We start from the raw sequence: 57,671 nt of genomic DNA, 5'->3' as shown, positions 1-57,671 counted from the left end.
GCCCGACAACGTAGAGTGCAGAGCTGATATTGCCTTGTGAGGAGATAAGGATATTTCGTGCATACTCCAATTCGCTCGCGGTCACTTCGCCGGGAGCCACTCCCTGCGCGCGGTTACGGATTTCTTTGATATCCATCTGCGCCTCCGACACGCTTCTTAAACGGCCAATCTACCGTTGTCCCCACGAGCTTGACACGTTGCCTTGCTTGTCGTGGGACTGATTAGTAATTTTGCCATTTAGAGCTTTATCGGTCCCGGTAGGGACGATGGTTGCCCATCGCCCCCCGGCCAGATCCGTACGTGCGGCACTACCGCATACGGCTCCTATCGGATGTCTTGACGGTGAGCCGAGCATCTGGATGCGGATGCGCGCTTAACTGGCAGACTTTGCGAGCCGGACGCCTACGCCGCCCCCATTCTCAGGAATGAACCTAATTCCCGCTTTTTCAAGCGCAGCTCGAATGGCCTCGATCGTGCTGACGCGCGTTGCGGTCAAGGGCCCCTCCATCTGCTCAAGACGCTTGATAGAGGGGAGCGAAACGCCGGCCCTCTCCGCAAGCTCTTTCTGTTCCATTCTGAGCAAGGCTCGCGCTGCTCGCACCTGTTCTGCAGTAAGCATTTAACCCTCAGGAATAAAAAAGTATCCGTGAGGGATTGACGTTGCAATCATCACGAATTATCCTCCAGGTATAAATTGAAAGCCCTGAGGAAGCAAATGGTTTGCGCCTCCTCATATCAGGAATGGGATGATGAAGCCCTTCAGTGCCTATCCGGAAGATCGAGCCAAGCTCCTAGAACTGGCGGCGGCCGTACTCAAGGATGAGAACGCTTCGAAAGAGGCATGCGTCCTCGCCGATCTGGTTAAGGCCATCCTGGAAGATGAGCAGTGGGGCTTGGACCGAGGCGTCTGGAAAGCCGGCGACTTCGCCAACTGAACCGTAGCTGGAGATAAAGCGATGCAGAATAGGGTCATTCTGGCCGCCGCCGAAGGCATGCCCAAATACGACCGCGCAGCCATCATGGCTCATGCGTGGAAGATCTACCGTCGCGACTGGGCCAACGCCCGCCCCGCCGACGCCCAAGCTCGTCGCAAGTCCTTCTCACGTTGCCTGAAGTCCGCTTGGATGACGACCAAATGGAAGGTCGCTGAAGCTCTCAAGACCATTCAGCAGCGTGCGGCCGATCGCGTGCAAGAGCTGACCACGGAACTGATGCGCGTCGACGCCCGCCCGTGGCTCATGCGGACGAGCGCCGACCGAACTGACATTCTCAACCAAATCGCAATCGTGAAAAGGAGCGCCTAACGTGGCAACCAAAATCCTTCGTAATAAAACGGGTTCCGATTTCGGAGTCCCTGCCTCGGCACAGGCGGACGAGGCCTCTAGCTTGATCACGTCGCCTGCGCTTCACGAGGGCCTCTCGTTTATCAGGAAGAACTCCGGAAAAGGCGGCGGCTACGATTATTGGGCCGATGTGCCGACTGGTGGCAGCTATCGCCCCGATACGGAAATCGGGCAGCGCCTTGCTGAAGAGTTCATCGCCTTCATCGGCAAGTATCACAACGTCGGCAATGCCACGCTGCTCGGCTCGATCATGCTTGCTATGGAGGCGAGTGCCACCCGCGGTCATAAGATCGGATTCATGAACACCATCAATAAGTATGCCATGGCCGGCGGATACGTATCCCAGATGCCGCAGGATGAGGTGGAGCCGACAAAGCAGACGCCCGACGCTCGGCCCCATGCCGTCATCAAGCTGGAAGGATTGCTGCAGGAGGCTGCTGCTCTGCTGCGTGAAAACGAAGATCTGAAAATCGCTCAGGTCGCGCTCAATGAGCATGGCATTCACACGATGTATAAGATGCCGGGCTTCAGAAAACCTGACGCGTTGCGTGACAAGATCATCGCCTATCGAGACGGCCTGAGGGCATTCCGTGAGATGCCAATCGAAAAATTCACGAGGGAAAATGAAGATCAAATCGCCGCGGATATGTACGAGAAGCATGAGGACGCATTGCGGGCGTGGAAAGACGCCGCTCCGAGCCGAGAAGGCGCGATTGAAGCGCTGAAACTTTTAACGGAAATCGATATTTTCACCGAGGATTTCCGCGTGGATGGCAGCCTCGCTCAGACATTGCGATTGGCTGCGCTGAAATATCTGGAAGGTCTCGAAGGGATGGTGGCATGATGAACGTTCATCCCCACGAAGATAACGGCAAGTTCGACCTCCTGATTGATACCGGCCGCGGGTCATGGGTCCCGATGAGCAAGACTTCTCTCCAGCAGCTTTTGGAGAGATTCGACGCCGCTCATCCGAAATACACGGAATGCACCCGCGAGCAGCTCGTCGAGCGCTGGCAGGCGGCGGAGGTGATGCAGCGAACGCACGCCGCGCTCGTCGCCAGTAACCCAGTGCAGGCAAGGGAGGCCGCGTGATGCAGCGTAGAGCTTTCCTGGGTGGAATTGCCGCCGCCGCAGTTCCGGTCACTGTGGCTGCCGCGGCAATCAAAGAGATGTCCGCCATGGAGCGTGCGGAGTTTCATGCCAACGCCCTTTGCGACGCAATGGCAGAAATGAGCCCGGACCGCAAATGGCGAAAAGCCATCGATGCCGAGCATTCGTTTGTCCTAGTCGTGGGCGATGCTCGCCCTAGCGCTGTCGTTGCGCAGGAGTAAATTGTCATGAGAGTTTCAAGGCTGCTCGCCATCCTCGAACAGACATCTCCGGAAAAGCTGAGGGAAATCCTCGAAGAGATTAAGGCCATGAATGCCGCAAAGTGAAGTTGGGGGCGGTTCTTCGGGGTCGCCCCCGACATCGCGGTATTGACGACTCGTTCCTTTCCGTTCAGCTTCTGATTGGCGGCACTGAGAGGAACGAATGTCTGAAGACCAGAAGCCGCCGCATATCCGCCTTGCAGTCGAAAACGATCAACGCGAACTGAATCGGCGTACCGCTGAGATCGATCTGCGTTGGCCTCTGAAAACACTGGCCGCCAACGTCATCCGAATTGTCCGCGGCGCCGGCAGCCCAGCGGAGCTTGGACGCCAGTGCGCGGAAGTCGTGCAAGCCTATCGCGACTATCACGCCGCCCTCGGCGAATGGCCCAGCTCGTACCTGATCAGCGAAACGCTCTCGCTTCGCCACCGCGAAAATCACGCAACGTCGGATCGGGCTTGGGAATGGGAAGAGGCCATGCGCCAGATGGTAGCCGGCGGCCTGCAGGTGGCTGCCTCGCAACTGCTGAAACAGAACACCCAGCAACGCGCTGGTGAGTCCGAGATGTTCGATGGACTTCGAGTGATCGAGAAGCAGCGCAGTGAAAACGCTGCCGCTCGAATGCAAAAGCCTAAACCGAAGCCGAAGAAGCCAGCCAGGCGCCGCACAAAGCCGGAATGACTTCGCCCTATGAGCCGGATGCCAGCTCAACCGATCGTGGGTTCCGATAATATAGGTTTTCGGAAGTCAGCATCACATGCAAAAGGGAGACTAAGCAAATGTTCTACGCTCTTCGGCGCCGCGCTGGATCCGACAGACAAACCCTTGTTGAGTTCACAGGGAAAAGCGCGTTCCGGGACGCCAGCGCATTGCCGGGCATCTCGTTCTCTAAGATCAATGCCGACGTCGCACACCGCTGGGTCGAGCAAGGCAAAGAGCATGAAACTGGGCTGTTCCGCGACGTGTCCGCTACTCCTCACGGGAACACTTCAGTCGCTGATGGCTTGAAGCGCTCATCATCACGCCCCGAAAAGTCCGCCGGACTCAAAACGAACCGACTTCGATCGCAGGTGCGACGTACTCTCGCCAACCTGCTAAAAGTGGAGCACACACCAGCAGGTATATGAAGCAGCAGGCGTAGTAGATCATCGGATCACCGAAGCTACGATCACCAACTTTGCCATGGGCATACTCGTGGCGAAGCGCAGGTCCTGGTTTGTGGTTGAAAATCAGGTCTATGTGCAGGACGACATCTTCGCCGAAGACGGCGACCAATTCCGTGCGGTGAGTGTCCAGAAGAGTGGAAAGTGATTTATCTTCCTGCGTGAGGTCGCTTCTCATAATCGAAGTGTCCGTGCTGTTATTTATCAGGACATGTCTCAAGCAGTTTTCAAGCTGAGGTATGAGGATCGGCCCTGCGGAAAGCATGTCGCCCTGCATCAGGCGGGCGAAGCCAAGGGCAAACGTCGCTGCGTGGTGGCGGGGCACGAATGGACTTTGCAGGACGATATGGTGGAAATGCCGTTCCGATAAAGGAAATTCCCCAGCGAGAAACCGCCTCGCGGGCTCAAGTGCACCCTTTACTGCGACTTCGACGTGAAACTGCAGATTCTGGACCATCTTGCTCTTGATCCAACTTTCAGTGGGTGCCGTTCCATCAAGTGGGGCCCCATCTATTTCAGCTATTATCTTCCCTTCGCTGTCGAGATGGGTCGCGGTGAAGATATCGGCAAGACCCGTCTCCGACTCGACAGCCTTCCGCTTCATTTCCTCTGCGTTTCCGGGTCGGACAATCATTGCAAATTGCTTCAATGCTTCCGGGAGCGTCAACTTCTCGAAAACTTCGATCGTACCGCTAACGAAGTCGGACAGATCCACTGGCACTGAGAATGTGCCCAACTCCTCTAGCGACTTCTCCTGTAGACGCCTCATCTCCTTGCGCAACTCGTCGCGGCGCTCCTGCGTCTCAGGGATTTCCCTGAGCGCCGCAATAGCCTTCCGGTACCAGTGCGCCGCGCCCGAAGACGAGCCCGTCTGTGGCGCCATTTTGAGGATCTGCTCCACGCTCGCAAGCTGACAACGTCGCTGGTCGTCGGTTTGCTTCAATTCCCCGTGCGCGAATGCCGCTAACTCCCAAAGTTCTTTGATGGCGAGAGGGTAAGCATCCGGCTTTTGATCCGCGGCGACCGCAGCCCCTTCCATATCGCTGGCGAGCTCGCCCATTCCGATTAGCGAGAACCTAAAGCGCAAGGTCGCGAGGCGCTCCAGAGGCACCACATCAACGTGATTTAGCGCTCGATCATAAAGCGTAGCCACCAACTCAGCTACCCGCTCATGCATTGGTGCAGACCGCTTACTCGACCTCGCATGTATCTGAGAGGCCCGTTCGACGAGGTCCACAACTTCCATAGAGACTTCGTTGTCACTCTTGAAACGCTCTTCGAAAGCTCCGCTGATCAGACCTTCGACGCAGTCGCAGTAAGCCTCGACGGCGAGCGTGGCAGCCCTACCCTTTTTGCGGTCATTGGTCCAAGTCACATCCGCCACTCGCGCACGGAGCGCCGGGTGCTCGATCTCTTCAAGTATGTCATATAGATGCTCGGTCTGCGTGCCTAACCAGTCCTCAGGTATTGGCGTTCGGCGGTCGCCCCACGTCATCTGCGCGCCAAATGCGCCCGCCTTGTCGTTCAAGCGAAAATGCAGGCCGCAGATGGACCCAAGCAATCTGTAAACACTGAATGCGGGATCGATGTCGCGGTTGAGCTTAGTCGCATCCATGAAGGCGCTTTCGAGCCGATGGTCATACGCAGATTTCAGATCACGCACGACCGCGTTAAAGTCGACGCTCCGGAAATCCGCCGGTGTCACAATTGCCTGAGGTGGCCAGGGAACGGCCACTTCTGTCTCTGGGGTTCCCTCCGCTTCGTCGGTCATTTGGGCCTCCTGATCGCAGCGCCGCATATTGCAGCTTGTGACCCACGCAGGAGGCAGCAAGACACGCGAGTCTTGCAAGCCCTACTTTTCGTTTTGGTAGGAATATTGGGGACAAAAGGAAGTTGGTCGATGCATAAGCGCGGTGCGCGGAAAGTGACGTGGTGCTTCCCTTGTGCTTCCCTGACATTGCAGCGTCAATCGGCACGACTTAAAGTGATGCTGTAACCGATTGAAAACACGAGAGAAATTTGGTGGAGCTAAGCGGGATCGAACCGCTGACCTCTTGCATGCCATGCAAGCGCTCTCCCAGCTGAGCTATAGCCCCATCAAGGTGGTCCGGCGCACGGCCGGTCCTGGGATGCTCCTCAGGGCGTGCCCTGCGGAGTGGCGGCTTATTACTTCCGGTTTCCGGAGATAGCAAGCCTAAAAAATCCGGCCCGGAGAATTTTTTCCTCGCCGGGCCGAAATGCAATCGTCAAACTTCGTCGTCGTCGCCGGTCACGCCGATGATGTCGCTCATGTCATCATCGTCATCGTCTTCGTCAGGCGTCAGGAAGGTATCGTCGTCGTCGTCGCCTTCGATTTCAACATCGTCATCGCCGATATCCGGGATGTCGTCGCCGCTGGCGGCGTCATCGGCATCCTCAAGCGAAACCAGTTCGACTTCGGTGTTTTCAGTATCGACTTCCGCCACCTCGTCTTCCTCGGCAACTTCGGCGATCGCCGAGGTTTCCTCGAAGAAGGACAGAGGGTAGGACTTGCCGGTATAAGGAGAGACGATCGGATCCCGGTTCAGATCATAAAACTTCTTGCCGGTTTCCGGATCGGTACGCTTGGTTCCAAGTTCCGCTTTCGCCACTATAAGCCTCGTGAGAATGACCGAATTCGAGATTCGGCAAATGCCGATCAAGCCGGCGTTCCATCGGAATTTATAAGCCGGTCCCCTTAATCGCTGTGGCTTCCCATGTCAAAGCCAAACTTTATGAACGCCCTGCGGGGTTTTCCCCGCGCCGACGGATGACCGCCCGGCGCGTTTATGTTAACGAGCCGCGGCAGCCACAGAACCGAGCGAGGATTGCGACCGGCCAAGCGTGTCCTGCTGTAAAAATAGACTGCGTTTGCAAAGGATTGCGCCATGCTTCACGGCTCTGCGCCCAGGCCCGCCACCGCCCGCAAATCCGCCGGCCTTTCCGGCCGCGTCCGCATTCCGGGCGATAAATCGATCTCGCATCGTTCCTTCATGTTCGGCGGGCTTGCTTCCGGGCAAACGCGGATCACCGGCCTGCTCGAAGGCGAGGATGTGATCAATACCGGCCGGGCGATGCAGGCGATGGGCGCCAGGATTCGCAAGCAAGGCGAAGAGTGGGTGATCGAGGGCACCGGCAATGGTGCGCTGCTTGCGCCTGACGCGCCGCTCGATTTCGGCAATGCCGGCACCGGGGTGCGGCTGACCATGGGCCTGGTCGGCACTTACGACTTTCACTCCACCTTCATCGGCGACGCCTCACTTTCGAAACGGCCGATGGGCCGCGTGCTCAATCCGCTGCGCGACATGGGCGTGCAGGTCAGCGCATCGGCGGGCGACAGGCTGCCAGTGACGCTGCGAGGGCCGGGAACCCCAAGCCCGATCCGCTATCGCGTGCCGATGGCCTCCGCCCAGGTGAAATCGGCCGTCCTGCTTGCCGGTCTCAATACGCCTGGCATCACCACGGTCATCGAGCCGGTAAAGACGCGCGACCATACCGAAAAGATGCTGCAGGGCTTTGGCGCCGCCCTTTCCGTCGAGACCGACGCGGACGGCATCCGCATGATCCGGCTCGAAGGCCGCGGCCGGCTGACGGGCCAGGTGATCGACGTTCCCGGCGATCCGTCTTCCACCGCTTTCCCACTTGTTGCGGCGCTGATCGTGCCCGGCTCCGATATCACCATCGTCAACGTGCTGATGAACCCGACCCGCACGGGGCTGATCCTGACGCTGCAGGAGATGGGAGCCGACATCGAGGTGCTGAATGCGCGTCTTGCCGGCGGCGAGGACGTGGCGGATTTGCGCGTGCGCCATTCCGAGCTGAAGGGTGTGGCCGTTCCCGAAGAACGGGCGCCGTCGATGATCGACGAATATCCGATCCTCGCGGTTGCTGCCTGTTTCGCCGAGGGCACGACCGTGATGAAGGGGCTGGAGGAACTGCGCGTCAAGGAATCCGACCGCCTTTCCGCCGTCGCCGACGGCCTGAAGCTGAATGGCGTCGACTGCGACGAAGGCAAGGATTTTCTGATCGTCCGCGGCCGACCGGACGGCAAGGGCCTCGGCAGCGCTGGAGGTAGCAAGGTCAGCACGCATCTCGACCATCGCATCGCCATGAGCTTCCTTGTCCTGGGGCTTGCATCGGAGCATGCTGTGACGATCGACGACGCAGCGATGATCGCGACCAGCTTTCCGGAATTCATGCAGCTGATGGCCGGCCTTGGAGCAAAGATCGAGGAGGTGCCGCAGTGATGGACCAACGCCTCGCATTTCCGCAAAGACGATCTCATTTGCCGTTCCCATGCGCTGCCGCAGGATTGATCGCATGACAACCAAGACTTTCATCATCGCCATCGATGGCCCGGCGGCTGCCGGCAAGGGCACGCTTTCGCGCCTTGTCGCCGAGCAATACGGCTTCCATCATCTGGATACCGGGCTCACCTATCGCGCCACGGCCAAGGCGCTGCTCGATGCCGGCCTGCCGCTCGACGACGAGGCGGTGGCGGAAAAGATCGCGCGCGAGGTTGAACTCGCCGGACTGGATCGCGATATACTTTCCAAACATGAGATCGGCGAAGCCGCCTCGAAGATTGCCGTCATGCCGGCGGTGCGCCGGGCGCTGGTCGAGGCGCAGCGGCGGTTTTCGGCGAAAGCGCCGGGGACGGTGCTCGACGGGCGCGATATCGGCACGGTCGTCTGCCCCAATGCGCCAGTGAAGCTCTATGTGACGGCGTCGCCCGAGATTCGCGCGAGACGCCGCTACGACGAGATCCTCGGCAAGGGGGCGACGGCGGATTTCGATGCGATTTTCGAGGACGTCAAGCGGCGCGACGAACGCGACATGGGACGGGCCGACAGCCCTTTGAAACCAGCGGTCGATGCGCACTTGCTTGATACGTCGGAAATGAGTATAGAGGCCGCGTTTCATGCCGCTCAATCGATCATCGATGCGGTCTTGAGCCGAAATGCCTAAATTCAAGCGATTTTGCGTGCTCTGAGCACGGATCGCTTCTAATGCAGCAGCCTGAAATTCCGTCCAAGCGCCGGATTGCCTTCGAGAGAGGGCGGACTGGGTTCAGGCCCGTTCAACGCAAACCAACCGGCGCATACGTGTCCGCTTCCGTTTAGGGCACGCAGGAGATTTTATGTCAGTAGCTACCCCCTCCCGCGAGGATTTCGCGGCTCTTCTCGAAGAGTCCTTTGCCAAGAACGACCTGGCCGAAGGCTATGTCACCAAGGGCATCGTCACGGGCATCGAGAAGGACGTCGCCGTTGTCGACGTCGGCCTCAAGGTTGAAGGCCGCATCGCGCTCAAGGAATTCGGCGCACGCGCCAAGGACGGTTCGCTGAAGGTCGGCGACGAAGTCGAAGTTTATGTCGAGCGCATCGAAAACGCGCTTGGCGAAGCCGTTCTGTCGCGCGAGAAGGCTCGCCGCGAAGAAAGCTGGATCAAGCTCGAAGCCAAGTTCGAAGCCGGCGAGCGCGTCGAAGGCGTGATCTTCAACCAGGTCAAGGGCGGCTTCACGGTCGACCTCGACGGTGCGATCGCCTTCCTGCCGCGTTCGCAGGTCGATATCCGCCCGATCCGCGACGTCACTCCGCTGATGCACAACCCGCAGCCCTTCGAAATCCTCAAGATGGACAAGCGCCGCGGCAACATCGTGGTTTCGCGCCGTACGGTTCTGGAAGAATCCCGTGCCGAACAGCGTTCTGAAATCGTTCAGAACCTCGAAGAAGGCCAGGTTGTCGACGGCGTCGTCAAGAACATCACCGATTACGGTGCGTTCGTCGACCTCGGCGGCATCGACGGCCTGCTGCACGTCACCGACATGGCATGGCGCCGTGTGAACCATCCGTCGGAAATCCTGAACATCGGCCAGCAGGTCAAGGTTCAGATCATCCGTATCAACCAGGAAACCCACCGTATCTCGCTCGGCATGAAGCAGCTCGAGAGCGATCCGTGGGATGGCATCCAGGCCAAGTATCCGGAAGGCAAGAAGATTTCCGGTACCGTCACGAACATCACCGACTACGGTGCATTCGTCGAGCTGGAGCCGGGCATCGAAGGCCTGATCCATATCTCGGAAATGTCCTGGACCAAGAAGAACGTTCACCCCGGCAAGATCCTGTCCACGAGCCAGGAAGTCGAAGTCGTCGTTCTCGAAGTCGATCCGTCCAAGCGCCGTATCTCGCTCGGCCTCAAGCAGACGCTGGAAAATCCGTGGGCAGCATTCGCCCGCAGCCATCCGGCCGGCACTGAAGTCGAAGGCGAAGTCAAGAACAAGACCGAATTCGGCCTGTTCATCGGCCTCGACGGCGATGTCGACGGCATGGTGCACCTCTCCGACCTCGACTGGAACCGTCCGGGCGAACAGGTCATCGAGGAGTTCAACAAGGGTGACGTCGTCAAGGCCGTCGTTCTCGACGTCGATGTCGAGAAGGAACGCATCTCGCTCGGCATCAAGCAGCTCGGCAAGGATGCGGTCGGCGAAGCCGCTGCATCGGGCGACCTGCGCAAGAATGCAGTCGTTTCGTGCGAAGTCATCGCAGTCAACGACGGCGGCGTCGAAGTGAAGCTCGTCAACCACGAGGACATCACTTCCTTCATCCGCCGCGCCGACCTCGCTCGCGACCGCGACGAGCAGCGCCCCGAGCGCTTCTCGGTCGGCCAGGTCTTCGATGCCCGCGTCACCAACTTCTCCAAGAAGGACCGCAAGATCATGCTGTCCATCAAGGCTCTGGAGATTGCGGAAGAGAAGGAAGCCGTCGCCCAGTTCGGTTCGTCCGACAGCGGCGCTTCGCTCGGCGACATCCTGGGCGCAGCCCTGAAGAACCGCGGCGGCGAATAAGCCTCGCATCCGCCTCTGAATTGAAGAACCCGCCGGAGCGATCCGGCGGGTTCTTCATTTTCAGGCGATAGAAATCTTATTCCCAGCCGACCATGCGCTGATAGAGCGCATAGACCGGGTCGGCGGCCGTGCCTGCCTGATAAACGGACGGCTCGGCATCGATCATCCTTGGCGTTCTTCGCCCGGGCGCTGCCTCGGTTTCTTCGGCATCAGGCTCGGCATCCTCGCCACCGGACTGCGCCTGCTGCTGATCCTCGGACGCGTCGTCGCGATGGTGCTGATGCTGGTGATGCGTTTCGCCTGCCGTCTCGTTCGGCGGCGTATCCTTGGCGAACTGGTAAGGCAGCTGGGCATAGGCAAACCCCTCCGGCATCTTTGCCGCCAGCGGCATGTAGGAAGCCTCGACGGTCTCGGACATCGGGATGATTTGCGGTTGCGCGGCGATTTCTTTCGGCTGACGGGCGACCGCGACCGCGCTCTCGATATCCATCTGCGAGGCGTGGAGCGCTGCGGATTGGCGAGCATCGGGAGCGACGAATTCGGCCGGCTGCCGGGTCAAGGTCTCGGTCGCATCGCTGATCACGGCGTCATCGAGGATCGTATCGATCTCCACCGCCGCCTCGACGGGGACATCCTCCAGCAGGGCTTCGACGTCCTGCTCGCGGATGATGGTGGCGATCATCTCGGAGGCTTCTCCGGTCATGGAGGCGACAATGCCTGTCCAGTTCTTCGGAATGACAGGATCGACTTTTTCCGATGTCGCGTGGGGTTGGATGGCAGGCGGCGCCGGCGTTTCCTGCGCGTCGTCGGCCGCTGCGGCATTCGTCGACAGCGGTTGCCGGTCTTCGATCTCCTGCGGCGCCGATTTTTTCGGTGCTACCTCGCTTGTCGCCGCCGGGGCGGACTGAGCCCGGTTTGCAGCCTGCGGCGTTTCCGGATCGGCAGCTTCCACAGCTTCGGCGATGACCGCTTCCTCGGCAGTCGCCGAAGTTGCGGCCTCGATCAGCGGATCGGCTTGCACAGGCGCCTTTTCCGCAGGCTGGCGCATGGCGGCAGGCAGGCTGTCCTCATGCAGCTGGATCTCGGGACGGGTTTCGGCGCGCATCGGCGAAGCGTCGTTCTGGCCATAAGAGCGGACGACGGCGCGGGCGGCGAGGTCGCGATCCTTGTAGCGGATGATTTCCAGATAGGCGACGATGCGGGCTGCTTCCGGGCCTGCCGGGTTCTTCAGGGCTTCGGCGATCATCCGCAACGGCAGGCTATGGCCCTCATCGGTCAGCTGGCGCTCGACCTCGTCGATCCTGACAGCCGGTAGCCGCCGGATGGCATCGGCAAGCCGGGAGGCAAAGGCAAGATTGGTCTCGTCCTCGCCGCGATCCAGCGAGATCGAGCGGCCTGCCGCATCGATGACATCGAAAAGCGCTTCGACCATACGCTCGCGCGCGGCCAGAAGCAGAATATTGAGCTTGCCGGCAATGGCGGAATTGAGATCAGCCGCTTCGACGGCGTTGACAGGCGCGGGGGCAATCACTGAACGACCGAGACCACCGGCGACGATCGCCGCAGTCTGGCCTTGGGACGAAAAGCTTGCATTGGACGCTGCACGAACGGGAGTCAACATGGCATGCTCCTTTCGCAAAGTGACGATGAAAGCAGGCTCTATAAAAGGACCGCGCTCATCCGGTCCCCTTGCATCCCAGCAGATCCTCCTGTCCGCATGACGCATTCTCGCGTCATCGAATGCATAAATATTAACTGGAATTTTAGGAAAGAGGCGTTAACGAATCGATAACGGCCGCAGGCAAACATGCCCACGGTCTTTGGTCACCTGTCGAAGAATGAATCGCTCAGCTATGAGCGAAGATATCGGCCTCTTCCCAGCCGAGCAGGTCGAGCTTGGCGCGGGTCGGCAGGAATGCGAAGCAGGCCGTCGCATGGTCGAAGCGGCCGTCGCGGATCAGGCGTTCCGTCAGCTTGTCGCGCAACGCGTGCAGATAAAGCACATCGGAAGCGGCATATTCGAGCTGGGCCGGGGACAGCGTCGCGGCCGCCCAATCGGAAGATTGCTGCGTCTTGGAGATATCGACGTCGAGCATCTCCTTGAGATTGTCCTTGAGGCCGTGGCGATCCGTATAGGTCCGGCTCAGGCGCGAGGCGATCTTGGTGCAGAAAACCGGGTTCGTCGTGACGCCGAAAGTGTGGAATAGCACGGCAATATCGAAACGGCCGTAATGAAAGATCTTCTGATGGGTGGGGTCTTCGAGCAGAGCGACGAGATTGGGGGCCTGCTTCTGGCCGGCAGCAATGCGGATAACGTCGGCAGTGCCGTCACCCGGCGAAAGCTGGACGACGCAGAGCCGATCGCGGCGCGGCACCAGGCCGAGCGTTTCGGTGTCGATCGCGACCGCGCCAGTGTAGCGGGCGGCATCGGCCGCGGAAATATCGCCTTCGTGATAACGTATGGTAGCCGCCATGAGACAATCTTTCGTTCGAATGCATCCTCTACAGCGCGGTGCGTCTTTTCAGACGCGCAAAGGACGCTGTAGCGCTTTGAATGGCTGTATAATTTATCCTTAAATCCATGCCGATTTAAGCAATTATGCAGCAGCGCTATAGCGCAAAGGTGCAGAATGCGAAACCGCTTTCCTGCCGCAGAGCCGTCCCGTCCTCTCGGACGCACAAAGGACGCTCTACTCTTTTGATCTTCAATCTCCGCTTCGTGCGGCGGTCAGAATGTCGGCGGCGTGTTGATCCAGAGAATCACGGTTTCACCATCATGGCGATTACGCCAAGAATGGTAACGGCGGCTTTCGAAATAAAGTGAATCGCCTTGGCCAAGATCGAAGAACTGATCGCTGTCGAGCACTAGTTCGAGCCGGCCGGACAGGACATGCATGAATTCTTCGCCCTCGTGGCGATAGGCGCCTTCGCTGGCAGCACCCGGCGCCAGCACGAAACGATGGCAGTCCATCATCCTGCGGCCTTCGGCGAGGAGCTGCACCGTGACGCCGGGCGTCGTTTCCGGCCATGTCCGCCATTCGCCGGCGCGCACCAGCGTCGGCACGTCCGCGCGCTCCTCGCCCGAGAGGCGCGAGACGGTGGTGCCGTAATATTCGGCGAGATCGTGCAGCGTCTTGAAGCTGACGCCCTGCGAGGTGCGCTCCAGCGTCGAGAGCGTCGACGCGGTGACGCCGATGTCGCCGGCGACCTGATCGAGCGTCTTGCCGCTCGCATGGCGCAGGCTGCGCAGCTTGCGGCCGATGCCGGAATCCTGGCTCGCCTCGGCGCCATCGGCGGAAGGTTCCTCGCTCTCCAGCGCCTCCCGGATTGCCGCGGGATTGAGGCCACGTTCGACACGATACCAGGAGATGCGCTTCAGCCGCGCCACATCGTCGGCGCTGTATTGCCGATGGCCGGTTTGCGAACGGCCGGGAACCAGCAAACCCTGGCTTTCCCAGAGGCGCAAGGTCGAGGCCGAAACGCCCGCCAGCCGCGCGGCCTCCGCCACCTTGTAGCGCACAGGTCCGTTGTCACCCATCGAAATATCCCTGATTCCAATCGCCCGCGAGCATTCATCAAAAGGCGTGATGTTTGAAGCAAAAAATCCCACTTGTTTTCTTGCAGGAAAAATGTAGGAGTTTTCTACATGTCTTGCAGAATTTATGCAAGATAGTTCTCAAGCCCCTTTTCAGCGCAGGAGCGCATCGATGACCGCGACAAGCCTTACGGACCGGAAGAACGCAGCCATTTCACGCGGCGTCGGCATGACGACCCAGATCTATGCCGATCGTGCAGAGAACGCCGAGATCTGGGACAAGGAAGGCCACCGCTACATCGATTTCGCCGCCGGCATCGCCGTTCTCAACACCGGCCACCGCCATCCCCGGGTCATCGCCGCAGTCAAGGACCAGCTCGACCGCTTCACCCATACCTGCCATCAGGTGGTGCCTTACGAAAGCTACGTGCATCTCGCCGAACGGCTGAACGCGCTGGTGCCGGGCAACTTCGAGAAGAAGACGATCTTCGTCACGACGGGCGCCGAAGCGGTCGAGAACGCCGTCAAGATCGCACGTGCGGCAACCGGCCGCTCGGCGGTCATCGCCTTTGGCGGCGGCTTCCACGGCCGCACCTTCATGGGCATGGCGCTGACCGGCAAGGTCGTGCCCTACAAGGTCGGTTTCGGCGCGATGCCGGGCGATGTCTTCCACGTTCCCTTTCCGGTCGAGCTGCACGGCGTCACGGCCGACCAGTCGCTGGCGGCCCTGAAGAAACTCTTCGCCGCCGATGTCGATCCACAGCGCGTCGCGGCCATCATCATCGAGCCGGTCCAGGGTGAAGGCGGTTTCTACCCGGCGCCCGGTGCCTTCATGAAGGCGCTGCGCGAACTCTGCGACCAGCACGGCATCCTGCTGATCGCCGATGAGGTTCAGACCGGTTTTGCCCGCACCGGCAGGATGTTCGCGATGGATCACCACGAGGTGGCGCCCGACCTGACGACGATGGCAAAGAGCCTGGCCGGCGGATTTCCGCTCGCCGCCGTCACCGGCCGCGCCGCCATCATGGATGCGCCGGGGCCGGGCGGGCTCGGCGGCACCTATGGCGGCAATCCGCTGGGGATCGCAGCCGCCCATGCCGTGCTCGACGTCATCAAGGACGAAGATCTCTGCAACCGCGCCAACCAGCTCGGCGGACGGCTGAAGCAGCGACTGGAATCGCTGCGCGAGACGGTGCCCGAGATCGTCGATATCCGCGGGCCGGGCTTCATGAACGCCGTCGAATTCAATGACCGGACGACGGGATTGCCGAGTGCTGATTTCGCCAACCGGGTGCGGCTGATCGCCCTCGACAAGGGGCTGATCCTGCTCACCTGCGGCACCCACGCAAACGTCATCCGCTTCCTGGCGCCGATCACCATCCAGGACGAAATCCTCGGCGAGGCGCTCGACATTCTCGAGGCCTCGATGCTGGAAGCCAGCGCGGCCAGCTAAGCGCGAGGAACCGGATTTCAATGGCTGCCGGCCACCGGCAGCCGCACTCCCCAGGAGGATATGACATGGCTTTCACCACTGCACTGACCAGGCACGTTCCCTTCTCCTCGCCCTTGCTGCGCGATGCCGGCTATATCAACGGCGTCTGGACATCAGGCGATGCCACGAAGACTTTCGACGTGCTCAACCCGGCAACCGGCGAGTTGCTCGCTTCGCTGCCCGATATGGGTGCGGGCGAAACGCGGACGGCGATCGATGCAGCGCATGCCGCCCAGCCGACCTGGGCTGCCCGCCCAGCCAAAGAGCGCAGCGCGCTCCTGCGCAAATGGTTCGACCTGATGGTCGCCAATGCCGACGAGCTCGCGGCGATCTTGACCGCCGAGATGGGCAAGCCGTTCGCGGAAGCGCGCGGCGAGATCCTTTATGCCGCGGCCTATATCGAATGGTACGCGGAAGAGGCCAAGCGCATCTACGGCGAGACGATCCCCGCGCCTTCCCAAGACAAGCGCATGATCGTCATCAGGCAGCCGGTCGGCGTCGTCGGCACGATCACGCCGTGGAATTTCCCGGCGGCGATGATTGCCCGCAAGATCGCGCCGGCACTTGCCGTCGGCTGCACCGCGGTGTCGAAGCCCGCCGAACAGACGCCGCTGACGGCGATCGCCCTTGCCGTGCTCGCCGAGCAGGCCGGCATTCCCCCAGGCGTCTTCAACGTCATCGTCGGGGTCGACGGCCCGGCGATCGGCCGCGAACTCTGCGGCAATGACAAGGTGCGCAAGATCAGCTTCACCGGCTCGACGGAAGTCGGCCGCATCCTGATGCGGCAGTGCGCCGACCAGATCAAGAAGGTGAGCCTGGAGCTCGGCGGCAACGCGCCGTTCATCGTCTTCGACGACGCCGACCTCGACGCCGCCGTCGAGGGCGCGATCGCCTCCAAATACCGCAATGCCGGTCAGACCTGCGTCTGCGCCAACCGCCTCTACGTCCAGTCGAACGTCTATGACGCCTTTGCGGCCAAGCTCGCCGCCAAGGTCGCCGAGATGCCGGTCGGCGACGGCTTCGAGCCGGGTGTCTTGATCGGGCCGCTGATCGACGAGCAGGGCCTTGCCAAGGTGGAAGACCATGTCAGCGACGCGCTTGCCAAGGGCGCCAAGGTGCTGATCGGCGGCAAGCGCATTGACGGCGCCGGCACCTTCTTTGCGCCGACGGTACTGACCGGTGTGGCGCGCGGCATGAAGGTGGCGCGCGAGGAAACCTTCGGGCCGGTGGCGCCGCTCTTCCGCTTCGAGACGGTCGAGGACGTCATCGCCCAGGCCAATGATACGGAATTCGGACTTGCCGCCTATTTCTATGCCGGTGACCTGAAGAAGGTCTGGCGTGTAGCGGAAGCGCTGGAATACGGCATGATCGGCATCAATACCGGCCTGATGTCGTCCGAGACGGCGCCCTTTGGCGGCATCAAGCAATCCGGCCTCGGCCGCGAAGGCTCGCGTCACGGCGCCGACGATTATCTGGAAATGAAATATCTCTGCATCGGCGGCGTCTGATCCGGGTCATCTACGATACAAGAAGCACTGGGACACGCGGCATTCAGCCGCGTGTCGTCAATAATGCGGCGGACGGGTGATACCAGGAGCTTCCAGCGACTGCTCCTCCAGCGACAGGAAGCGTTCGGTCAGCCGGTCGAGCTTGGTGCGCATCTGCTCCACCGTCTTCCATTGCTCGGCGAGCTGATCGGAAAGCTCTTCGATCGTCTTTGCCTGGTAAGCCAGCATTTCTTCCAGCCGGGTGATGCGGTTCGTCTCGTCGGACATCGATCCTCCTTTGCCGAAACCGGCAGAACAGATGGTTCTCCCAAAGCGGAAATAGGCCACCTCGTCAATGCTTTCCATGCCCAATGCAGCGATGCGCAAAACTGAACCGTTTGGTTACTAAAAGACCTTGCCGTGCCTGATGTTGTGGGGTAGGCCCTTATCCACCAGGGAGGAATACTGATGGATGCAGGGAACGGCTTTCTTCATCCGGACCGGCTTTTTCCGGCTGATCCGGCAACACGGACCATCGCGCGAGACCTCTACGAGACAGTGCGCAACCTTCCGATCGTCAGCCCGCACGGGCATACCGAACCCTCCTGGTTTGCCGACGACAAGCCCTTCGAAGACGCGGCCTCGCTGCTGGTCATTCCCGATCACTATCTCTTCCGGATGCTGCACAGCGTCGGCGTCACTTTGGACGAACTCGGCGTGCCGCGGCTCGACGGCAAGCCGGCGGCTGAGGGGCGGGCGATCTGGCGGAGCTTTGCCGCGCATTACCATCTCTTCCGCGGGACGCCTTCAAGCATCTGGGTCGACCATGCGATGTCGGCCGTGCTCGGCTGCACCGAGCCGCTGACACCAGACAATGCCGATGCGCTCTACCACCATATCAATGCTCAGCTTGCTCTTCCCGAATTCCGCCCGCGGGCGCTGCATCAGCGATTCGGCATCGAAACGATCGCGACGACCGAAGGCGCGCTCGACCCGCTGGCGCATCACCAGAAGATGGCGGCGGACGGCTGGATCGGCAAGGTGCGCACCACCTACAGGCCGGACAGCGTCACCGATCCCGAAGCCGTCGGCTTCCGCGACAATCTGGTCAAGTTCGGAGAGATCACCGGCGCCGACGTAACGCGCTGGGACGGCCTGGTCGAGGCGCATCGCCGCCGGCGCGCCTATTTCCGCCAGTTCGGCGCCACCGCGACCGACCATGGCGTGCCCACCGCCTTTACCGCGGATCTGCCGCTTGCGGAAAAACAGGCGCTGCTCGACAAGGCCTTGAAGGGACCGCTTTCGCCTGCAGACGCCGAACTCTTCCGCGGCCTGATGATGACGGAGATGGCCGGGCTTTCGGCCGAAGACGGCATGGTGATGCAGATCCATGCCGGCTCCCGACGCAATACCGACAGCGGGCTTTTTGCGACGCGCGGCCCCAATATGGGCGCTGATATTCCGACACGCACGGACTGGGTCGGCGGCCTGAATGCGCTGCTTTCCAAATACGGCCATGCACCGGGGCTCAGAGTGCTGCTCTTCACGCTCGACGAGACGACCTATGCGCGCGAGATGGCGCCGATGGTCGGCCATTGGCCCTGCCTGATGATCGGCCCGCCCTGGTGGTTCCACGACAGCCCGAACGGCATAAGGCGCTATCTCGACCAGGTCGTCGAGACGGCAGGCTTTGCCAATATGGCGGGTTTCAACGATGATACGCGCGCGCTGCTGTCGATCCCAGCGCGGCATGATGTCTGGCGCCGCGAAGTCTGCCGCTTCCTCGCCCAGCTCGCCGCCGAGCACCGGATTTCCAAACGCGACGCCGAGATCGTGGCGGGCGAACTCTCCTATGGCAATGCGAAGAAGGCCTACAAGCTGTGAGCGAACGACTGCAGACCCTTTCCGGCCTCGCCCCGACGGCGAAGCTTCCCGCCTATGACCGCAGCCGGCTGAAGAGCGGCATCCTGCATCTTGGGCCGGGCGCATTCTTCCGCGCGCATTTCGCGCCCTTCACGGAAGATGCGCTCTCGGCCGCGGGCGGTGACTGGGGCATCGATGTGGCAAGCCTGCGCACGCCTGACGTCGCGGATAATCTGACTGCCCAGAATGGCCTCTATACGATGCTGATCCGCGATACGTCAGGTACGACGGCGCAGGTGATCGGGTCGATCCTGAAGGCGCATGTGGCGCCGCGCGATCCGGCCGGCCTGCTGGCGCGGCTCGAGGACCCTGATATCCGCATCGTCAGCATGACGGTGACGGAAAAGGCCTATGGCTTCGATCCTGCGACGGGTGGCCTCGACCTGAAGCATCCCGATATTGTCGCCGACCTTGCCAACCGGCATGCGCCGCGGGGCGTCATCGGTTATCTCGTCGAAGGCCTGGCACGCCGGCGGAAGAAGGGCATAGCGCCCTTTACGCCGCTGAGCTGCGACAACCTGCCGAGCAACGGCGCCGTGCTGAAACGCCTCGTGCTGGAATTCACCTCCCGCATCGATCCCGACCTGCATCGCTGGATCGAAGCGAATGTACCCTTCCCCTCCACGATGGTCGACCGTATCACGCCGGCCAGCACGGACGCGACCTATGCCGATGCAGAGCGGCTGACGGGCCGCACGGATATGGCGGCGATCGAGACCGAACCCTTTACGCAATGGGTCATCGAAGACCATTTCGCCAATGGCCGGCCGGCCTGGGAAAAGGTGCACGGTGCGCTGATGGTCGAAGATGTCTCCGCCTACGAGAAGATGAAGCTGCGGATGCTGAACGGCGCGCATTCGCTGCTCGCCTATCTCGGTTATATCGGCGGCTATGAATTCATCCGCGACGTGATGGACGATGCCGGCCTTGCCGCACTTGCCTACCGGCACATGCATGCGGCCGCGAGAACGCTCGATGCGGTTCCCGGCATCGATCTCGATCACTATGCCAGCGAATTGATAGCACGCTTTGCAAACAAGGCGATCGCCCATCGCACCTATCAGATCGCCATGGACGGCACGCAGAAACTGCCGCAGCGGCTGCTGGAACCGGCCTGCGAGGCACTGGCCCTTGGCGACAGGGCAGAGACCTACGCGATCGCTGTTGCGGCTTGGATGCGCTATGCCATCGGCGAACACGGCAACGGCGATCGCTACGAGTTGCGCGACCCCCGTGCGGCTGAGATCGCCGCCCTCATCGCCGATGTCCCGCGCACCGGTCTGGCGATTTCGGCGGCACTCTTCACCCTTCCTGGACTTTTCCCGGCGGCTTTGACAGGACACCGGGCGTGGACGCAGGATGTCTCCGACAAGCTGGAGATTCTGATCCAGGACGATAGGTTGCCGCTGTTCTAGACTCCCCCGCTACGCCTTGATACGCGCCATATCGGGATCGTAGAGCGGCGACAGTGACACCTTGCAGGGGATACGCTCCCGCGCGACATCGAGCTCATAGGTGCCGGAGAGGACGAAATCCTCGGTCACCCCCTCGGGGCTGCGGACATAGCCATAGCCGATCGGCTTGCCCAGCGTGTAGCCGAAGCCGCCGCTCGAAAGCCAGCCGACGCGCTTGCCGTCGCGATAGATCGTTTCACGGCCGAGCAACACGGTATCGGCATTTTCGGGAACAAAGCAGGCAAGGCGCTTGTTCACCCCGCCTGCAAGCTGCCGTTCGATCGCTTCGCGGCCGCGGAAGGGAATGGCCTTGCGCATCTTCACCGCCCAACCGAGACCGGCTTCAACAGGCGTATGGTCGGGACCGATATCCGATCCCCAGGCGCGATAGCCCTTTTCCAGGCGGCAGCTCTCGATGGCGCGGTAGCCGGCATTGACCAGGCCGAATTCGCCGCCTGATGCCATCAGCACGTCATAGACCGTCGTCGCATATTCAACGGGAATATGCAGCTCGTAACCAAGCTCGCCGACATAGGTGATGCGCAGCGCCCGCACCGGGCAGCCTGATATGCCGATGGTCCTGACCCGGCCGAAGGGGAAGGCCGCATTCGAGACGTCGCTGCCCGTCACGTTTTCCAGCACGGCGCGCGAATTCGGTCCCATCAGCGACAACACCGAATAGGCTGACGTGACGTCGACCAGCTCGGCATGCATCTTTGCCGGTATATTGCGGGCGATCCAGTCGAAATCATGGGTGGCAAAACCGGTGCCGGTGACGATGTAATATTCGTTCTCGGCGATGCGGGCGACCGTCACGTCGCATTCAATGCCGCCCTTGTCGTTGAGCATCTGCGTGTAGATGAGCGATCCCACAGGCCTTTCGACATCGTTGGAAGCGATCCAGGAGAGCGCTGCCTCGGCATCCCTGCCCTTCAGCACGAATTTGGCAAAGGAGGTCTGGTCGAAGATGACGGCCGCTTCACGCACCGCCTTGTGCTCGCGGCCGACGGCGTCGAACCAGTTCTGCCTGGCATAACTGTAGACATCCTTCGGCTCCTCGTTGGCGAAGAGATCGGCAAACCAGTTCGGCCGCTCCCAGCCGAGCTTTTCGCCGAAACAGGCGCCCTGCGCCTTCAGCCGGTCGTAAAGCGGCGATTTGCGGCAGGGGCGGCCGCTCGAATGCTCCTCGAACGGCCAGGCCATGGTGTAATGTTTGCCATAGGCTTCGAGCGTGCGGGTGCGCACCCAGTCGGTATCGAAATGCGGACGGCCGAAGCGGCGGATATCGACCGGCCACAAATCATAGGGCGGTTCGCCCTTCGTCACCCATTCGGCAAGCGCCATGCCGGCGCCGCCGGCCGAGGCGATGCCGAAGGCGTTGAAGCCGGCGCCGACGAAGAAATTCTTCAGCTCCGGCGCCTCGCCGAGAATGAAGTTGCCATCCGGCGTGAAGCTTTCCGGGCCGTTCAGCAGCTGCTTGACGCCGACATTTTCCAGTGCCGGAACGCGGCCGAGCGCCTGTTCCATGATTTGCTCGAAATGATCGAAATTGCTGTCCAGCAGCGTGTAGTGGAAGCCGTCGGGGATGCCGTTTTGCGCCCAGGGAATGGGATTCGGCTCATAGCCGCCCATGACGATGCCGCCGACTTCTTCCTTGTAGTAGGTCAGGCGATCGGGATCGCGCAGGGTCGGCAGGTTGGAGGGCACGCCGAAGGATTCGGTGATGATGTATTGATGCTCGACGGAGACCAGCGGCACGTTGACGCCGAAGCGGGCGGCAAAGGCGCGCGTCCACTGGCCGGCGCAGACGACGACGCGCTCGCATTCGATGCGTCCCTCAGCGGTGACGACGGCGCGGATCCTTCCCTTGTCGATTTCCAGGTCGATGACTTCGGTGTCCTCGAAGATCGAAACGCCTGACATGCGGGCGCCTTTCGCCAGCGCCTGGGTGATGTCGGAGGGATTGGCCTGGCCGTCCGTGGGAAGGAAGGCGGCGCCGACGAGATCGTCCGTTGTCATCAGCGGCCAGAGATCGAATGCTTCCTGCGGCGTCAGCAATTGCATTTCGAGGCCGAAGGACTGGGCGGTGGTCGCCTGGCGCCGGACCTCGGTCCAGCGCTCCTCGTTGCAGGCAAGGCGCAGGCCGCCATTCATCTTCCAGCCGGTGCCGAGGCCGGTCTCCTCCTCCAGCCGCTTGTAGAGATCGACGGAATAACCGAGAAGCTGGGTGATGTTGGCGCTGGTGCGCAGCTGGCCGACGAGGCCGGCGGCATGGAAGGTGGTGCCGGAGGTGAGCTTCTTGCGCTCCAGCAGGACGGTATCGGTCCAGCCGAGCTTGCCGAGATGATAGGCTGTCGAACAGCCTATGATGCCGCCGCCGATGACCACGGCTTTCGCCGTCTTCGGTAATTCCCTCGTCATTTATTGATCCTGTTCAAAGGCTTGATAGGCGCGTTCGAAACGCGCGAGATTTTCGGCCGTATAGGCGGCATAGTCGAAATCGATGCTGGAATGGATTTCCGAAATCATACTCCAGAGCGTCTCGCGCAGCAGCGAAGCGCATTTCATCGCGCCATAGCGCCTGCTGAGATCATCGGTCAGCGGCCGGTCGAAATAGGTCTCCAGCATCGTGTGTTCTGCCGTTTGCGGGAGCTCATTGTTGGAGGCCAATCCGCCGAGATCGAAAAGCGGCGTGTTGAAGCCGGCATAATCCCAGTCGATCAGCCAGAGCCGCTTGCCGTCGTCGAGAAAATTGGCGGCCAGCAGGTCGTTGTGGCCGAAGGCGATTTCGAAAGGCCCTGCCGCTTCTTCCAGCGCCTCGGCTCGGCCGACCAGCGCCGGCAGCAGAGGCAGATAGGCGCTGCCCGCGGCCTTCAGATTGGCGGCGTAATCGCGGATGACGTGAAAGACCCAGAAGATCATCGCCTGGCCGCGGAAATGCCGGGCGATGTCGCGGTGGCAGGCGCGCACCAGCGGCACGACCCGGGCGAGCGTTTCCGGCCTCCTGATATCATCAGGCGAAAGCGCTCTCGCCTCGATATATTCGAGCACCAGAACGCCCGGCGAATGATGGATGACGGCAGGCGATATGCCGGCGGCATGCGCCGCACGGCTTGCGGCAAGTTCGTTCTGCCGGCTGATGTGATGGATCGGGATATCGGTGCCGAGCCTGACGACGCAACGCGCGACGGCATCGCTGACCAGGTAGTTCCTGTTGGTGATGCCGCCTGCTATCGGCGAAATATCGATCGGGCCCTGCCAGATGCCAAGCGCATGAATCCTATCTTCAGGCGTCATGCTTATTCCCCTTCAGCCCCTTCGGAAATGATGGGGCAGAGGAGGATCCTATGTCAAGCAGCGCTTAGATCGTCTTGCCGGCGGCGTCGAAGACGTGGCAGCGGGCCGGATCGAAGAAGGTCTTCACATTGGTGCCACGTTCCACCTTCTGCTGGCCGTCAAGCGCGACGGTCAGGAGCTGGCTATCCGGCGTCGTGGTGTAGAGCATGGTGGCGCCGCCCAGGTTTTCGACGAGATCGACATTGACGGTCGAGAGCGTGATAGCGCCTTCGGTCAGCGAAAGATGCTCGGGGCGGATGCCGAAGGTGACATCCTGTCCGACCGCGCCTTTCAACCGGCGCGGCAGATGGACGGAATTGCCGCAGACATGGATGCTGGTTTCGGTCTCACCGACCTGCTCGATGCGGGCCTTCAGGAAATTCATCTTCGGGCTGCCGATGAAACCGGCGACGAAGCGGTTGGCCGGGTTGTTGTAAAGATCGAGCGGCGCGCCGACCTGCTCGATGCGGCCGGAATTCAACACCACGATCTTGTCCGCCATCGTCATGGCTTCGACCTGGTCATGGGTGACATAGATCATCGTGTTGCCGAGGCTGCGGTGCAGGCGGGAGATTTCGACGCGCATCTGCACGCGCAGTTCGGCATCGAGGTTCGACAACGGCTCGTCGAACAGGAAAATACGCGGCTCGCGCACGATGGCGCGGCCGATCGCGACACGCTGGCGCTGGCCGCCGGAGAGCGCCTTCGGCTTGCGCTCCAGGAGCTTCTCGATCTGCAGGATCTCGGCGGCCCGCTTCACTTTCGGCTGAATATCGGCCTTCTTGTAACCCGCCGTCTCCAGGCCGAAGGCGAGGTTCTTATAGACCGACATATGAGGATAGAGCGCGTAGGACTGGAAGACCATGGCGATGCCGCGCTTGGCCGGCGCCACTTCGTTCATGCGCTCGCTGTCGAGCAGCAACGCGCCGCCCGAGATCTCCTCGAGACCGGCGATCATGCGCAGAAGGGTCGATTTTCCGCAGCCCGAGGGGCCGACAAAAACGACGAATTCGCCGGGATCGATCGTCAGGTCGATGCCATGGATCACGTCCAGCGAGCCATAACGCTTCTCGACCTTCTGAAGAACGACACTGGTTGCCATCTTCTCAAAACCTCTCTTTTGCCGATTACTTCGTTCTTGCGCGCCAATCGGCGTATTTCGGACTGTCGGGACCGACCGGCAGCGGCACTTCAGCGCCGCTGTCGGAAGACTGGTAGATGGCGGTGACGAGTTCCAGCGCGCGGCGCGCGTCCGTCGTTGTCACCGGCAGCGGTCCTTGACCGCTGAGGAAGGCATGGAACTGGCCCATCTGGGTGGTGAAGCGCGGCGCGACCGGCTGCCAGTCGCCGACCACCCGGTCGATCTTTTCCTGCACGTCGTCATTCGCGGCGATGATCTTCCAGGGATCCTTGCCTGGTGTGTAGGGCTCATGGGTGCTTTCGAAAGTGACATTCTCGAAATGCAGCCTAAGCCGGCTCATCTGCTCCTGCGAACCAAGCGTGCAGGACAGCGAGACGAAGGCGCCGTTTTCCATCAGCAGGCTGGCGGAGGCGCAATCCTCGACCTCGATATCGTTGACGCGGGTGGCGACGCGGCCGAAGACCCTTGCCGCCGGACCCATGAGATGCATCAGCATGTCGTGCAGATGCAGGGCATGGGTGACGAGCACACCGCCGAGTTCCGTCGCCCATTTGCCGCGCCAGGGCACGGCGTAATATTCCGGCTTGCGCAGCCAGAAGGTTTCGACCGAGGCCGTATAGGCTTTGCCGGCAATACCGGCGTCGATGATCCGCTTGGCCTTCTGGATACCGTCGCCATAGCGGTATTGGAAGATCGGCATCAGCACGCCTTTGGCGTTCCTTTCCGCTTCCATGATGGTATCGACGCCGGCAAGCGAACCGGTCAGCGGCTTTTCGCAAACGACATGTTTACCGGCGGCGAGCGCGGCGACCACCTGCTCCAGATGGATGCCCGGCGGGGTGCAGATATCGATGATGTCGATCGTGTCGTCGGCGAGCAGCTCGGCGAAGGAGGTGGTACGCCGTTCGATGCCGAACTCGTCGCCGACGGCCGCCAGACGCTGTTCATTCAGGTCGCAGATTGCCGCGACCTTGAACTTGTCGGCATGCGGCAAATAACCCTCGACGATATGGGAGCGGCCGATACCGCAGCCGACAATCGCGACCGTCCTGATGCTCATCTCGTTCTTTCCCGTTGCCGCCATCAGCGCTTCATGCCCGTCGTGGCGATGCCCTCGATCAGAAGGCGCTGGAAGAACAGGAAGAAGAAGAAGACCGGCACCAGCGTCAGAGTCGACATGGCGAACAGGCCACCCCAATCCGATGCGCTGGTGGAATCCACGAAGGTGCGCAGGCCGAGCTGGATCGTATAGGTGTTCATGTCGTTCAGGTAGATCAGCGGACCGAAGAAATCGTCCCAGGTCCAGATGAAGGAGAAGATGGCGGCCGTCGCCAGCACCGGCAGCGACAGCGGCAGCATGATCTTCCAGTAGATGCGCCAGGCGCTGCAGCCATCCATCATCGCCGCCTCATCGAGTTCGCGCGGGATGCCGCGGAAGAACTGCACCATCAGGAAGATGAAGAAGGCATCGCTTGCCAGGAACTTCGGCACGACGAGCGGCAGGATGGTGTTAACCCAGCCGAGGTTGAGGAAGAGCACATATTGTGGGATCAGCGTCACGTGATAGGGGATCATCAGCGTGCCGAGCATGATCGCGAACCAGAAGTTCCGGCCGGCAAAACGCAGCCGCGCAAAGGCGAAGGCCGTCAGCGAACAGGCGATAACATTGCCGGTCACCACCAGCAGCGAGATGACGAGCGAATTCCAGAAGAACCGGCCAAAGCTGACATCGAGGCCGACCCAGCCGCGCGCATAGGAGGAGAGATCGATCGACGACGGGATAAGCGAGGTCGAGGAGAAGATCTCGTTTTCCGGTCTGACCGATGCCGAAACCATCCACAACAGCGGATAGAGCATGAGAAGCGACGCGGCGATCAGCAGGGCGTGGATGATGAGCGACCCCGGCAGGCTGCGTTTGTTGATATCCGATGGCGGCCTGGCCGCAGTGACGGAAGCGGTCATCTCAGTCATCGTAGTGCACCCAATAACGCGAGGTCAGGAAGGAGAAAGCGGTGAAGATCGCGATGATCACCACCAGGATCCAGGCAAGCGCCGAGGCATAGCCCATGCGGAAATTGCCGAAGGCTTCCTGATAGAGGTAGAGCGTGTAGAACAGCGTCGAGTTGATCGGGCCGCCCGTGCCGCCTGATATGATGAAGGCCGGCGTGAAGGCCTTGAAGGCTTCGATCGTCTGGACGACGGCATTGAAGAAGATCACCGGCGTCAGAAGCGGCAGGGTGATCTTGTAGAATTGCCGGAATTTCGAGGCGCCGTCGAGGCTGGCCGCCTCATACATGTCCTGCGGGATCTGGCGCAGGCCGGCCAGGAAAATAATCATCGGCGAGCCGAACTGCCAGACCGACAGCGCCACCAGCGTGTAGATCGAATAGTTCGGATGCGAGATCCAGCTCGGACCTTCGATGCCGAAATGCGAGAGCGCGGCATTGACGAGGCCATCGCTGGCGAAAAGCTGACGCCAGAGCACGGCGATCGCCACGCTGCCGCCCAGCAATGAGGGGAGATAGAAGATGGCCCGATAGATCGGCAACCCGCGCAGGCCGCGGTTCAGCGCCATGGCGACCAGCAAGGCGAAGGTCAGTTTGAACGGGACGGAGAAGACGACATAGGTCAAGGTGACGTGCATGGCGGCCGAAAATTTCGGATCCGCCGTGGCGATGCGCACGTAATTCGCTATTCCCACCCACCTCGGCGACTGCAGCATGTCGAAGTCGGTGAAGGAGAGGTAGAGCGAAATAAGGGCCGGCCCGAGCGTCAGCCCGAAAAAGCCGATGAGCCATGGAAGAAGGAAGAGATAGCCGGGAGCATTGGCGTTCCAGAGACGCCTGAAACGTCCTTCGGCCACGGCCCCCTGATATCTTTCCACATTTATGGCCCCTGCGGGCGTGCGCATCGCATTGCTCATACGGGATCAGCCTCGTGCGAGAATCTGCGTGATTTCGGTGACAAGCTGTTTGCCGCCATCGGCAGGAGATAGCTGTCCGAAGGCCACCTGCTCCGCGATGTTACGCAGCATCAGTTCGCCTTCACCGGCGCCGGCGGGCGGCGGCGGCGGCAATTTGCCGGCGAGATCGCCAAGGCCGCTGACATATTCCAGCGGAACCTTGCCGTTCTCATCGAGCTTCGCCGCGACGACCTCGCGCATGGCGCTCGATTCCGGAATGCCGCGTTCGACATCCAGGAGGACCGCTGCCTCGGGGTTCTTGACGAAGAAATTGACGTAGTCCACGGCCAGGTCGACCGCTTGCGACTGGGCCGAGACCGAGAAGAACATCGAAGGCTTGCGATAATGGCCACCCTTCGAATCCGCCTTGATCCGCATATAGTTGGTCAGCGCCAGCTTGTCCTTGTTCATTGCCTGATAGGCGACGAACTGGTTGGAATGGGCAAAACCGGCAGCCGACTTGCCGAGCGAGACCGTGTTGGTGTCGATATCGTTCTTGTCGAGAGCCTGGACATCGGCGGGAACGCAGGCGCCGGCCTCACGGAACTTGGCCCACATGTCGTACCATTCCGAGGCGTCGTCCACGCCGAAGGCGATCTTGCCGTCGGCGGTATAAAGCGCCTTGCCGCGCTGGCGCAGCCAGTTTTCGAACAGCGGTTCACCGCCGCTGCCGTCGGCCATGCCAAACATGCCCTTGCGTTTACCGGCCTTGGTGATCTCCGCACCCATGCGGGCGAACTCTTCCCAAGTGGTCGCCTGCGTCGGCAGATCGACGCCGGCTTCCTTGAAGGCGGTGGTGTTCAGGACCGTGGCGGCCGAATTCGCGCCGAGGCTGACGCCATAGAGATGGCCGTCGACGCTGCCGCCTTCGATCTGCGCCTTGTCGAAATCGTCGAGGTTGAGCTTGGCCGGCATATAGGATTCGAGCGGGGCAAGCGCGCCGCGCCGGGCATACTGAACGATATAGCGGTAATCCATCTGGATCACGTCGGGCGCGTTGCGACCGGCGACCTGGGTCGCAAGGCGCGGCCAGTAATCGCCCCAGCCGAGGAATTCGCCGGTGATCGACGTGCCCGAATTCTTAGACTGATAGAGCTGCGATACCTTGTTGGTACGATCTGCGCGCGGCTGCGAGCCCCACCACAGGAGACGCAAGCGCTTTTCCTGTGCCAAAGCGCTGGTTCCAAGCGCCGAGAGCGAAAGGAGCGTGGCCCCTCCCGCAACGAAATTACGTCTGCTTACACGTAGGGTCATTTTTTCCTCCTCCAAAGGGAAGCGCCTCCACACGCTTCCGAAACTAGTTACCCTTGCATAAATAACTAATTGGTTACAAGCTACGAGCAAAGCGGCAAGTGTGTCAAGCGGTGTCGGCTAGAGCGTGGTGCCGAAAAGTGCGAGCGGTTTCGGGCGACATCGTGCTCCGGCTGTTTGAGCCCTTCAAATTCGGTTTTTACAATTTCGCACCGAAGGCTTATGAGCGCAACATGCGAGACGGAGGTGGAGCGATGAACGACAGCGGGGAGAATGGGGAGAAGAAAAGGCCTCGACGCCCGGCTCAGGAACGGACGACGCAACGCGATCCGGAACGGACGCGCGCCGCGATCCTTGAGGCGGCAACCCGGGAATTCGCCGAAAACGGCATGGGCGGAGCCCGCGTCGACGCCATCGCCGAACGCGCCGGCACCAACAAGCGCATGCTCTATCATTATTTCGGCGACAAGGAGCAGCTCTATCTCCGCGTGCTCGAAGAAGCTTATGTCGGCATCCGTACCGCCGAGCGCGCGCTTCATATCGGCGACCGCAGCCCGGAGGAGGGCATCGGCGAACTGGCGTTGTTCACCTGGCGTTATTTTCTCCAGCACCCGGAATTCCTCAGCCTGCTCGGCACAGAAAATCTGCATCGCGCCCGCTGGCTGCGCCAGTCCGTCCGGCTCAAGGAACTGCATTCGCATCTGATCGGCGAGCTTTCTCAAGTGCTCGAGCAGGGAAAGAAACAGGGTGTCTTCATCGAAACCGCCGATCCCCTGCATGTCTACCTGACAATCGCCTCACTCGGTTATTTCTACCTGTCGAACCAGTACACGCTTTCGACGATCTTCGGCCGCGACCTGATCGAGCCGACTCATCTCAATGCCTGGGAAAGGCATATCGTCCACGTCACGCTCGCCTCGATCAAGCGCTGAATTTCAAAAATCGGATTTGACGCTTGACAGCCGCGCCGCTCTTCTGCCATCAAGTAACTGTTTAGTTACCGGCTCGGGAGGGCCGGGCGACGATGCCCGCTCCCGCCGCAAAAGATTGCTGGGAGGATAAAATGGCACGCTTGGGGATCATCTTGCACGGCGTCACCGGCCGCATGGGTTACAATCAGCACCTGGTGCGCTCGATTCTCGCCTTCCGCGACCAGGGCGGCATCACATTGAAATCGGGCGAGAAACTCGAGATCGACCCGATCATCGTCGGCCGCAACGGCGCCAAGATGGAAGAGCTGGCGAAGAAGCACGGCATCAAGCGCTGGTCGACCGATCTCGACGCCGCGCTCGCCAATCCCGACGACACGATCTTCTTCGACGCCGGCACGACGTTGATGCGCGCCGAGCTGCTGTCCAAGGCGCTCGATGCCGGCAAGCACGTGTATTGCGAAAAGCCGATCTCCGACGACCTGCAAGTGGCGGTCGACCTTGCCCGCAAGGCGCGCCGCTCGGGCCTCAAGCACGGCGTCGTGCAGGACAAGCTTTTCCTGCCCGGCCTGCGCAAGCTGGCGCTGCTCAGGGATTCCGGCTTCTTCGGCAAGATCCTCTCGGTGCGCGGCGAATTCGGCTACTGGGTCTTCGAAGGCGATTGGGGCGTGCCCGCCCAGCGTCCGTCCTGGAACTACCGCAAGGGCGACGGCGGCGGCATCATTCTCGACATGCTCTGCCACTGGCGTTACGTGCTCGACAATCTGTTCGGCGAAGTGAAGGCCGTCTCCTGTCTTGGCGCGACGCATATTCCGCGCCGCATCGACGAACAGGGCAAGCCCTATGATTGCGATACGGATGATGCGGCCTATGCGACCTTCGAGCTCGAGGGCGGCGCGATCGCGCAGATCAATTCCTCCTGGGCGGTGCGCGTCCGTCGTGACGATCTCGTCACCTTCCAGGTCGACGGCACCCATGGTTCGGCCGTCGCCGGCCTGACGAAATGCTGGAGCCAACACCGCGTCAACACGCCGAAGCCGGTCTGGAACCCGGATCAACCGCAGACGATCGACTTCTACAAGACCTGGGACGAGGTTCCGGACACCCAGGCCTTCGACAACGGCTTCAAGGCGCAGTGGGAAATGTTCATCCGCCATGTCGTCGAAGATGCGCCGTGGCCCTATGGCCTGGAAGCCGGCGCCAAGGGCGTGCAGCTCGCCGAGCTCGGCCTGAAATCCTGGGCCGAACGCCGCTGGCTCGACGTTCCCGCACTGGAGCTCTGAACCGTGACGACGATCAATCTCCCCCTCGACGGCAAGATCGTCCCCTATACGCTGACCGGCACGCCGATCGCGGTCGCCAAGCGCGACGCCAAGTCCTTTCCACGCATCGCCTTTGCCGCCGCTCATGTCGTTGCGGATCCGCTTGCCGACAACGATCCGTGGCTGACGCCGGCGATCGACTGGGAGCGGACGCTTGCCTTCCGCCACCGGCTCTGGGATCTCGGCCTCGGCGTTGCCGAGGCGATGGATACGGCGCAGCGCGGCATGGGCCTCGGCTGGCCGGAAGCGCGCGAGCTGATCCGCCGGGCGCTTGATGAAGCGGCCGGGCGCAAGGATGCGATGATTGCCTGCGGGGCCGGCACCGATCATCTGACGCCTGGCCCCGACGTCACCGTCGACACTATTCTCAGGGCCTATGAGGAGCAGATCGAAACGGTGGAGGCGGCCGGCGGCCGCATCATCCTGATGGCGAGCCGGGCACTTGCCGCCGCCGCCAAGGGGCCGGACGACTATGTCAGCGTCTACGACCGCATCCTCCGCCAGGTGAAAGACCCTGTCATCATCCATTGGCTCGGCGAAATGTTCGATCCGGCGCTCGAGGGGTATTGGGGCAATGGCGACCATCTGAAAGCCATCGAGACCTGCCTCGAGGTGATTAGGGCCCATGCCGACAAGGTCGACGGCATCAAGATCTCGCTGCTCTCCAAGGAGAAGGAAGTGGCGATGCGCCGCCAACTGCCGAAGGGCGTGCGCATGTATACCGGCGACGATTTCAACTATGCCGAACTGATCGCCGGCGACGAAGCGGGTCATTCCGACGCGCTGCTCGGTATTTTCGATGCGATCGCGCCGGCAGCTTCGGCGGCCCTCGAAGCGCTCGGTCGCAAGAGCAACCATGAATTCTTCGATCTGCTGGAGCCGACCGTACCGCTGTCGCGCCACATCTTCAAGGCGCCGACGCGCTTCTACAAGACCGGCGTCGTCTTCCTCGCCTATCTCAACGGTCTGCAGGATCATTTCGTCATGGTCGGCGGACAGCAGAGCACTCGCTCGCTGGCGCACCTGGCGGAGCTTTTCCGTCTGGCCGACAAAGCGCGGGTGCTGGCCGACCCCGAACTCGCCGCAAGCCGCATGCGCCAGGTGCTCGCCGTCCACGGCGTCAACTGAAGCGGGACACCGGCTGGGAGGAGAATGACATGCAGGTCGAAGGACTTTCGATCAATCTGGCGACGATCCGCGAGCAATGTGGCTTTGCCGAAGCCGTCGACATCTGCCTGAAACACGGCATCACCTCGATCGCGCCCTGGCGCGATCAGGTCGCCAAGGTCGGTCTTGACGAGGCGGTGCGCATCGTCAAATCGAACGGCATCAAGCTGACCGGGCTTTGCCGCGGCGGTTTCTTCCCGGCGGCAAATAATGCCGACTGGCAGAAAAATCTCGACGACAACAGGCGCGCCATCGACGAGGCGGCCGCATTTTCAGCCGACTGCCTCGTGCTCGTCGTCGGCGGCCTGCCGGGCAGTTCGAAGGATATCGTTGCGGCCCGTCAGATGGTGTTCGACGGCATTGCCGCCGTGCTGCCGCATGCGCAGGCGGCCGGCATGAAGCTCGCGATCGAACCGCTGCATCCGATGTATGCCGCCGACCGCGCCTGCGTGAACACGCTCGGTCAGGCGCTCGACATGTGCGAGCCGCTTGGCGAGGATGTCGGGGTGGCGATCGATGTCTACCATGTCTGGTGGGACCCCGATCTTGCCAACCAGATTGCTCGAGCGGGCCGCATGAAACGCATCTTTGCCCATCACATCTGCGACTGGCTGGTGCCGACCCGGGATATGCTGCTCGACCGCGGCATGATGGGCGATGGCGTGATCGACCTCAAAGGCATAAGACGAATGATCGAGGCCGCCGGCTTCTTCGGCGCGCAGGAGGTGGAGATCTTCTCGGCCGAGACCTGGTGGAAACGCCCGGCCGACGAGGTGATCGCCACCTGCGTCGAACGCTTCCGGAGCTGCTGCCAGATCTGATTTTCAATAATTGTTTCATCACGCATGCAGGAGGATCATTCGATGGAGAAACGCCGTTTTGCCCTGATCGGCACCGGGAACCGCGGCACCACCATGTGGGGCAAGGATCTGCTGGCCGGCTGGCGCGAACATGTCGACCTCACAGCCATCGTCGAGAAGAATTCGCTGCGCGGCGAGCGCGCCCGCAACATGATCGGCAGCAACGCGCCGCTCTATGACAATATCGATTCCATGCTCGTCGAGCAGAAGCCGGATCTGGTCATCGTCTGCACGCCCGACCATACGCATGACGATATCATTGTGCGGGCGCTGGAGTCCGGCATCGATGTCATCACCGAAAAGCCGATGACCACCTCGATCGAGAAAATTCGCCGGATTCTCGACGCAGAAAAGCGCACCGGCCGCCGGGTCGACGTCTCCTTCAATTATCGCTATGCGCCGACGGCCGGCAAGATCAAGGAACTGCTGAACGCCGGCGAGATCGGCCGGGTGACCTCAGTCGACTTCCACTGGTATCTCAACACCAAGCACGGCGCCGACTACTTCCGTCGCTGGCACGCCTATACGGAAAATTCCGGCAGCCTATTCGTCCACAAGGCAACGCATCATTTCGATCTGCTGAACTGGTATCTCGACAGCGATCCGGAGTCCGTCACCTCGTTTGCCGACCTGCAGAATTACGGCCGCAAGGGCCCGTTCCGCGGGCCCCGCTGCAAGCTCTGTCCGCACACGCAGGAATGCGACTACTATCTCGATCTTGAAGCCGATCCCTTCCTCGACCAGCTCTACGAGGATCCCTCGAAGATCGACGGCTACTTCCGCGACGGCTGCGTCTTCCGCGAGGACATCGACATTCCCGATACGATGGTGGTGTCGCTCCGTTACCGCAACAACGTCCACGTCTCCTATTCGCTGAACACTTTCCAGCCGATCGAAGGCCATCACCTCGCCTTCAACGGCACCAAGGGGCGGATCGAGCTTCGCCAATACGAGGCCCAGCCCTGGGAAGAGCCGAAGCAGGACACGATTCTGCTGATCCGGAATTTCCCGAACGGCAAGGAGGCGGTGGAGCGCATCGTCGTTCCGCATTTCACCGGCGGCCATTACGGCGGCGACGACCGGATGCGCAACATGATCTTCAAGCCGGATATGGAAGACAGGCTCGCGCAGCGCGCCGGCACGCGGGCGGGCGCCATGTCCGTGCTTTGCGGTATTGCCGCGCTGACGAGCTCGCGCACCGGCAAGGTGGTCGACATCGCCGAGCTGATGCCTGAGCTTGCCAATGACGGTTCGCCGAATTCGCTGAGGTCGTCACGCTGACGCCTGCTGTGTAAGCTCGCTCGGCGAGGCACGCGTCAGGCGATGTTTTCGAGATTCTCCCGGCGGATTTGGTAGAGCAGCGGCCGACCGGCCACGAAGCGCTCGACCTCGTCAGCCGCCATCTCGCCGAGGCGCGCCCGTTCCAGGCCGACGGCGCCGGCAATATGCGGCGTCAGAAAGACATTCGGCAGATCGTAGAAAGCAGAATCGGGCTCAGGGATCTCCGGATCGGTGACGTCGATGACCGCGTCGATGCGGCCGCTCTTCAGCACTGAGAGCAGTGCGGCCTCATCGATAAGAATGCCGCGCGCCGTGTTGATGAGTGTCGCCCCGTCCTTCATCAGCGACAGCCTTCGCGCATCGATCATATGCTGCGTCGAGGGCAGCGACGGCGCATGCAGGGAAACGATATCGGCTTGCCGCATCAATTCGTCGAGCTCGACCTTTTCCGCTCCGAGGCAGGCCGCCTCGGCGGCATCGAGCGTGGGATCGGAGAGCAGCAGCCTGTAGTCGAAGGGTTTCAACAGCTCGATGACGCGCCGACCGATGCGCGAAGCGCCGACGATGCCGACGGTGCGGCGGTAATTTCCGATCGCCTGACGCTGCATCGAATGGGTCCGGTCGCGGTTGCGATCGGCGACATAGAGATCGCGGAAACGGAAGACCCGCTTGCCGGCGAAGATGATCGCGGCAAGCGTGAATTCGGCAACCGGCACGGCGTTGGCCTCGGCCGCATGGCTGACCGGGATACCGGCCGCGAAGATGGCGTCGTCGATGACGCCCTTGACCGTGCCCGCAGCATGAACGATGAGCTTGAGGTGCGGCGCCGCGGTAAGCATTTCGGTCCCGGCATAGGGTCCGCCCCAGCCGGTGATCAGGATTTCGGCCTGGGCCAGCAGACGCCTCGCACGCTCGTCGTCGAAACGCTGCAGCGGTTTAGCGTCCAGCAGGCGGCCGATGCCGTCCAGCCGGCGCAGAACCTCATCCGGCAAGACATGCTCGGTGCGCGACGGCTGCATGGCAAGGACAATCGCCGGATGGCTCATGGCATCTGCCCCGGCGCTTCGATGGCGCTCACCGTCACGCCCCTTTCCCTCACCACGGCCTCCAGCGCCGTAATGTCAGGCGCTTTCGGCGGTCTTGTCCAGGCAGACGAAACGGCAGCGGGATTGTCAAGCCCCAGCACCGCCGTCACCAGGATGGTTTCGCCGGCCGGAATCTGGCCGCGCAGCTGCGGCACGAGGGTTTTCGCAACGATCACATTGGTGTTGGGCATTGCCTTCTGGACGAGCCCGGACCGTTTCACCGAAGAGCCGAGATCGAGAATGCCGGTGAAATCGGCCTCGCCGATTGCATAGGCAACCCCATTCGAGGCGGACAGCCTATCCAGCTCGAAATCCCGGCGACCGATGGCAAATCCGCCTTCGGCAATCCGCAGCGGCCGGCTTGTCCTCACCCGGTGGAGGCGGATATGCCAAGGTACTGCGGGCACGAGCCAGGTTTCGACGCCGACATCCGGGAAAGGCGACCATTTCGCAAAAAGCACGTCGCCTGCGAGCCTGGCCTCCTCGTTCGTTTCGCGCACCCGGTAGTGCAGGCCGTCATCGCTGAAGGCCAGCATCGAATCAAAGGCGGCGAGCGCAAAGGCGCGCTCATCGGCCTCGACGCTGAAGCCGTAGCGGGCGGAATAGGCGAACTTGGCGTATTTTTCCGTGCCGAACCGCATCTGCAGATTTTCCTGGCCGGAGGATAGCGCCACGACATCGCCGCCCGCCCGCATGATCACCATGCCGGGATGGTGCTGGGGAACGACCTCAGGCGCCTGCTCCGGCGCTTTTTCCGTCGCGGTCCAGAATGGATGATCCTCCGCGATCGCCAGCGGCAGGAAGGCCTTGAAGGCCCAATAGGGCGAACCGGTGGAATTGTAGCTTTCGGACATCAGCAGGTTTGGATAGCCGAAACCGATCGACAGCACGCCGTCGCGATCGGCAATCGGCTTGTCCTTCCACCAGCGCAGATGCTGCAGGCAGAGATGCTTGACCTCACCCCAGGGCAGAGCTTCAACATCGGCAAAGGCAAGCGCCGACCAGAAGCCGGCGCAGGCGAAGCGATAGGTCAGACTGCGGCCGAAGGGGATCGTCGCCCCGTCCGCGGCAAACCAATGCCGGAAATCCCGGGCAAAAAGGATCGCGCGCTCGCGATAGCGCTTTGCATAATCGTCGTCGACGAGCTTCGAATAGATCAGGCCATAGAAATGCATGGCAAAGGGAATGTAATGGTCGATGCGGCGCACGTTGCCGTCGCGATACCAGCCGTCGCCGATATAGAAGCCTTCGAGTTCCTGCAGATATTGCCGCGTCAGGCTGCGGTCGAAATCGGCGCCGAGACGATCGAGCGCGATGTCGACGAAAATCCGGAAGAATTTCCAGTTGTTGTCGGCATAGTCGAACTGCCTGACATGCTTGAGATAGGCGATCACATTGCCGCGGGCACGCGCATCGAGCGGTTCCCAGATCTTTTCCGGCACCAGGGCCAGGGCAAAACCGAGAGCGGCAAGCTCGACCATCCGCTGATCGCGGCCATTGACCGTTCCCCAATATTCGGGATGGGCGGGATCGGTGCCGTTTGCGAGGCCTTCGGCGAAACGATGCCAATGGGCAAAGTCGCCGTTGCCGGCACCAAGCGGCGCCAATCCCCAGAGCGGCCGGGCGAAGCCTTCGAGGTCGGCCGCCGCCCGGTCGAAATGGGCGGCGGTGCCGCTCAACCTGACGCGGGCATTGTCCTTCGAAAAGCAGGGAAGCAGCGGATCGAACAGATCAAGGAGGGCGCGGCTCATATCGGCACGGGTTTCGAGCGGATTGCCTGCGAGCGGGTTGGCGCTGGCGGGATCATAGGTCATCGGCGTCACTCACGGGGTTCGACGTTCACAACGGTCCCTCCCGGAACGGGAACGACTGCCTGGCAGATGTGGCGCGCCGGTGCCGTCCTGTCGCGGAAACGGGACAGCATCAGCGAAACGGCCTCGCGCCCGAGAGCGGCGCGGTCGACGCGCATGGTGGAAAGCTGCGGATTGGTCATCAGCGCGCAGGGCAGATCATCGAAGCCGACGATCGCGAAATCTTCCGGCACACGCAGACCGGCTTCGGTGACCGCCTCGAGCACGCCGACGGCGATGAAATCATTCATGCAGAAGGCGGCGGTGAAACCGGCATTTTCGGCAAGGATCGCAGCCGTGTGTTCATGGGCCTCGCGGCTGGCGCTGCCCTGCAGCGTCATGGACACAAAACGGCCCTCGGCACCGGGGACGGCGGCGATCGCCGCCTCGAAACCGCGCACGCGCTCCCGGATCGTATGGCGGTGGGAGCCGCTCAGATGCAGGATGCGGCGATGGCCGGCCTTGGTCAACCGGCTGGTCGCCTCATAGGCTCCAAAGAAATTAGCCGGCGAAACGCCATCGAACTGCATCCTGGGATCGGTGCCGTTGACAAGAACGGTCGGCGTCATGCCGGCTTGCAGCCAGCCGCGCAACATCTCGTTCGGATCGATGCCGACGAGGAAGAGACCTTCGGCGCCTGCCGCCTGCATATGGTCGCGCACGGCATCCGGCGTGGTGCGATCCTCCCGGACCAGCCGGACCTCGAACGGCATGCCTGCGTCGACGGCTCCGGCACGCAAGCCGTCGACGATCGCTTCATAGAAAACGCTGAGACCGCCCGTGACGCCGTCGCTGGCAATCAGCGCCAGCCCCCCGGCAACGGCTTCGGAAGCCGGCTTGACCGGGTAGCCGTGCTCGGCCGCCACCTTCAGGATCTGGCGGCGAACGGTTTCGCTGATACCAGGTTCGTTGGCAAGCACGCGCGACACCGTGGAGACGGAGACGCCGGCCAATGTGGCTATATCGGCCTGACGCGGCCGTCTGATCTTTTGGTCGTTCATAGGCAAACATTATGCAAGTTATGCAAATTTGCAAGAAAATGATTACTTCTTGCAATAAATATTTTTTTGCGTACCCTGTTTGCCGAAATGCCCCGACAGGCCATTGGAGGATGGCAGCGGGGCATATTGGGACAAGGAGGATATCATGCAGGTCAATCGCCGTTCATTCCTGATGGGTTCAGCCGGTGCGGCCGCCGGCCTCGCCTTCGGCGCCGGAAGCGCCATTCCGGCCTTTGCCGAAGATGCGCAGCTCAGGGCTATGTGGTGGGGTTCCAACGACCGTGCCAAGCGCACACTCGATGTCGCCAAGCTCTATCAATCCAAGACGCCCGGCGTCACCATTGTTGGTGAATCGCTTTCGGGCGACGGTTATTGGACGAAGCTCGCAACGCAGATGGCCGGCCGCTCGATCGCCGACATATTTCAGCTCGAGCCGGGAACGATTTCCGACTATTCCAAGCGCGGCGCCTGCCTGCCGCTCGATGAATTCGTCCCTTCGACGCTGAAGGTCGACAGCTTCGGCGCCGACATGCTGAAGCTGACCACCATCGACGGCAAGCTCTATGGTGTCGGCCTCGGTCTCAACTCCTTCTCGATGTTCTTCGACACGGTCGAATTCGAGAAGGCAGGCATCCCGCTGCCGACGGCCGACCTCACCTGGGATGAGTATGCCAAGCTCGCCGTAGAACTCGCCAAGTCCTCGGGCAAGGGCGGCGGCCCCTATGCGGCGCGCTATGCCTATGTGTTCGATGCCTGGCTGCGCCAGCGCGGCAAAAGCCTCTTTGGCAGGGAAAGCGCTGGGCTCGGCTTCACGGCCGACGATGCCAGGGAATGGTTCGACTACTGGGAGACACTGCGCAAGGCGGGCGGCACTGTTGCTGCCGACGTGCAGACGCTCGATCAGAATACCATCGATACCAATTGCCTCGGTCTCGGCAAATCGGTGATCGGCATGGCTTATTCCAACCAGATGATCGGCTATCAGTTGATCATCAAGAACAAGCTCGGCATCACCATGCTGCCGCGCGAAAAGAAGGGCGGTCCATCCGGCCATTATTACCGTCCGGCACTGATCTGGAGTGTGGGTGCAACGAGCAAACAGGGCGAAGCCGCCGCGAAGTTCATCAGCTTCTTCGTCAACGATCCCGAAGCCGGCAAGATTCTCGGCGTGGAACGCGGTGTGCCCATGTCAACGACAGTGCGCGAAGCCATCCTGCCGCAACTCAACCCGACGGAGCAGGAAACGGTCAAGTACGTAAACCTGCTCAAGGATCAGGTCGGCGAATATCCGCCGCCGGTGCCGATGGGCGCAACCCAATTCGACCAGCGGGTGCTTCGCCCGATCTGTGACGAACTCGCCTTCGAACGGGTCTCGCCCGCCGACGCGGCAACCCGGCTCATCGAAGAGGGTAAGGCAACGATCAAAGGCTGATCTGTTGCTGGATATGAGAGGAGAGGCCCGCAAAACCCCGGCGGGCCTTTCTGTTATCCTGGATCTCAGTTGCCCAGGCTTTCAACCACGCGCCAATCCGGCCGGCCGAGATCGAAGGGCCAGGCGTGCACATCCCGATCGTTGAAATAGACCACCTCCTGCAGATTCGGGAAGGCGCTCTGCTTCAACGTGGCAGTTTCGATCCACGGCTTCATATAGGCGTCGCCACCTTGATAACCGAGTTCCGCCACCCAGATGGGCTTGCCGTAGCCGGCGACGAGATCATAGCCCTGCTTCAACGCTTCCGAGAACGTGCGGTGCTCATTGTGGGCAAGCTCGTCATAGCGCTGCAGGCCGAAGACCGACAGTCCGACGAGGTCGACATAATCGTCGCCGGGATAATAGGCCTCGAGGCCGGGCAGTCCCTTCGGCGACCACATGATCTGTGTGCCGGGCGCCTCCTCGCGGACGATATCCATCATCCGCTTGTAGGCCGTGATATAGTCCTGCGGGCTCCAGCCGGACCATGAGAACCGCCCCGACGTGTCTTCCATCTCCTGCCCCCAGCGGACAATCACCGGGCTTTTCAGCTGGGATATCATCTGCGTGATCGCACGCATGTTGACATCGTAGTCGCCGCGCAAAACCTTTGCGCGAAGCTGAGCGGAGGTCAGCCGCCAATCGACGTCCCAGGACCAGGGCTCCACTGTTATCAGCAGGTTGCGGCCTCTGGCCAGCGCATAGGCGTCGGCGACGCGCAAGGTTTCGAGGTCGACGTCCTCCCAGGGCAGGAACAAGGCTTCGGTCGCGACATTCGCCTGCGCGCCGAAATCGCCGTGCGGATCATAGGCCCCGAACTTGATGCCGTCGGCATGAAGGACGGGGCGTTTGTCGATGATCGTCCGCACGGCCGCCGCCGGGTTCGGGACAATGCCGGCATATTGCACCTCGCTTCGGCTCGGCAGATCCGCGACACACAATAACAGCAGCGCCATCGCGGCGGTCGAGAGGTGGTTTTTCATTAGCTTCTTCATGGCTCACCCTCCTTTTCGGGCTACTTCCTGGCTCAGCAGGATCTGCTTCAGTTCGCTTGCCTTCGCGCTTACGGTATCGGCGGCAACAAGCTTCCCGAACTCATCGTCCTGGCGCACCGATGCTTGGCGGAAGACGTACCACTCGCCGCTCGGCTGGCGCCGCTGATAGATCGTGTTGCCGACCTTGCGATGCCCGAAACAGGTGCTGGCGCGGGCCGCGCCCTCGGCATTCGTCCAGGTAGCGCGCATGCAGAGCTGGCCGAGATCGTCGACCACCCATTTGCCTTCGGCGAAAGACGGTTTCCCCTTGTCGTTGCTCCAGGCGACGAACCGCCGACCATCGTCGAAGAAACGGCCGCCTCCGGTATTCCAGGTCCAGGTCTTGTCGCCGTAGATCCGATAGAGCTCATAGGCGCTCAGCGGCGTCGGCGCCTTCGTTTTGGCGATCTCGGCGCCGTGCGCCGCCACCGGCAGACACAGGCTGAGAGCAAGCGCTGCTCCCCATAGTCTCGATCCGATACTCATTACATCCTCCATACTCGACACTTGCCGGTTCCGCCGGCTTACACACCATGTTCGTCTCGGTCGGTTCTGCCGAAACCATTCCATCTCAAGTGGAATTTCACTATCCTGGTCTTGCCGCCGCCGAGGCCGGCCCCGGCCACGGCAAATTGCGATTGGGTAAAACTGACGAGCGTCTGGCCGTGGGAAAGGGCCTCGAGGCTGTGCAGACCATGGGTACCCGCTTGCATGCCGCCGGTGATGCAGATCGCAAACCCCATGGCCGTCGCAAGCCACAGCCGGCGTGATTGCGGCCGTAATGGCAGACCGTTCTCGATTGCGTGGCGAACGACGATCAGCGCCGTCAGTGACAGATAGATCGAAAGATTCATCGCCGCGAAAATATAGAAGCCCTGAGCGGCAGCGGCCTCACTGGCGAGCACCATCGCGACAGCGCACATCCCGGCGAACGCGATATAGGGTGCGATGACGCGCAGCGGCAGCGACTGCTGCTGCTGCCTTCCCTTCGGCGTGATGCGAAAATCGACGAAGGAGCCGCAGATATGATCGCGAACGGCCGCCAGGCTGCCGGCCAGCGACCATGGCCAGCGCAGGAATATGAAGGCAAGCCCTTCCCAGCCGAACAGTTTCGCATCGTAGGGCCGGAAGGTCGCCGTGGCCCGCCAGAAGAAGGCAAACAGCGTCAGCACGATCGAGATCGGCACGAAATGCAGCAGGAATTCCGGATAGGTCACATTGACGAAGACATGGCCCGTCAGAAGCGCTGCAACCGGCAGCAGGAACATTACGGCCATGAAGGCGGAAAAGAGCGGATACCACAGCTGCGAGAACACGAACTGGAACCGCAGCCGCCAGGGCAGGTGCATGACATGGTGGCGGGAATGTTGCAGCAGAATGGTGACGAGGCTGCGCGACCACTGGAATTCCTGGACGACGAGATCGGCGAAGTTTGCCGGGCCGTCGCCATGGGCGATCGCATCGACGGCATGCACGCCGCGCCAACCGCCGGCATTCATCATCAGCGTCGTCGAATGGTCTTCGGCAAGTTCGGGACCGAGGCCGCCGATCTGACGAAGGGCTGATGTGCGAACCGCATAGTGGGAGCCGATGCAAAGAGGCGCCCAGCCATTGTTGTAACCGGTCTGCAGCGAACCATGCAGGCTTGCCTCCGCATAGAGCCTGCCGCGCGCCGCCCAGCTTGCCCCGGCGTTGGCATCGCAGATGCTGGGAGCCGAGACATAACCGACCTCAGGATCGGTGAAGGGGCGCAGGATTTCACGGAGATAGGTCGGCGTCGGTACATGGTCGGCATCGAACTGGGCGACGAAATCGTAGCGCGCATAGCCGAAGTGGTCGTAGAAATAGGCAAGGTTGCCTTCCTTGCAACGTGTGCGACGCGGCCAGATGGTGCGATGATACTCCGCCACGCCCTTTCGGGTGGAGATCAGCACGCCGTGCGCCGCACACCAGCGCCTGGTTTCCTCCGAAGGGTCCTCGTCGGCCAGCCAGACATCGAAATCGACGCCAACCTGGTCGAGCATCGCCTGCAGCGTGGCGCGGACGACGGCAAAGGGCTCGGACGGCGCCTTGGTGACGACCATTGCCACCCGCCCTTCCGGCAGCCGTGCGCGTGGGCTGATCGTCCTCGCATCGAGGAAGATCAGGATGAAATAGGCCGGCACCAGCGTAATCCAGGCAAGCACGAGGGTGATGAGCACGAAAGCCGCCCAGGAAATAATATGGGCGGACTGGCACCACCAGATCCAGAAATAGCCGAGCGACGCCAGCCAGCAGAGGATGCCGAAGCCATAGGCGACGCGGTTCCAGCCGGTGAAAACAGGATCGAATGCATCGGCCGCGGTGGCGGCTTTCGCCATGCCGACGCCGTGGCCAACTTGCGAAGCGTCGCTCATGCGGTCATCTCCAGTCCGAAGGTGGGACCGGCGGTGCGGATGATCGTATCGATATCCGAGAAAACCGGCACGAAGCCGAGTTCCGCCTTTGCCCTTGCCGTGTTGGCAAAGAGGATCGGCGGATCGCCGACGCGGCGGGAGCGATAACGGACCGGAACTTCGCGGCCGCTCGCGCGATGGATCGCTTCGAGAATCTCGCGCACCGAGGTGCCCCGGCCGGAGCCGAGATTGACGCTGAGCGAGCCGCCATCCGCCATCAGGTGGTTGACGGCGGCGAGATGCGCCTGCGCCAGATCGCTGACATGAATATAGTCGCGAACACAGGTTCCGTCCTCGGTCGCATAATCGGTGCCGAAAATATCGAGCCGCTCCAGCCTGCCGGCGGCGGCGAGAAGGGCGCGAGGAATGAGATGGGTTTCGGGGTCGTGGCGCTCGGCAAGCTCACCGTCCGGATCGGCTCCGGCCGCATTGAAATAGCGCAGCGCGGCAAAGCGGATGCCATAGGCAGCGGCAAAATCCTCAAGGGCCATCTCGAATATCAGCTTGGTGCGCCCATAGGGATTGACCGGCAACCGCGGGCTTTCCTCTCGTATCGGCAAGGAGTCGGGAACGCCATAGGTGGCGCAGCTGCTCGAAAAGACGATCCGGTCGATATCCTGGTCGAGGCAGGCCTCGAGCAGCGTCAGACTGCCGACGACGTTGTTGCGGTAATATTTCCTCGGCATGTCGACGGATTCGCCGACATAGGCATTGGCGCCGCAATGGATAACGCAATCGGGCGAAAACTCTGCGAGAGTCCGGCGCAGCATGGCGGCGTCGGCAAGCTCGCCCCGAATGAGGGGCCCCCAGCGGACACTGTCGGCATGTCCCGTAGAGAGATTGTCGTAGGTAACCGGCGTCATGCCGGCGCGCGACAGCGCTTTGCAGATATGACTGCCTATGAAACCGGCGCCGCCGGTAACCAGAATGTAGCGGGGCATCTCATACGATCTCCGCCTTCTCTGTGCCCGCCAGCAGTCCGTCGAAATAGTCGACGCTGCGAGCCAGACCGGTTTCGAGCCCGATGCGGGGCTGCCAGTCCAGCTCTGCCATGGCCCGGGAAATATCCGGCCGCCGCTGACGAGGGTCGTCGGCGACCGCAGGCAGGTGGACGATCCGCGAACGGGAATTCGTCAGGTCCCGAATGATTTCCGCCAGGCGGCGAACGGTGATTTCGGTCGGGTTGCCGAGGTTGATCGGACCGTTGCAGGCGCTGCCGGCAGCCGAAAAACGCAGGAAACCCTCGATAAGATCATCGACATAGCAGAAAGAACGGGTCTGCTCGCCATCGCCATAGATCGTCAGGTCGGCATTGCGCAGGGCCTGCACGATGAAATTGGAAACAACCCGCCCGTCGTCCAGGCGCATGCGTGGTCCGTAGGTGTTGAAGATGCGGCCAACCTTGATGTCGACGCCGTAAGTCCTGTGATAGTCGAAGAACAGGGTTTCGGCACTGCGCTTGCCTTCGTCGTAGCAGCCGCGCGGCCCGATCGGGTTGACGTTGCCGCAATAGGATTCGTGCTGCGGGCTGTGGGTCGGGTCGCCATAGACCTCCGACGTCGACGACTGAACGACGATCGCACCGGTCTTTCGCGCACAGTCCAGGGTGTTGACCGCACCGAGCACGTTGGTGAGCAGCGTTCCCACAGGATCCCGCTGATAATCCGGCGGAGAGGCGGGAGAGGCGAAATTGAAGATGAGTGACGCGTCGATATCGAAGGGCTGGCGAACATCGTGCTCGACGATGTGGAAGCGGCTATTCGATAGAAGGTGATCGACATTCACACGGCGGCCGGTCGAAAAATTATCAAGGCATATGACCTTGTGGCCGCGCTGCAGAAGCCTTTCGCAGAGATGAGAGCCGAGGAAGCCGGCCCCACCATTCACAAGGACGGTGCGCGCGCCTTGGGGCACCGGCATGCCTGACACTTGAGAATAGCCGTCGTTGGGAACGAAACTACGCATTACAAACTCCTTCCCATGTTTTTAGTCTTTTGATTTGGGTATGCCCTTCATATCTCCCTTATCCGCCTTGATATTCATTATTATGACTATCAAGTCTGAATAACTTTCTGAGTTATTCTTTGGATAACTGAATTAGTATTTCAATGATAAGTCTATTGCCGACAAGGTCAACTTTAAAAATTCTAGATATCCAAAATAATTACGCAAATATTCTTCAAAGTAACAATTGATTAATCACTCCGGACACTTTTCCGCCGCAACGCCCATCATCCATTGCTTAAGCTTCACGCAATGAAACTAATATAGAACGGACGGCGTGCAGCTTGGCCGCGCTTGACCGCACGGCCGGTCTTGCATCGGGGAGCGCGATATGCGAGGGGTTTTGGCCATGTTGAAAAAGCAAGATGTAGCGCAGCTGAAAGGCTGGCGTCTTCGCTCGACAATGTTTGTCTGGGGAATGGCGCTTCTAGCGACCGGGCCGACGGCCTGTACGGCCGTCGATGACGATATCGCCGTCGTCGCGAAAAAGAATGTCGTCGTGGTCGAGGCACCGCGTGTCTCGAAGGCCTATGCTTATCCGGCAAGCCGGACCGAGCGCCGGGCTGCGGCAACGGTTCGCACCGTCGCCTATCACGGCTCAGCGCCTTATATCTGCTCTCCGAGCGGCTTCGGACAGAAGTCGCGCTGCTTTGCGCGTCCTTCGATCTGAAATAAAACCATTAGATCAATTGCGCCACCGGCCGGACATGTCGTCTTCGCCGACGGGATGCTCATTGAAGAAGCGCGATGCCGCTTCGGTGCGGTTTCGGACGTTCATCTTCTTGTAGATGTTGCGGACGTGAACCTTCACGGTGTTTTCGGAAAGATGCAGCTTGTCGGCGATGATCTTGTTCTGCGTCCCCTTGCAAATGAGGTCCAGGATCTGAACCTCCCGGGTTGTCAAAGCGGAGATGCTGTCGCGTCTCAGCTTGAGCGCATTGCTGCGCGCCACATCGACCGATTTTGTCTGATAGAGCGAAGGTTCCAGCTGGGCATTCTTGTTGGTCAGACGATTGAGAAGCGCTGACGGAAAATGTTCGCCGCCCTTCATCAGCAGATCCACCGCGGCCATGAAGACATCGAGCCGGAGATTGAGCGGCAGGACACCATCGATGATCCGTGCCTCGACCAGTCGGCTGACATAGGGTTCGAGCATGTCGATCGCTTCAACGACGAGCCCGATTGAGGTTTCGGGGTGGTTTTCGCGGGCAGCCTGCAGCGCTTCATGAAGCTCCGGGGCGGGTATATGGTAAAATAAAACGAGCTTTATATCGCTGGTGTCTTTTTCCAGCATCGGATTTGTACTCGCTATACTTGTCACTTCACAGTTCGGAAATTTTTTTGCGAGTGCCTCTACCATGCACTCTGAAAACAGATCCGCCTTGGCCACCACTAGTATAGTATTTCCGGACGAACCCAACTTCCTTCCCTGGTCCGCATTCTCCATTCCTGAGCCTGTCATGAACATATACGCCTCCCCTAGCGTTACACTTTACTCAAACGTGGAGCGATGGCGGGTATTAAATAGTATGAAATGCCGGCCCCTGATGTCACCGCTTTATTTTTTAGACATTTCTTAATTATGTTAATACGGATTGAGAAGGAAGGAAATGGCCCAAAGTGATTAGTTTTCGCGGACGAAAAACGATACGTTACAATGCTTTGGTTGTATTTTCACTGCGATAGATACTTCAAGGTTATATTTGTCGTGACTATAGATGATCGACTGAATGTAATATTTCAGTACAAATTGTCATATTTTCGTCATGCGGGGATGCACCGGGATGAGGCAGAGACGTGTCGAAAGTCGGCTCTCAACCCAGCCGCGAATGCCGGGCGTCCCGCATTCCAGCTGCTCAGCAACATCGATTCCGACAAGGTCTTAATGCTCCCGCGACGGGGTTATCCGGACGTGGCAGATCCGCCTTAGCCCGAATTGATATCTATCGGATCCGCATTTTTTCCACCAATCTGTGGTCGTCGTCCAAGTGGTGACATGGAAGAGCTATGTATCTGCATGCCTTTTTGATGCATGACTTCCATTTATGGCAACTCAACTAAAAGAAAACCTGAATACTCCTTATCCTCTTCAGGATATGGAGTCGGATATGTGCGGCATTGTACTGAGTACGTACGTTCCCAATACTATCGATTTGATCAACAAGTCGCGACAAACCCGCAGATGACTAGTATCGAATACATCTGCCGATGTTCACCGCATCGGAGCGAGCGCGAGCAAAATCCCATTTGAGATGAGAGGGATTTCGAAAAGCTGCTCCGGTTTTTTTTCTGGAGTAACTGCAATGTCTGACGACTATAAGCCCCCGAAATCTTCGGGCGACGAAACCGAAATCACGAAGGTCGGGGCTCTGGCCGACGGCTTTGCAAACAGTGCTGTCAATTCAACTGAAGTCGACGACGGCTCGACCGGTTATGTCGGCGTCGCCAATGGCGACAATCGCGACAATACGGACAACAGCGTCGACGTCGACGTTAAGGCCGAAATCTCCGCCAGCAATGGCGACAACCGCGACAACGACTATGACTGGAGCTACAAGTCCGACGACGATACGAGCGTCAAGACCACGACGATCACCGACACCGACACCAAAACCGATTACGACTGGAGCTATGACAGCAAGTCGTACAGCGACAACGACACCGACACCAAGACGATCACGGATACCGACACGAAGACCGTGACCGACACCGATATCAAGACCATCACGGATACGGATACCAAGACGGTCTCCGACAGCAACAACACCTCCGACAGCTTCAACAAGACGGACACCGACTTCGCCGTGATCGAGGACGTCAAGGACTTCGACAACCTCGGCGTTGCCGGCCACGACCTCACCTTCAATCTCGGGGACGACTTCTCCTTCACGCTCGACGTCGACAGCATCCTGAACAATTCGCTGTCCGGCGAGGGCAATGACAGCGGCTTCAGTGCCGTCCAGGCAAACCATCTGGCCGACCAGGACCAGGCCTGGAACATCAAGATGGACAATGGCGGCGCCGACAACCACCTGAAGGCGGACGCCGGTCACGCCGACAGTGCCGAAGGCATTGAGATGGACGGCAAGGGCTGGGACCTCAAGGCGGGCGACGATGCCAGCGGCTCGAGCACGGCCGATGCTTCGGCAATCCTTGCCAATTCCGGCTTCCACCTCGAGCTCGTTCAGGGTGCGAACCTGCTCAGCAATACAGTCGACTCCAGCGTCATCGGCGGCAATTCTCATGTCTCCGACGTCGGCGAGGATACCGGCACCTGACACTGACCTCCAACGACCAAGACGAACTGCACCGGCTCCGGCCGGTGCAGTTTGACTGCTTGAAAACGGTTTGACGACCACACCACGGCTCCCAACGAGGGGCGCCTGATAAGGCCGATCGTCATTTCGAATGGGAGGGCCGAACCATGCATATCGAGAAGATTTCGGAAATCATTGCGCATTTCATCGGTGTCTTCGAGATGACGATCGACGAGATGAGGTTGCGCACCAATTATGCCGAAGGGGCAGGACCCGGCGCGGATGGACCGGCTCTGCCGGATCAGGATGCCTTTACCGCCGCCTTTTCTTCCGATTTCCAGCTCAAGGACTACGATCCGGGCGTCATTTACCAAAGCGGCAGTTACGAGATCGAATATGGTCCGACGCGCCATGTAGGCCGCGTCCTCGAAGAAAGCCTTGAGAAGCTGGCGGCGATCGCCGCAAAGGACATCCCGCTACCGCATTTCGGCGATCCTACGGATATCGTGCTGTCGGATGAGCCGGAACTGACCGTCTTTGCCGGGCCTGGCTCGGCTATCAGCCATGTCCTTCAGGTCAACGTTCTCTACGACGACGACTATCTCGACATGACGAATGGCATCCATGCGCCTCGCGACACGAGTTTCGTCATCGAACGGCTCGCGGATTTCAGCGCCAAGGCCGAGATCTTCACGCCTTTTTCGAGCCTGCACCGGATTGATACCTATGATGGCGCGCTGAAGATTGCCGAGGATATCGAAACCTATATCCAGAATGCCCAGAATACCGAGGACAGCGGAACAACCTCGCTCAGCACCGACCCGACGCATCATTTCGTCACCACCGATCTGGTGGGCGACGACCCCATCATCTATGTCAATGGCAAACGTCAAGCCGACATCCCCGTCCTCGACGACTTCCTGCCCGACCGCGGTCTCGCCAAGCTCCAGGAAGAAGCTGACGACAGCAATTCATCCGTCGAGCAGACAGATCCCAGCGGCAACAGCCTTGATGTGACCGCCGGCGCAAATTTCGTGGTCAACATCGCCTCGGTGATCAATACCGGCGTCATCACCTCGGTCACCGCTGTCATGGGCAATTACCACCAGATCGACGCGGTCTCCCAGGCCTTCGTCTACAGCGATAATGACGAGATCGCCTCGACGCTGCGCTCATCCGGCCATTCGGCCGAGGAGGCGGGAACGATCGCCAAGAATATCGCCGTCTTCGAAAACTGCACCTTCGCAGCATCGAGCCACGCCGACACCGATGCTGCCGACCCGACATTCCCGAACAGCTGGCGCGTCAACGTCATCGATGGCGACGTCTCCTTCGTACAGTGGATCGAGCAGTATCACTTCATCAGCGACAACGACACGATGACGGTCACCACCTCGGGATCCGAAGCCACGGTTCTGACGGGTGGCAATACCTCCATCAACTTATCCTCCTTTTTCGGGATGGGCATGCAGTATGACCTGGTGATCATCGGCGGCAATGTGCTCGACATCAACAGCATCACGCAGATCTCGCTGCTCTACGACAATGACTGGGTGCGGGCGGAAGACGGCGTCGATCCGGGCGCCGACATCCAGACCGGCAACAACCTGATCTGGAATTTCGCCTCGATCCACAATGTCGGGACAGGCACCCCGTTCGAGGCCATGCCGGACTATATGATCGAAGCGCAGAAGGCGATCGAAGATCGCGATCCCAATATGCCGGAGGGGCTGTCGTTCGATGTGAATTTTCAGGGATATGCCGGCCTCAACGTGCTCTACATCACCGGCAATCTCTACGACATGACGATCATAAAGCAGGTGAGCATCCTCGGCGATTCCGACGATGTGACCCAGGCGGCGGCGACGCTCCTCGGCAACAATCCCGATGCGACGGTGACGATCGACACCGGCAGCAATGCGGTCATCAACATCGCCGAGATCGTCGACTACGACAGTTTCGGCCAGACCACCTATCTGGCAGGCCAGCTCTATTCAGACGCCATCCTCATTCAAGGCGGGCTGGTGGAGCATGATGCGACGCAGCCGCAGTCAGCCGACGACAGGCTCGCCAACGAAGTCATCGCCTTTCTCGATGACGACGATCCCACGGCCGGCTGTTCCGCCGATGGCGTCATCAATGCCGGGCATGATCTTTCATGGTCGTCGGCGCACCCCGCCGACGTAATGCAAGCCATGGTCGCGTGACCTTAAGTATTGCGAAGGAACCACGATGAACCAGATTTCGAAACAAGTTTTTGCAGCAGGCAGCGCTCTCGATCTGAGGTCGGGCAATATTCCCTCCGCTGCCCCTTCGGAAACGGCGCCGGCCAATCTGTGCATCTCTGCGATCGACGAGGCGGTCGAGAACCTTCGCAGGCTCAGCGGCGCCGCTGCTTCATCGACCGAAGGCGGCAAGAAGACGGCCGAAGTTGCAGTAGGCGAGGCTGCCGCTATGGCGCGCGAAGACACAGCGCCGCCACCCCTTGCGCAAAAGGTGGTGATGCCGGAAGCCTCGCCGAAACCTTCGGCCGCGGAAACGGCGCCTTTCGCCGCGGTGGTGCAGGCCCCGGCCACAGCAAAACCGGCGGAAGCACCCGCCCAACCGCAGATCGAAGCGCGGGCGGCGCCTGAACTGCCGAAAGAGACGACCGAGCTCAAATCGAACCCGACGATGCCCTTCGGCAAGACGATCGAAGGCGAGGGCGGTCCGATCAGCGAGAATGACAGACGGCTGCGCACCGGCGGCGGCGGAACCGGCAAGGATTCCGATCCCGGTGGCGGCGCGGGCGGGGGCGGGGGAAGTGGCGGCGGTTTTCACAAGCGCAGTGAGCCTGTGAATTTCGCCGCCAGCCTCTCGCGCGGCATGGCGGCGGTCCGACGCAACATGGCTGTGGTCATGATGTTCACGATCGCCATCAACGTGCTTCTGTTGGCGATCCCGCTCTATCTCTTCCAGATATCCGACCGGGTGCTGACCAGCCGCTCCATCGACACGCTCGTCATGCTTTCGATCGCCGTGCTCGGCGCCGTGCTGCTGCAGGCCTTCATGGATTCGGTGCGGCGCTTCATCCTGATGCGCACCGCGGTGGAGCTCGAAGTACAGCTCGGCGCGCCGATCCTCAGCGCTGCGGCGAGGGCGTCGCTGCATGGCAGCGGCAAGGATTATCAGACGCTGCAGGACCTGCAGCTGCTGCGCGGCTTCGTGACGTCAGGCACGCTGATCGCATTTCTCGATGCGCCGCTGATGCCGTTCTTCGTGGTCGTCGTCTATTTCGTGCATCCGCATCTCGGCATCATCATCATGGTCTGCTGTGCGGTGCTTTTTTTCATCGCCTATCTCAATCAGAAATTCACCGCCCGGCAATTCGCCGAATCCAACGGCTATCTCAGCCGGGCGAATTTCCATCTCGATTCCATGTCGCGCAATTCGCAAATCATCAACGCCATGGCGATGATCCCCGAGGCGGTGAAGATGTGGGGCCGGGAAACGGCGGGCTCGCTGAAATCGCAAGTCGAGGCTCAGGACCGCAACATTATCTTCTCGGGCATATCGAAGGCCTGCCGCATGATTACCCAGGTTACCCTGCTCGGCTGGGGCGCGCATCTGTCGCTCGCCGGAGAATTGACGGGCGGCATGGTGATTGCGGCCTCGATCATTTCGGGACGCGCGCTGGCGCCGATCGAAGGCGCCATCGAAGGCTGGCACCAATTCAACCGGTCGGCAGCCGCCTATGGCAGGATCAAGGGACTGCTGTTGAACTCTCCCTTGAACTTCCCGCGCCTGCGCCTTCCCAATCCGGAAGGCCGGCTCGATGTCGAGCGCATTCTCTTCGTGCCGCCGCCACAGAAGAAGGTCATTCTCAACGGCATCTCCTTCTCGCTCAGGAAGGGGGAATCGCTTGCGATCATCGGCAATTCCGGATCGGGCAAGACGACGCTCGGCAAGATGCTCGTCGGCTCGATCGTTCCGACATCGGGAAATGTGCGCCTCGATCTGATGGATCTGCGCAACTGGGATCAGCGTCAGTTCGGCGAAAGCATCGGCTACCTGCCGCAGGACGTGCAGCTCTTTCCCGGTACGATCAAAGCCAATATCTGCCGCATGCGCGACGACGTCGACGATCATCAGATCTACGAGGCAGCAGTGCTCGCCGACGTGCACGAGCTCATCGCAAGCTTCCCGCAGGGCTATGAAACCATCGTGGCGGCAGACGGCGCTCCGCTTTCGGGCGGCCAGAAGCAGCGCATCGCGCTTGCCCGCGCCTTCTTCGGCAATCCCAAATTCGTCGTTCTCGACGAGCCGAATTCGAACCTCGATACCCAGGGCGAGGCAGCGCTTGCCAAGGCGCTGATCCACGCCAAGAAGCAGGGCATCACCACGGTCACCATCACCCAGCGCCCCGCCCTTCTCCAATGCGTCGACAAGATCCTCGTGCTCAAGGAGGGCACTGTCGCCATGTTCGGGGAAAGGATCGAGGTGCTGCAGGCGCTTTCCAAGAACAACGGCAATAACGGTCAACAAGCACCGCGTATCGAAGGGTGAACGACATGGGACGCAAAAATCGGGAGACATCAGGCCCGGCGCAGCTCGAATGGTATAGCGACGTGCCGCGCTCGATCCGCGTGCACAGCATCGTCGGCCTGACGGTTCTCTTCACCTCGTTCGGCGGGTTCGGCTTCTGGGCTGCGACGGCACCGCTCGCCTCGGCCGTCATTGCCCAGGCGAGCTTCGTTGCGACCGGCAACAACAAGATCGTCCAGCATCTGGAAGGCGGCATCATCAAGGAGATGCGCGTCAGCGAGGGCGACACGGTGAAGGAAGGCGACGTCCTGCTGACCCTCGACCCGACAGCATCCCGCTCGAACGAACGGATGCTGCAGCTTCGGCGCCTGCGCCTGGAAGCCGTCGTAGCAAGGCTCCGTGCCGAAGCGCAGGGCCTGCGGGAATTCCAGGTTCCCGATATCGTCATGAAGGAAGCAAGTGATCCAGACATCAACGCGATCATCCAGAGCCAGAACGTCGTCTTCCACAGCAAGCAGATCAAGCTCGAAGAGCAGCTCAATCTGATCGAGAAAAACATCAAGTCGCTGGAATACCGGTTCGGCGGCTATAAAGGCCAACGCGAATCCTTCGAGAGACAATTGGCGCTGCTGACCGAGGAACGCGATTCCAAGGCGCGCCTGGTCAAGGTCGGCTATATGCGCAAGACGGATCTCCTGGCAATCGAACGGGCGATCGCCGATGCGATGGGCGATATTTCTCGCCTGAACGGCGAGCTCAACGAGAGCGAGGCGGAGATCGCCAAATTCCGCCAGGAAGCCATCATCGCCGTCAACTCCAACAAACAGGCGGCACTCGATGCGCTCGAAACCGCCGAATCCGATCTGGACAGCGTGCGCGAACAGATGCGCGAGGCTGCCGGCGTGCTCGAACGCACCACCATCCGCTCACCGGTGACGGGCACAGTGGTGCGCTCCTATTTTCATACCGCCGGCGGCGTCATCACGACCGGCAAGCCGATCATGGAAATCCTGCCGGCGCATGTGCCGCTGATCCTGGAGGCGCAGGTGCTGCGTACCTCCATCGATCAGTTGCACGAGGGAGAAACAGCCTCGATCCGCCTGACGGCGCTCAACCGGCGCACGACGCCGGTGCTGCAAGGCAGGGTCTTCTACGTTTCGGCCGACTCGATCGAGGAAAGTTCCGGGGTCTCGGTCAAGGACGTCTATATCGTCCGCGTCGAAATACCCGATTCCGAGATTTCCCGAGTGCACAATTTCCATCCCGTTCCCGGCATGCCAGCAGAAGTGCTGATCCAGACGTCGGAACGCACCTTTTTCGAATATCTGAGCAAACCAATCACCGACAGCATGTCACGGGCTTTCAAGGAACGCTGATCACTCGCAATCAGGCAGGGAGCGGTCCGGCAATATGACGGCCTCGTCCATTGTTCTGATATAATGTCGGCACGTATCATCCCCTTGGGGATGGGTCGTCCCCTCAGGGGGAGAAAGGGTAGAGCATGGCGGCGATGTCCGATGTCCTGTTGCGGGTCGGCCGCCTGAACTATGTCTGGACGAATACCGAAAGCCTGCTGATCTACATCATCGCCCATCTTCTCCGGGTCGAAAAGGATGCGGCGATCGTGGTGTTCCTGACGCTCAATACGACGCGCGCCCGGATCGATCTCATCGAACGGCTTGCCAAGCTCGCTTCGACCTCAGCTTCCGACCGGAAGGCGATCCTTTCAGCCATGTCGCGGCTGAAGAAGGAATCCAAGACACGCAACAAATACAATCACTGCATCTATTCCTTCGACGAAAAGGGAGAGATCTCCAGCACGCAGCTGATGCGGCTGGTCGAGGACGACAAGGAGATCCGCTATGGCAAGATCGAGCAGATGGACGCGCGCGAGCTCGACCTTCTGGAAAAGTCGATCGCCGAAATCGTCGCCATCAGCCGGACGCTCTGGGCCTTCATCCATGCGAGCCCGAGGATCGCCGGCGAGCTCTGAGTAACTCTTACGAGTATCTCTTTCCAAAACCGTTGCACACTTTCGGGCGAGATAGATTGAAGCGTCGCATTCGACAGGGGCATCGCGCTCTATGTCTTTGAATTGATATGTGATCTTTACTGAAAACCGACTTCGATTTTGGGTTAAGCGCCGGCTCAGGACTAATCATATTTAAGCCCTGCAAATCATCCGGACGGTTTATTTGAAGATCGGTGTTTCCCATTAGAATGAAACCTCCCGAGTGACGTATGGGGTATTGGGGGGCGGACATGCGCATAGATGTTATCGACACTATTGCCGGGTTCGAGGCGCTACGCGACAACTGGGATCGGGTCTTCATGGAAGATCCCGACGCGCAGCATTTCCTCTCCTGGATCTGGCTGAAGAATTATCTCTCTCGCCGGCGCCGCTGGTTCATCCTTGCCCTTCGCGAGCGCGATCCCGCAGCACCTTATGTCGCCTTCTTTCCGCTGCGCCTCATCACCCATCTGAACGAGAAGACCGGGCTCTTCTACGACGAAATCATAATGGCCGGGAATTTTGCGGCCGATTACACCGGCTTCATCGTCAGGCCGGATTACGAGCATCATGCCATTGCCGGTTTTGCTTCGTTTATCAAACATCAGAACTGGACCGATCTGAAGATCGAATATTTCAGCGGCCCAGCGGGCCGGCGTGAGAAGATGATCGAGGCGCTGCAAGGGCCGGAGGTGATGTTTCGCGACAGCTCGCCGATGAACAGCGAGAACATCGACAACACGATCTGCCCGATCGTCCCGCTGCCGGCAAGCTTCGACGATTATCTCGAACAGCGCATGAGCAGCCAGACACGCCAGAAGCTCCGGCGGTTCCTGCGCAAGGTCGAAGGCGACGATATCTACCGGATCACCATGGCAACCCCCGAGACCATCGATCGCGACCTCAACATCCTCTTCAATCTCTGGCGGATCAAATGGAGCGCCCGCAAGGGTGCGGAGCGGACCGAGCGGCTAATCGTCACCACGCGCGAGATGCTGATGGACTGCTTCAACAGCGGCAATCTCGACGTGCCGGTCTTGTGGTACGGCGACCAGCCGCTCGGCGCGCTGGCGAATATCGTCGACCGGCAGAAGAAGGCCATCCTCTTCTATATCACCGGCCGCGACGAGAACTGGAAGACGCCGTCTCCCGGCCTCATCCTGCATGGCTACTGCATCCGGCGGGCGATCGAGGACGGTTTCAAGACCTATGACTTCCTGCGCGGAAACGAACCTTACAAATATATGTTCGGGGTAGAGGAACGGCGGATCAGTTGCACCCTGTTCCGCACCCGCAACGGCCAGAACCTGCATGGCGTGCTCAACCCGCGCAGCATTCGCTTCGTCTATGAACAGGCGCTCGATATGTACCGCAACGGCGCCCGCGGTAAGGCGGAGATTGCCTTCAACCAGGTCCTGCAATCGGCTCCCGGCCATACCGGCGCGGAATTCGGCCTTGCCAATCTGCTGTTCGACCGCGGCAAGCTGACGGAGGCACTGACTGCCTACAACGCGCTCACCGAGCGAGCGCCCGATCCGACACCGATCCAGATGCGGCTTGGCGACACGCAGCTTGCCCTGCATCAATATGACCAGGCCGCAGAGACTTTCCGCCAGGTCGGCGAGATCGGGCCGCATCTCATCCAGGCGCATTACAAGCGTGGCATCGCCCTTACTGCCAGCAGACGGCTGGCTGAAGCAGAAGCCGTCTTCGCTGCGATCCAGGGAGTGCATTCGGACGATCCGGCCGCACTGGATTATGCCGCCAAGGCAAGTGCGGCGCTTGAACGCATTCGCGAATGTGCCGAGCCGGCGGCCCGCAAGACGGACATCGTGCCGGAAACCATCGCCCGCTGGAACCGGGGACGGCAGCTCAGCGAACGACGCCGACCGCGTCTGCATTGAGGACTTTTTGCCATGGTGCGGAAAGGCGGTCCGACAGTTCCGGCACGACACATTTTTCCGTTTCCACGCTGCCATGGGCTCTGGGGCGAGTGCTGAAGCCTTGGCTTAATTCCATCTGGAAACGCCAAAAGCCCGCACGAGGCGGGCTTTTTGTATCAGTGTGTATGGCGGTCTGTGTGGGATTTGGTTGCGGGGGCAGGATTTGAACCTGCGGCC

At 60.7% G+C, this 57,671-nt stretch carries 51 protein-coding genes and 1 tRNA gene (1 of these 52 running past the window's edge); 26 read left to right on the top strand and 26 right to left on the bottom strand.

Translation table 11 applies throughout. The annotated features are described in order from the left end of the window. Both FHX10_RS34220 and FHX10_RS34215 read right to left on the bottom strand, forming a co-directional pair. On the bottom strand, positions 1–136 hold the start of the coding sequence (locus FHX10_RS34220; protein ID WP_132576038.1) for a hypothetical protein. Its footprint begins 449 nt before the window's first position; only the first 136 of its 585 coding nucleotides appear in the window; its start codon is at positions 134–136; its stop codon lies beyond the left edge, outside the window. A 237-nt stretch (positions 137–373) separates the two neighbouring features. Then, on the bottom strand, positions 374–619 hold the full coding sequence (locus tag FHX10_RS34215) for a helix-turn-helix domain-containing protein (protein ID WP_132576040.1): 246 nt from the start codon (positions 617–619) through the stop codon (positions 374–376). Positions 620–749: 130 nt separating this feature from the next. Between FHX10_RS34215 and FHX10_RS34210 the strand changes: the two genes are divergently transcribed. The 6 genes from FHX10_RS34210 to FHX10_RS34185 all read left to right on the top strand — a co-directional run bounded on the left by FHX10_RS34210 (position 750) and on the right by FHX10_RS34185 (position 3,395). Further along, positions 750–935 (top strand): hypothetical protein, encoded by a 186-nt coding sequence (locus FHX10_RS34210; protein WP_132576042.1) that lies wholly within the window; start codon positions 750–752, stop codon positions 933–935. Between the two features lie 21 nt (positions 936–956). Next, positions 957–1,304 (top strand): hypothetical protein, encoded by a 348-nt coding sequence (locus tag FHX10_RS34205; protein ID WP_132576044.1) that lies wholly within the window; start codon positions 957–959, stop codon positions 1,302–1,304. 1 nt (position 1,305) lies between these two features. Beyond that, on the top strand, positions 1,306–2,187 hold the full coding sequence (locus tag FHX10_RS34200) for a hypothetical protein (RefSeq protein WP_132576046.1): 882 nt from the start codon (positions 1,306–1,308) through the stop codon (positions 2,185–2,187). Continuing rightward, entirely contained in the window at positions 2,184–2,435 is a 252-nt protein-coding gene (locus FHX10_RS34195; RefSeq protein ID WP_132576048.1) for a hypothetical protein, read from the top strand. Before FHX10_RS34200 ends, FHX10_RS34195 begins: the two co-directional genes overlap by 4 nt. Continuing rightward, the gene (locus FHX10_RS34190; protein ID WP_132576050.1) at positions 2,435–2,674 is read left to right on the top strand and encodes a hypothetical protein; all 240 of its coding nucleotides are present in this window, start codon (positions 2,435–2,437) and stop codon (positions 2,672–2,674) included. Before FHX10_RS34195 ends, FHX10_RS34190 begins: the two co-directional genes overlap by 1 nt. Positions 2,675–2,876: 202 nt before the next feature. Then, positions 2,877–3,395, top strand: coding sequence for a hypothetical protein (locus tag FHX10_RS34185; protein ID WP_132576052.1), 519 nt, complete (start codon positions 2,877–2,879; stop codon positions 3,393–3,395). Between the two features lie 363 nt (positions 3,396–3,758). Here the strand turns inward: FHX10_RS34185 and FHX10_RS34180 are convergent, their stop codons facing one another. The 3 genes from FHX10_RS34180 to FHX10_RS34170 all read right to left on the bottom strand — a co-directional run bounded on the left by FHX10_RS34180 (position 3,759) and on the right by FHX10_RS34170 (position 6,507). Next, on the bottom strand, positions 3,759–5,648 hold the full coding sequence (locus FHX10_RS34180; protein WP_184390765.1) for a hypothetical protein: 1,890 nt from the start codon (positions 5,646–5,648) through the stop codon (positions 3,759–3,761). Positions 5,649–5,897: 249 nt separating this feature from the next. Then, a tRNA-Ala gene (locus FHX10_RS34175) sits at positions 5,898–5,973 on the bottom strand. A gap of 150 nt (positions 5,974–6,123) precedes the next feature. Continuing rightward, positions 6,124–6,507 (bottom strand): TIGR02300 family protein, encoded by a 384-nt coding sequence (locus FHX10_RS34170; protein WP_028757143.1) that lies wholly within the window; start codon positions 6,505–6,507, stop codon positions 6,124–6,126. 276 nt (positions 6,508–6,783) lie between these two features. Here FHX10_RS34170 and aroA point away from each other — a divergent pair, with 276 nt between their 5' ends. The 3 genes from aroA to rpsA all read left to right on the top strand — a co-directional run bounded on the left by aroA (position 6,784) and on the right by rpsA (position 10,739). Further along, complete coding sequence (gene aroA / locus FHX10_RS34165) at positions 6,784–8,142, top strand: 3-phosphoshikimate 1-carboxyvinyltransferase (RefSeq protein WP_047619821.1); 1,359 nt, start codon at positions 6,784–6,786, stop codon at positions 8,140–8,142. A gap of 73 nt (positions 8,143–8,215) precedes the next feature. Next, a complete protein-coding gene (gene cmk / locus FHX10_RS34160; RefSeq protein ID WP_183845618.1) occupies positions 8,216–8,863 on the top strand; it encodes a (d)CMP kinase in 648 nt (215 codons plus the stop codon). A 172-nt stretch (positions 8,864–9,035) separates the two neighbouring features. Beyond that, positions 9,036–10,739 (top strand): 30S ribosomal protein S1, encoded by a 1,704-nt coding sequence (gene rpsA, locus FHX10_RS34155; protein WP_028757934.1) that lies wholly within the window; start codon positions 9,036–9,038, stop codon positions 10,737–10,739. A gap of 76 nt (positions 10,740–10,815) precedes the next feature. On the opposite strand, the gene FHX10_RS34150 is transcribed toward rpsA, so the two are convergent. The 3 genes from FHX10_RS34150 to FHX10_RS34140 all read right to left on the bottom strand — a co-directional run bounded on the left by FHX10_RS34150 (position 10,816) and on the right by FHX10_RS34140 (position 14,277). Continuing rightward, positions 10,816–12,360: a hypothetical protein gene (locus tag FHX10_RS34150; RefSeq protein WP_028757933.1), complete on the bottom strand. Its 1,545-nt coding sequence runs from the start codon at positions 12,358–12,360 to the stop codon at positions 10,816–10,818. Between the two features lie 226 nt (positions 12,361–12,586). Further along, positions 12,587–13,213 carry a ribonuclease D gene (locus FHX10_RS34145; RefSeq protein WP_028757150.1) on the bottom strand — a complete coding sequence of 209 codons (627 nt, stop codon included), beginning with the start codon at positions 13,211–13,213 and terminating at the stop codon, positions 12,587–12,589. A 254-nt stretch (positions 13,214–13,467) separates the two neighbouring features. Further along, positions 13,468–14,277, bottom strand: coding sequence for a MerR family transcriptional regulator (locus FHX10_RS34140; protein WP_028757151.1), 810 nt, complete (start codon positions 14,275–14,277; stop codon positions 13,468–13,470). Between the two features lie 169 nt (positions 14,278–14,446). Between FHX10_RS34140 and FHX10_RS34135 the strand changes: the two genes are divergently transcribed. Then, positions 14,447–15,727 carry a 4-aminobutyrate--2-oxoglutarate transaminase gene (locus tag FHX10_RS34135; protein ID WP_183845619.1) on the top strand — a complete coding sequence of 427 codons (1,281 nt, stop codon included), beginning with the start codon at positions 14,447–14,449 and terminating at the stop codon, positions 15,725–15,727. A 65-nt stretch (positions 15,728–15,792) separates the two neighbouring features. Further along, positions 15,793–17,274, top strand: coding sequence for an NAD-dependent succinate-semialdehyde dehydrogenase (locus FHX10_RS34130; RefSeq protein WP_132576062.1), 1,482 nt, complete (start codon positions 15,793–15,795; stop codon positions 17,272–17,274). Between the two features lie 57 nt (positions 17,275–17,331). On the opposite strand, the gene FHX10_RS34125 is transcribed toward FHX10_RS34130, so the two are convergent. Further along, positions 17,332–17,541: a SlyX family protein gene (locus FHX10_RS34125; protein ID WP_028757154.1), complete on the bottom strand. Its 210-nt coding sequence runs from the start codon at positions 17,539–17,541 to the stop codon at positions 17,332–17,334. A gap of 180 nt (positions 17,542–17,721) precedes the next feature. Between FHX10_RS34125 and uxaC the strand changes: the two genes are divergently transcribed. Further along, positions 17,722–19,137 carry a glucuronate isomerase gene (uxaC, locus tag FHX10_RS34120; RefSeq protein WP_183845620.1) on the top strand — a complete coding sequence of 472 codons (1,416 nt, stop codon included), beginning with the start codon at positions 17,722–17,724 and terminating at the stop codon, positions 19,135–19,137. After that, a complete protein-coding gene (locus FHX10_RS34115) occupies positions 19,134–20,591 on the top strand; it encodes a mannitol dehydrogenase family protein (RefSeq protein ID WP_028757928.1) in 1,458 nt (485 codons plus the stop codon). The genes uxaC and FHX10_RS34115 overlap by 4 nt, the downstream gene beginning before the upstream one ends. 9 nt (positions 20,592–20,600) lie before the next feature. Here the strand turns inward: FHX10_RS34115 and FHX10_RS34110 are convergent, their stop codons facing one another. From FHX10_RS34110 to FHX10_RS34080, 7 genes are all read right to left on the bottom strand, one after another. Beyond that, positions 20,601–23,051: an FAD-dependent oxidoreductase gene (locus tag FHX10_RS34110; RefSeq protein WP_132576068.1), complete on the bottom strand. Its 2,451-nt coding sequence runs from the start codon at positions 23,049–23,051 to the stop codon at positions 20,601–20,603. Continuing rightward, positions 23,052–23,927 carry a phosphotransferase gene (locus tag FHX10_RS34105; protein ID WP_183845621.1) on the bottom strand — a complete coding sequence of 292 codons (876 nt, stop codon included), beginning with the start codon at positions 23,925–23,927 and terminating at the stop codon, positions 23,052–23,054. It lies immediately after the preceding gene. A 64-nt stretch (positions 23,928–23,991) separates the two neighbouring features. Further along, positions 23,992–25,068 (bottom strand): ABC transporter ATP-binding protein, encoded by a 1,077-nt coding sequence (locus FHX10_RS34100; RefSeq protein WP_029868036.1) that lies wholly within the window; start codon positions 25,066–25,068, stop codon positions 23,992–23,994. Positions 25,069–25,093: 25 nt separating this feature from the next. After that, positions 25,094–26,191 (bottom strand): Gfo/Idh/MocA family protein, encoded by a 1,098-nt coding sequence (locus FHX10_RS34095; protein WP_028757924.1) that lies wholly within the window; start codon positions 26,189–26,191, stop codon positions 25,094–25,096. Further along, a complete protein-coding gene (locus tag FHX10_RS34090; RefSeq protein WP_028757923.1) occupies positions 26,191–27,078 on the bottom strand; it encodes a carbohydrate ABC transporter permease in 888 nt (295 codons plus the stop codon). Before FHX10_RS34090 ends, FHX10_RS34095 begins: the two co-directional genes overlap by 1 nt. After that, a complete protein-coding gene (locus FHX10_RS34085) occupies positions 27,071–28,030 on the bottom strand; it encodes a carbohydrate ABC transporter permease (RefSeq protein ID WP_028758429.1) in 960 nt (319 codons plus the stop codon). The genes FHX10_RS34090 and FHX10_RS34085 overlap by 8 nt, the downstream gene beginning before the upstream one ends. A gap of 6 nt (positions 28,031–28,036) precedes the next feature. Next, entirely contained in the window at positions 28,037–29,323 is a 1,287-nt protein-coding gene (locus FHX10_RS34080; protein WP_029733086.1) for an ABC transporter substrate-binding protein, read from the bottom strand. A 251-nt stretch (positions 29,324–29,574) separates the two neighbouring features. Between FHX10_RS34080 and FHX10_RS34075 the strand changes: the two genes are divergently transcribed. The 5 genes from FHX10_RS34075 to FHX10_RS34055 all read left to right on the top strand — a co-directional run bounded on the left by FHX10_RS34075 (position 29,575) and on the right by FHX10_RS34055 (position 34,879). Then, positions 29,575–30,252, top strand: a complete 678-nt coding sequence (locus FHX10_RS34075; protein ID WP_029733085.1) for a TetR/AcrR family transcriptional regulator — start codon at positions 29,575–29,577, stop codon at positions 30,250–30,252. Between the two features lie 131 nt (positions 30,253–30,383). Beyond that, positions 30,384–31,532, top strand: coding sequence for a Gfo/Idh/MocA family protein (locus tag FHX10_RS34070; RefSeq protein WP_029733084.1), 1,149 nt, complete (start codon positions 30,384–30,386; stop codon positions 31,530–31,532). A gap of 3 nt (positions 31,533–31,535) precedes the next feature. Beyond that, entirely contained in the window at positions 31,536–32,699 is a 1,164-nt protein-coding gene (locus tag FHX10_RS34065) for a dihydrodipicolinate synthase family protein (protein ID WP_184390763.1), read from the top strand. A gap of 29 nt (positions 32,700–32,728) precedes the next feature. Next, positions 32,729–33,559: a sugar phosphate isomerase/epimerase family protein gene (locus tag FHX10_RS34060; protein WP_029733083.1), complete on the top strand. Its 831-nt coding sequence runs from the start codon at positions 32,729–32,731 to the stop codon at positions 33,557–33,559. Between the two features lie 42 nt (positions 33,560–33,601). Then, positions 33,602–34,879: a Gfo/Idh/MocA family protein gene (locus FHX10_RS34055; RefSeq protein WP_029733082.1), complete on the top strand. Its 1,278-nt coding sequence runs from the start codon at positions 33,602–33,604 to the stop codon at positions 34,877–34,879. Positions 34,880–34,914: 35 nt separating this feature from the next. Here FHX10_RS34055 and FHX10_RS34050 read toward each other — a convergent pair whose 3' ends face one another. From FHX10_RS34050 to FHX10_RS34040, 3 genes are read right to left on the bottom strand one after another with little or no spacing between them, the layout of a single operon-like run. Further along, positions 34,915–35,925 (bottom strand): hydroxyacid dehydrogenase, encoded by a 1,011-nt coding sequence (locus FHX10_RS34050; RefSeq protein WP_029733081.1) that lies wholly within the window; start codon positions 35,923–35,925, stop codon positions 34,915–34,917. Further along, the gene (locus FHX10_RS34045; RefSeq protein WP_029733080.1) at positions 35,922–37,778 is read right to left on the bottom strand and encodes a DUF2264 domain-containing protein; all 1,857 of its coding nucleotides are present in this window, start codon (positions 37,776–37,778) and stop codon (positions 35,922–35,924) included. The genes FHX10_RS34050 and FHX10_RS34045 overlap by 4 nt, the downstream gene beginning before the upstream one ends. 5 nt (positions 37,779–37,783) lie before the next feature. Next, positions 37,784–38,815: a LacI family DNA-binding transcriptional regulator gene (locus FHX10_RS34040; RefSeq protein WP_029868038.1), complete on the bottom strand. Its 1,032-nt coding sequence runs from the start codon at positions 38,813–38,815 to the stop codon at positions 37,784–37,786. Positions 38,816–38,960: 145 nt separating this feature from the next. On the opposite strand from FHX10_RS34040, the gene FHX10_RS34035 reads away from it, so the two are divergent. Continuing rightward, positions 38,961–40,247: an ABC transporter substrate-binding protein gene (locus FHX10_RS34035; protein ID WP_028756228.1), complete on the top strand. Its 1,287-nt coding sequence runs from the start codon at positions 38,961–38,963 to the stop codon at positions 40,245–40,247. Positions 40,248–40,312: 65 nt separating this feature from the next. Here FHX10_RS34035 and FHX10_RS34030 read toward each other — a convergent pair whose 3' ends face one another. From FHX10_RS34030 to FHX10_RS34010, 5 genes are read right to left on the bottom strand one after another with little or no spacing between them, the layout of a single operon-like run. After that, positions 40,313–41,281 carry a glycoside hydrolase family 26 protein gene (locus FHX10_RS34030; RefSeq protein ID WP_028756229.1) on the bottom strand — a complete coding sequence of 323 codons (969 nt, stop codon included), beginning with the start codon at positions 41,279–41,281 and terminating at the stop codon, positions 40,313–40,315. Between the two features lie 3 nt (positions 41,282–41,284). Then, positions 41,285–41,806: a DUF995 domain-containing protein gene (locus FHX10_RS34025; protein ID WP_184390760.1), complete on the bottom strand. Its 522-nt coding sequence runs from the start codon at positions 41,804–41,806 to the stop codon at positions 41,285–41,287. A 38-nt stretch (positions 41,807–41,844) separates the two neighbouring features. Then, positions 41,845–43,716, bottom strand: a complete 1,872-nt coding sequence (locus FHX10_RS34020; RefSeq protein ID WP_028756231.1) for a glycosyltransferase family 2 protein — start codon at positions 43,714–43,716, stop codon at positions 41,845–41,847. Beyond that, positions 43,713–44,696, bottom strand: coding sequence for a UDP-glucose 4-epimerase GalE (gene galE / locus FHX10_RS34015; RefSeq protein WP_028756232.1), 984 nt, complete (start codon positions 44,694–44,696; stop codon positions 43,713–43,715). Before galE ends, FHX10_RS34020 begins: the two co-directional genes overlap by 4 nt. 1 nt (position 44,697) lies before the next feature. After that, entirely contained in the window at positions 44,698–45,720 is a 1,023-nt protein-coding gene (locus tag FHX10_RS34010) for a UDP-glucuronic acid decarboxylase family protein (RefSeq protein ID WP_028756233.1), read from the bottom strand. A 388-nt stretch (positions 45,721–46,108) separates the two neighbouring features. On the opposite strand from FHX10_RS34010, the gene FHX10_RS34005 reads away from it, so the two are divergent. After that, positions 46,109–46,429 (top strand): hypothetical protein, encoded by a 321-nt coding sequence (locus FHX10_RS34005; RefSeq protein ID WP_028756234.1) that lies wholly within the window; start codon positions 46,109–46,111, stop codon positions 46,427–46,429. Positions 46,430–46,444: 15 nt separating this feature from the next. Here FHX10_RS34005 and FHX10_RS34000 read toward each other — a convergent pair whose 3' ends face one another. Next, positions 46,445–47,227, bottom strand: coding sequence for a helix-turn-helix transcriptional regulator (locus FHX10_RS34000; protein WP_028756235.1), 783 nt, complete (start codon positions 47,225–47,227; stop codon positions 46,445–46,447). Positions 47,228–48,062: 835 nt separating this feature from the next. On the opposite strand from FHX10_RS34000, the gene FHX10_RS33995 reads away from it, so the two are divergent. The 6 genes from FHX10_RS33995 (at position 48,063) to FHX10_RS33970 (ending at position 57,455) form a co-directional block, all read left to right on the top strand. Next, positions 48,063–49,037, top strand: coding sequence for a hypothetical protein (locus FHX10_RS33995; RefSeq protein ID WP_049808170.1), 975 nt, complete (start codon positions 48,063–48,065; stop codon positions 49,035–49,037). Between the two features lie 146 nt (positions 49,038–49,183). After that, entirely contained in the window at positions 49,184–51,223 is a 2,040-nt protein-coding gene (locus tag FHX10_RS33990) for a hypothetical protein (RefSeq protein WP_184390757.1), read from the top strand. Positions 51,224–51,248: 25 nt separating this feature from the next. Beyond that, entirely contained in the window at positions 51,249–53,561 is a 2,313-nt protein-coding gene (locus FHX10_RS33985) for a type I secretion system permease/ATPase (RefSeq protein ID WP_028756239.1), read from the top strand. A gap of 5 nt (positions 53,562–53,566) precedes the next feature. Beyond that, on the top strand, positions 53,567–54,916 hold the full coding sequence (locus tag FHX10_RS33980) for an HlyD family type I secretion periplasmic adaptor subunit (RefSeq protein WP_028756240.1): 1,350 nt from the start codon (positions 53,567–53,569) through the stop codon (positions 54,914–54,916). A 125-nt stretch (positions 54,917–55,041) separates the two neighbouring features. Continuing rightward, positions 55,042–55,533 (top strand): hypothetical protein, encoded by a 492-nt coding sequence (locus FHX10_RS33975; protein ID WP_028756241.1) that lies wholly within the window; start codon positions 55,042–55,044, stop codon positions 55,531–55,533. A gap of 269 nt (positions 55,534–55,802) precedes the next feature. After that, a complete protein-coding gene (locus FHX10_RS33970; RefSeq protein WP_029733027.1) occupies positions 55,803–57,455 on the top strand; it encodes a GNAT family N-acetyltransferase in 1,653 nt (550 codons plus the stop codon). On the opposite strand, the gene FHX10_RS34885 is transcribed toward FHX10_RS33970, so the two are convergent. After that, positions 57,424–57,671: hypothetical protein (locus FHX10_RS34885; RefSeq protein WP_210294530.1), on the bottom strand; the 248-nt coding region annotated here is incomplete at its 5' end. The genes FHX10_RS33970 and FHX10_RS34885 overlap by 32 nt on opposite strands.

This window comes from Rhizobium sp. BK591, assembly GCF_014195045.1.
In the GTDB taxonomy this organism is placed as follows: domain Bacteria; phylum Pseudomonadota; class Alphaproteobacteria; order Rhizobiales; family Rhizobiaceae; genus Rhizobium; species Rhizobium anhuiense.
This window is presented reverse-complemented; position numbering and strand designations above follow the sequence as displayed.

Coding starts and splice junctions, on each gene's coding strand:
- FHX10_RS34215 (WP_132576040.1), bottom strand. CDS start 619: ATGCTTACTGCAGAACAGGTGCGAGCAGCGCGAGCCTTGCTCAGAATG.
- FHX10_RS34210 (WP_132576042.1), top strand. CDS start 750: ATGAAGCCCTTCAGTGCCTATCCGGAAGATCGAGCCAAGCTCCTAGAA.
- FHX10_RS34205 (WP_132576044.1), top strand. CDS start 957: ATGCAGAATAGGGTCATTCTGGCCGCCGCCGAAGGCATGCCCAAATAC.
- FHX10_RS34195 (WP_132576048.1), top strand. CDS start 2,184: ATGATGAACGTTCATCCCCACGAAGATAACGGCAAGTTCGACCTCCTG.
- FHX10_RS34190 (WP_132576050.1), top strand. CDS start 2,435: ATGCAGCGTAGAGCTTTCCTGGGTGGAATTGCCGCCGCCGCAGTTCCG.
- FHX10_RS34185 (WP_132576052.1), top strand. CDS start 2,877: ATGTCTGAAGACCAGAAGCCGCCGCATATCCGCCTTGCAGTCGAAAAC.
- FHX10_RS34180 (WP_184390765.1), bottom strand. CDS start 5,648: ATGACCGACGAAGCGGAGGGAACCCCAGAGACAGAAGTGGCCGTTCCC.
- aroA (WP_047619821.1), top strand. CDS start 6,784: ATGCTTCACGGCTCTGCGCCCAGGCCCGCCACCGCCCGCAAATCCGCC.
- cmk (WP_183845618.1), top strand. CDS start 8,216: ATGACAACCAAGACTTTCATCATCGCCATCGATGGCCCGGCGGCTGCC.
- rpsA (WP_028757934.1), top strand. CDS start 9,036: ATGTCAGTAGCTACCCCCTCCCGCGAGGATTTCGCGGCTCTTCTCGAA.
- FHX10_RS34150 (WP_028757933.1), bottom strand. CDS start 12,360: ATGTTGACTCCCGTTCGTGCAGCGTCCAATGCAAGCTTTTCGTCCCAA.
- FHX10_RS34145 (WP_028757150.1), bottom strand. CDS start 13,213: ATGGCGGCTACCATACGTTATCACGAAGGCGATATTTCCGCGGCCGAT.
- FHX10_RS34140 (WP_028757151.1), bottom strand. CDS start 14,277: ATGGGTGACAACGGACCTGTGCGCTACAAGGTGGCGGAGGCCGCGCGG.
- FHX10_RS34135 (WP_183845619.1), top strand. CDS start 14,447: ATGACCGCGACAAGCCTTACGGACCGGAAGAACGCAGCCATTTCACGC.
- FHX10_RS34130 (WP_132576062.1), top strand. CDS start 15,793: ATGGCTTTCACCACTGCACTGACCAGGCACGTTCCCTTCTCCTCGCCC.
- FHX10_RS34125 (WP_028757154.1), bottom strand. CDS start 17,541: ATGTCCGACGAGACGAACCGCATCACCCGGCTGGAAGAAATGCTGGCT.
- uxaC (WP_183845620.1), top strand. CDS start 17,722: ATGGATGCAGGGAACGGCTTTCTTCATCCGGACCGGCTTTTTCCGGCT.
- FHX10_RS34110 (WP_132576068.1), bottom strand. CDS start 23,051: ATGACGAGGGAATTACCGAAGACGGCGAAAGCCGTGGTCATCGGCGGC.
- FHX10_RS34105 (WP_183845621.1), bottom strand. CDS start 23,927: ATGACGCCTGAAGATAGGATTCATGCGCTTGGCATCTGGCAGGGCCCG.
- FHX10_RS34100 (WP_029868036.1), bottom strand. CDS start 25,068: ATGGCAACCAGTGTCGTTCTTCAGAAGGTCGAGAAGCGTTATGGCTCG.
- FHX10_RS34095 (WP_028757924.1), bottom strand. CDS start 26,191: ATGGCGGCAACGGGAAAGAACGAGATGAGCATCAGGACGGTCGCGATT.
- FHX10_RS34090 (WP_028757923.1), bottom strand. CDS start 27,078: ATGACTGAGATGACCGCTTCCGTCACTGCGGCCAGGCCGCCATCGGAT.
- FHX10_RS34085 (WP_028758429.1), bottom strand. CDS start 28,030: ATGAGCAATGCGATGCGCACGCCCGCAGGGGCCATAAATGTGGAAAGA.
- FHX10_RS34080 (WP_029733086.1), bottom strand. CDS start 29,323: ATGACCCTACGTGTAAGCAGACGTAATTTCGTTGCGGGAGGGGCCACG.
- FHX10_RS34075 (WP_029733085.1), top strand. CDS start 29,575: ATGAACGACAGCGGGGAGAATGGGGAGAAGAAAAGGCCTCGACGCCCG.
- FHX10_RS34070 (WP_029733084.1), top strand. CDS start 30,384: ATGGCACGCTTGGGGATCATCTTGCACGGCGTCACCGGCCGCATGGGT.
- FHX10_RS34060 (WP_029733083.1), top strand. CDS start 32,729: ATGCAGGTCGAAGGACTTTCGATCAATCTGGCGACGATCCGCGAGCAA.
- FHX10_RS34055 (WP_029733082.1), top strand. CDS start 33,602: ATGGAGAAACGCCGTTTTGCCCTGATCGGCACCGGGAACCGCGGCACC.
- FHX10_RS34050 (WP_029733081.1), bottom strand. CDS start 35,925: ATGAGCCATCCGGCGATTGTCCTTGCCATGCAGCCGTCGCGCACCGAG.
- FHX10_RS34045 (WP_029733080.1), bottom strand. CDS start 37,778: ATGACCTATGATCCCGCCAGCGCCAACCCGCTCGCAGGCAATCCGCTC.
- FHX10_RS34040 (WP_029868038.1), bottom strand. CDS start 38,815: ATGAACGACCAAAAGATCAGACGGCCGCGTCAGGCCGATATAGCCACA.
- FHX10_RS34035 (WP_028756228.1), top strand. CDS start 38,961: ATGCAGGTCAATCGCCGTTCATTCCTGATGGGTTCAGCCGGTGCGGCC.
- FHX10_RS34030 (WP_028756229.1), bottom strand. CDS start 41,281: ATGAAGAAGCTAATGAAAAACCACCTCTCGACCGCCGCGATGGCGCTG.
- FHX10_RS34025 (WP_184390760.1), bottom strand. CDS start 41,806: ATGAGTATCGGATCGAGACTATGGGGAGCAGCGCTTGCTCTCAGCCTG.
- FHX10_RS34020 (WP_028756231.1), bottom strand. CDS start 43,716: ATGAGCGACGCTTCGCAAGTTGGCCACGGCGTCGGCATGGCGAAAGCC.
- galE (WP_028756232.1), bottom strand. CDS start 44,696: ATGCCCCGCTACATTCTGGTTACCGGCGGCGCCGGTTTCATAGGCAGT.
- FHX10_RS34010 (WP_028756233.1), bottom strand. CDS start 45,720: ATGCGTAGTTTCGTTCCCAACGACGGCTATTCTCAAGTGTCAGGCATG.
- FHX10_RS34005 (WP_028756234.1), top strand. CDS start 46,109: ATGTTGAAAAAGCAAGATGTAGCGCAGCTGAAAGGCTGGCGTCTTCGC.
- FHX10_RS34000 (WP_028756235.1), bottom strand. CDS start 47,227: ATGTTCATGACAGGCTCAGGAATGGAGAATGCGGACCAGGGAAGGAAG.
- FHX10_RS33995 (WP_049808170.1), top strand. CDS start 48,063: ATGTCTGACGACTATAAGCCCCCGAAATCTTCGGGCGACGAAACCGAA.
- FHX10_RS33990 (WP_184390757.1), top strand. CDS start 49,184: ATGCATATCGAGAAGATTTCGGAAATCATTGCGCATTTCATCGGTGTC.
- FHX10_RS33985 (WP_028756239.1), top strand. CDS start 51,249: ATGAACCAGATTTCGAAACAAGTTTTTGCAGCAGGCAGCGCTCTCGAT.
- FHX10_RS33980 (WP_028756240.1), top strand. CDS start 53,567: ATGGGACGCAAAAATCGGGAGACATCAGGCCCGGCGCAGCTCGAATGG.
- FHX10_RS33975 (WP_028756241.1), top strand. CDS start 55,042: ATGGCGGCGATGTCCGATGTCCTGTTGCGGGTCGGCCGCCTGAACTAT.
- FHX10_RS33970 (WP_029733027.1), top strand. CDS start 55,803: ATGCGCATAGATGTTATCGACACTATTGCCGGGTTCGAGGCGCTACGC.